General features: G+C 57.1%; 38 protein-coding genes and 1 pseudogene (1 of these 39 cut by a window edge). 7 read left to right on the forward strand and 32 right to left on the reverse strand.

The features are described from left to right. Positions 1–189 precede the first annotated feature (189 nt). A pseudogene (locus HMPREF2836_RS09525) lies at positions 190–375 on the forward strand (type IV toxin-antitoxin system AbiEi family antitoxin domain-containing protein); the annotation flags it as partial. 378 nt (positions 376–753) lie between these two features. Then, complete coding sequence (locus tag HMPREF2836_RS09435) at positions 754–1,146, forward strand: endonuclease domain-containing protein (RefSeq protein WP_246822834.1); 393 nt, start codon at positions 754–756, stop codon at positions 1,144–1,146. Positions 1,147–1,364: 218 nt separating this feature from the next. On the opposite strand, the gene hisS is transcribed toward HMPREF2836_RS09435, so the two are convergent. Continuing rightward, entirely contained in the window at positions 1,365–2,726 is a 1,362-nt protein-coding gene (hisS, locus tag HMPREF2836_RS05835) for a histidine--tRNA ligase (RefSeq protein ID WP_070629815.1), read from the reverse strand. Positions 2,727–3,019: 293 nt separating this feature from the next. Between hisS and HMPREF2836_RS05840 the strand changes: the two genes are divergently transcribed. Beyond that, the gene (locus HMPREF2836_RS05840) at positions 3,020–4,288 is read left to right on the forward strand and encodes a DUF349 domain-containing protein (protein WP_070629816.1); all 1,269 of its coding nucleotides are present in this window, start codon (positions 3,020–3,022) and stop codon (positions 4,286–4,288) included. A gap of 535 nt (positions 4,289–4,823) precedes the next feature. Here the strand turns inward: HMPREF2836_RS05840 and HMPREF2836_RS05845 are convergent. The 15 genes from HMPREF2836_RS05845 to HMPREF2836_RS05915 all read right to left on the reverse strand — a co-directional run bounded on the left by HMPREF2836_RS05845 (position 4,824) and on the right by HMPREF2836_RS05915 (position 23,298). After that, positions 4,824–5,072: a hypothetical protein gene (locus HMPREF2836_RS05845; protein ID WP_070629817.1), complete on the reverse strand. Its 249-nt coding sequence runs from the start codon at positions 5,070–5,072 to the stop codon at positions 4,824–4,826. Positions 5,073–5,476: 404 nt separating this feature from the next. Continuing rightward, complete coding sequence (locus HMPREF2836_RS05850) at positions 5,477–7,954, reverse strand: RelA/SpoT family protein (protein ID WP_070629818.1); 2,478 nt, start codon at positions 7,952–7,954, stop codon at positions 5,477–5,479. A gap of 294 nt (positions 7,955–8,248) precedes the next feature. Further along, positions 8,249–9,427: a protein translocase subunit SecF gene (gene secF / locus HMPREF2836_RS05855; RefSeq protein ID WP_070629819.1), complete on the reverse strand. Its 1,179-nt coding sequence runs from the start codon at positions 9,425–9,427 to the stop codon at positions 8,249–8,251. Between the two features lie 2 nt (positions 9,428–9,429). Next, the gene (secD, locus tag HMPREF2836_RS05860) at positions 9,430–11,121 is read right to left on the reverse strand and encodes a protein translocase subunit SecD (RefSeq protein WP_070629820.1); all 1,692 of its coding nucleotides are present in this window, start codon (positions 11,119–11,121) and stop codon (positions 9,430–9,432) included. 99 nt (positions 11,122–11,220) lie between these two features. Further along, positions 11,221–11,580 (reverse strand): preprotein translocase subunit YajC, encoded by a 360-nt coding sequence (yajC, locus tag HMPREF2836_RS05865; RefSeq protein WP_049342021.1) that lies wholly within the window; start codon positions 11,578–11,580, stop codon positions 11,221–11,223. Positions 11,581–11,988: 408 nt separating this feature from the next. Continuing rightward, entirely contained in the window at positions 11,989–12,975 is a 987-nt protein-coding gene (gene ruvB, locus HMPREF2836_RS05870; RefSeq protein ID WP_172855776.1) for a Holliday junction branch migration DNA helicase RuvB, read from the reverse strand. 171 nt (positions 12,976–13,146) lie between these two features. After that, a complete protein-coding gene (ruvA, locus tag HMPREF2836_RS05875; protein WP_070629821.1) occupies positions 13,147–13,767 on the reverse strand; it encodes a Holliday junction branch migration protein RuvA in 621 nt (206 codons plus the stop codon). A gap of 230 nt (positions 13,768–13,997) precedes the next feature. Then, entirely contained in the window at positions 13,998–14,687 is a 690-nt protein-coding gene (ruvC, locus tag HMPREF2836_RS05880) for a crossover junction endodeoxyribonuclease RuvC (protein WP_070629822.1), read from the reverse strand. Between the two features lie 237 nt (positions 14,688–14,924). Further along, positions 14,925–15,683 carry a YebC/PmpR family DNA-binding transcriptional regulator gene (locus tag HMPREF2836_RS05885; protein ID WP_070629823.1) on the reverse strand — a complete coding sequence of 253 codons (759 nt, stop codon included), beginning with the start codon at positions 15,681–15,683 and terminating at the stop codon, positions 14,925–14,927. A gap of 132 nt (positions 15,684–15,815) precedes the next feature. After that, complete coding sequence (locus HMPREF2836_RS05890) at positions 15,816–16,583, reverse strand: type 1 glutamine amidotransferase (RefSeq protein ID WP_070599941.1); 768 nt, start codon at positions 16,581–16,583, stop codon at positions 15,816–15,818. After that, the gene (locus HMPREF2836_RS05895) at positions 16,583–17,866 is read right to left on the reverse strand and encodes a Mur ligase family protein (RefSeq protein ID WP_070543618.1); all 1,284 of its coding nucleotides are present in this window, start codon (positions 17,864–17,866) and stop codon (positions 16,583–16,585) included. Before HMPREF2836_RS05895 ends, HMPREF2836_RS05890 begins: the two co-directional genes overlap by 1 nt. Before the next feature lie 187 nt (positions 17,867–18,053). Then, entirely contained in the window at positions 18,054–19,235 is a 1,182-nt protein-coding gene (locus HMPREF2836_RS05900) for a hypothetical protein (RefSeq protein ID WP_070629824.1), read from the reverse strand. A gap of 533 nt (positions 19,236–19,768) precedes the next feature. Next, complete coding sequence (locus tag HMPREF2836_RS05905; RefSeq protein ID WP_049342029.1) at positions 19,769–20,344, reverse strand: HIT family protein; 576 nt, start codon at positions 20,342–20,344, stop codon at positions 19,769–19,771. 87 nt (positions 20,345–20,431) lie between these two features. Then, positions 20,432–21,094, reverse strand: coding sequence for a hypothetical protein (locus tag HMPREF2836_RS05910; protein WP_049342030.1), 663 nt, complete (start codon positions 21,092–21,094; stop codon positions 20,432–20,434). A 494-nt stretch (positions 21,095–21,588) separates the two neighbouring features. Continuing rightward, positions 21,589–23,298: a potassium channel family protein gene (locus tag HMPREF2836_RS05915; protein WP_070629825.1), complete on the reverse strand. Its 1,710-nt coding sequence runs from the start codon at positions 23,296–23,298 to the stop codon at positions 21,589–21,591. 204 nt (positions 23,299–23,502) lie between these two features. Here HMPREF2836_RS05915 and HMPREF2836_RS05920 point away from each other — a divergent pair, with 204 nt between their 5' ends. The 3 genes from HMPREF2836_RS05920 (at position 23,503) to HMPREF2836_RS05930 (ending at position 28,792) form a co-directional block, all read left to right on the forward strand. Further along, positions 23,503–24,432, forward strand: a complete 930-nt coding sequence (locus HMPREF2836_RS05920) for a hypothetical protein (protein ID WP_070629826.1) — start codon at positions 23,503–23,505, stop codon at positions 24,430–24,432. A 125-nt stretch (positions 24,433–24,557) separates the two neighbouring features. Then, entirely contained in the window at positions 24,558–25,547 is a 990-nt protein-coding gene (locus tag HMPREF2836_RS05925; RefSeq protein ID WP_070629827.1) for a restriction endonuclease, read from the forward strand. Positions 25,548–25,885: 338 nt separating this feature from the next. Next, on the forward strand, positions 25,886–28,792 hold the full coding sequence (locus HMPREF2836_RS05930) for an FAD-binding and (Fe-S)-binding domain-containing protein (protein ID WP_070629828.1): 2,907 nt from the start codon (positions 25,886–25,888) through the stop codon (positions 28,790–28,792). An 88-nt stretch (positions 28,793–28,880) separates the two neighbouring features. Here the strand turns inward: HMPREF2836_RS05930 and HMPREF2836_RS05935 are convergent, their stop codons facing one another. The 9 genes from HMPREF2836_RS05935 to HMPREF2836_RS05975 all read right to left on the reverse strand — a co-directional run bounded on the left by HMPREF2836_RS05935 (position 28,881) and on the right by HMPREF2836_RS05975 (position 44,849). Continuing rightward, positions 28,881–30,998 carry an RNA-directed DNA polymerase gene (locus tag HMPREF2836_RS05935; RefSeq protein ID WP_070629829.1) on the reverse strand — a complete coding sequence of 706 codons (2,118 nt, stop codon included), beginning with the start codon at positions 30,996–30,998 and terminating at the stop codon, positions 28,881–28,883. 460 nt (positions 30,999–31,458) lie between these two features. Next, on the reverse strand, positions 31,459–31,731 hold the full coding sequence (locus HMPREF2836_RS05940; RefSeq protein WP_070629830.1) for an aminotransferase: 273 nt from the start codon (positions 31,729–31,731) through the stop codon (positions 31,459–31,461). A 1,055-nt stretch (positions 31,732–32,786) separates the two neighbouring features. After that, on the reverse strand, positions 32,787–34,457 hold the full coding sequence (locus HMPREF2836_RS05945; protein WP_141752116.1) for a UvrD-helicase domain-containing protein: 1,671 nt from the start codon (positions 34,455–34,457) through the stop codon (positions 32,787–32,789). Continuing rightward, the gene (locus tag HMPREF2836_RS05950) at positions 34,439–36,520 is read right to left on the reverse strand and encodes an ATP-dependent nuclease (RefSeq protein WP_070629832.1); all 2,082 of its coding nucleotides are present in this window, start codon (positions 36,518–36,520) and stop codon (positions 34,439–34,441) included. Before HMPREF2836_RS05950 ends, HMPREF2836_RS05945 begins: the two co-directional genes overlap by 19 nt. Positions 36,521–36,894: 374 nt before the next feature. Continuing rightward, complete coding sequence (gene thrS, locus HMPREF2836_RS05955; protein WP_005508791.1) at positions 36,895–38,928, reverse strand: threonine--tRNA ligase; 2,034 nt, start codon at positions 38,926–38,928, stop codon at positions 36,895–36,897. 132 nt (positions 38,929–39,060) lie between these two features. Then, entirely contained in the window at positions 39,061–39,489 is a 429-nt protein-coding gene (locus HMPREF2836_RS05960) for an ArsR/SmtB family transcription factor (protein WP_070629833.1), read from the reverse strand. 116 nt (positions 39,490–39,605) lie between these two features. Continuing rightward, complete coding sequence (locus HMPREF2836_RS05965; RefSeq protein WP_070629834.1) at positions 39,606–42,320, reverse strand: Rib/alpha-like domain-containing protein; 2,715 nt, start codon at positions 42,318–42,320, stop codon at positions 39,606–39,608. A gap of 870 nt (positions 42,321–43,190) precedes the next feature. After that, positions 43,191–44,081 carry a fumarylacetoacetate hydrolase family protein gene (locus tag HMPREF2836_RS05970; RefSeq protein ID WP_070629835.1) on the reverse strand — a complete coding sequence of 297 codons (891 nt, stop codon included), beginning with the start codon at positions 44,079–44,081 and terminating at the stop codon, positions 43,191–43,193. A gap of 69 nt (positions 44,082–44,150) precedes the next feature. Then, a complete protein-coding gene (locus tag HMPREF2836_RS05975) occupies positions 44,151–44,849 on the reverse strand; it encodes a lipoate--protein ligase family protein (protein ID WP_070629836.1) in 699 nt (232 codons plus the stop codon). Between the two features lie 142 nt (positions 44,850–44,991). Here HMPREF2836_RS05975 and HMPREF2836_RS05980 point away from each other — a divergent pair, with 142 nt between their 5' ends. Then, positions 44,992–46,473, forward strand: coding sequence for a glycoside hydrolase family 1 protein (locus HMPREF2836_RS05980; RefSeq protein ID WP_070629862.1), 1,482 nt, complete (start codon positions 44,992–44,994; stop codon positions 46,471–46,473). 130 nt (positions 46,474–46,603) lie between these two features. On the opposite strand, the gene HMPREF2836_RS05985 is transcribed toward HMPREF2836_RS05980, so the two are convergent. The 7 genes from HMPREF2836_RS05985 to nrdE form a co-directional block, all read right to left on the reverse strand. Further along, complete coding sequence (locus HMPREF2836_RS05985; protein WP_070629837.1) at positions 46,604–47,755, reverse strand: GNAT family N-acetyltransferase; 1,152 nt, start codon at positions 47,753–47,755, stop codon at positions 46,604–46,606. A 45-nt stretch (positions 47,756–47,800) separates the two neighbouring features. Continuing rightward, a complete protein-coding gene (gene uvrA, locus HMPREF2836_RS05990; protein ID WP_070629838.1) occupies positions 47,801–50,689 on the reverse strand; it encodes an excinuclease ABC subunit UvrA in 2,889 nt (962 codons plus the stop codon). A 140-nt stretch (positions 50,690–50,829) separates the two neighbouring features. Further along, positions 50,830–51,603 carry an MBL fold metallo-hydrolase gene (locus tag HMPREF2836_RS05995; protein ID WP_070629839.1) on the reverse strand — a complete coding sequence of 258 codons (774 nt, stop codon included), beginning with the start codon at positions 51,601–51,603 and terminating at the stop codon, positions 50,830–50,832. 1,298 nt (positions 51,604–52,901) lie between these two features. Then, positions 52,902–54,614, reverse strand: a complete 1,713-nt coding sequence (locus HMPREF2836_RS06000; protein WP_070629840.1) for a formate--tetrahydrofolate ligase — start codon at positions 54,612–54,614, stop codon at positions 52,902–52,904. 231 nt (positions 54,615–54,845) lie between these two features. Further along, positions 54,846–55,889 (reverse strand): zinc-dependent alcohol dehydrogenase family protein, encoded by a 1,044-nt coding sequence (locus HMPREF2836_RS06005; protein WP_070629841.1) that lies wholly within the window; start codon positions 55,887–55,889, stop codon positions 54,846–54,848. 314 nt (positions 55,890–56,203) lie between these two features. Beyond that, positions 56,204–57,181 (reverse strand): class 1b ribonucleoside-diphosphate reductase subunit beta, encoded by a 978-nt coding sequence (gene nrdF / locus HMPREF2836_RS06010; RefSeq protein ID WP_005508801.1) that lies wholly within the window; start codon positions 57,179–57,181, stop codon positions 56,204–56,206. 147 nt (positions 57,182–57,328) lie between these two features. Continuing rightward, a protein-coding gene (nrdE, locus tag HMPREF2836_RS06015) for a class 1b ribonucleoside-diphosphate reductase subunit alpha (protein WP_070629842.1) crosses the window boundary here: on the reverse strand, positions 57,329–57,671 show its 3' portion. The gene runs 1,838 nt beyond the window's last position; 343 of the gene's 2,181 nt are visible here — the last part of the coding sequence; its start codon lies beyond the right edge, outside the window; it ends in the stop codon at positions 57,329–57,331.

Consider the following 57,671-nt stretch of genomic DNA (forward strand, 5'->3'; position numbering starts at 1 on the left):
TTCGCCGTGGGTCTTTAACCCGGGGTGAAGGCATTACCCTATCGAAAAGCCGCTAACCTATCGAAGTATTACCGGGGAATCCACTCCGCATGCCTGTGGACAAACACTTTTTCGGTAGAATCCGCGAAGTTATCCACAGATTTCACGAACAAGCCCCACAACCTCACACAGCCTGCCAGGATAAAGCCTATGGACACCGCAACTATTCCGTGGCAACGCGTCCCAAACGTACTACCGGCTACACCAGAAATTACCCGTACCGCAGAACTACACCCATTCGTGCTGAACTCCCAGATGCTCAACTTGCGAGGAATCGGGCCGAAACGCATTCGCAAGCTAGTGGCGGAAGGGTCTCTGCAACGTATCCAGCGAGGAGCCTATATTTACACCCGCGATGCCCAAGCGCTCACCCCCGAAGAGCGGCTCACTGTACGGTGCATCGCTGCTCAGATGATGGGTCTTCAAGGGATCTTCTCACACACATCAGCCGCGGCGCTATGGGGACTTGATGTACTCTCTGCTCCCCAAATGATAAGCGTGTATAGCTGTAGTCATAGCACCTCTGACAAGGGAAGAATCACCCGGCATTACAGCGCCACCGGCCCCGAGGAAGTCACCAGGTTGCCGGGCACATCCATCATGGTTACGACGGTGGCTCGCACGCTACAGGATTGCGCTCGCACTATGCCCTTTCGGGAGGCGGTAGTCCTCGCCGACTCCATCATGCGGCGGAAACTCTTGGAACCCCACGAGGTGACTGAGATTCTACTGAACCTCACCGGGTACGGCGGCTCCGCCGGGCCTCTCCTGGCGCAGGCGGTGGATGCATCCAGCGAGTCGGCTGGTGAAAGCCTCACCCGGTGCCTACTCATGGAGCACAGGCTGCCCCTCCCCGTAACGCAGTACCCGATTTCATGCGAAGGCCGTAACTATCGAGTGGACTTCACCTGGCCCGAGGCGCGCGTCATTCTCGAGTTCGACGGCGAACAGAAATACGTGGACCACCCCGGCAGGGACCGCTACGAAGCCGCCCGCGACCGTGCTCTAACCCGCGCCGGCTGGACGGTCGTGCACCTCACGTGGGCAGACATCTTTCAGAAAGAACGGGAAGTCATCACCCACCTGCGGAAACTACTCTTGAGATAAAGCGAGGAAACGCCTCAATCGATAGGTTAGCGCCTTCACCCCGGGTTAAAGACCCACGGCGAAGACACTAACCTATCGAGAATCTGGGCTCACACAAAAGACCCGCCCGGCAGGGAGGTCAATATCCTCCCCACCAGGCGGGTACACATCCATATGCAGGCTACAGCAACCAAATTATTACAGCAGCCAGATACTACAGCGGCCAAACACCGCAGGGATTACAGGCCCTCAGCACGCACAATCTGAACGTGCAGGTCCTCAGCCGGCGGCATCCACGAAGCCGGATCAGCAGCAACCTGCTCACCCGAGCGGATATCCTTCACCTCGTGAACCGGGGCACCCGACTCATCCGACGAAATGAACCACACGAACGGAATGCCGCGCTTCTCAGCGTACTTAATCTGCTTACCGAACTTCGCCGCATTCGCAGACACCTCGCAGGCAATACCGCGGGCACGCAGCGCATCCGCAACATCATTCGCGGCCGACCAGCCCTCATCATTCGTCAAGGCAACAAACACAGCCGAAGGCACCTTACGGCTCGCCTGCGCAAAACCCTGCGACAGGATACGAGCCACCACACGAGTCACACCAATAGACAGGCCAACACCCGGGTACGTCTTCTTACCGTTCGACGCCAGCGACTCATAACGGCCGCCCGAGCAAATCGAACCCAGCGACTCGTGACCAACCAGAACAGTCTCATACACGGTGCCGGTGTAGTAGTCCAGGCCGCGAGCAATCGACAGGTCAGCCAGCACCTTACCCGGCGCACGGCGGGACGCCTCCTCAATGACCTCAGCCAGCTCAGCAAGACCCTGATCCAGCAGCTCGTGCTCCACCGAATACTTAGCAGCAAGCGCACGCACCTGCTCCACGAAGGATGCGTCCTCAGTGCGGATCTGCGCCAGCTCCAGGGCAGCAGCGGCAGCATCCGCGCTCGCACCAGCCTCAGCCTGCAGCTCCTCGGCCACGCGCTCCGGGCCAATCTTCTCCAGCTTGTCAATAGAACGCAGAACAGCCGCAGTATCAGTCAAACCCAAGCCCAGGTAGAAACCCTCAGCCAGCTTGCGGTTATTCACACGCAGCTTGAACTCAGGAATCGGCAGCTTCGACAGCGCATCAACAACAACCAGCGCCAAGGTCACGTCGTAACGGAACGGCAGCTCGCCGTCGCCAACCACGTCAATATCAGCCTGGGTGAACTCGCGGGCACGACCCTCCTGCGGACGCTCACCACGCCACACCTTCTGAATCTGGTAACGCGAGAACGGGAAATTCAGGTAACCGGCGTTCTCCACCACATAACGGGCAAACGGCACGGTCAGGTCAAAGTGCAGAGCCAGCTTTTCCTTAGCCTTCGCAGCCTCGTCCTCCTGCAGGCGAGAAATTGCGTAAACTTCCTTGTCAATCTCACCCTTGCGCAGCAGCTGCTCAATAGTCTCTACCGAACGAGTCTCAATCGGGGAGAAACCGTGCAACTCAAAAGTCTCACGCAAAGTGTCCAGAACATGATTCTCAACCAACCGCTCAGCCGGAAGATACTCGGGAAAACCAGACAGCGAAGCCTTGCGAGCCATACGCGATACTCCTTGACAAAGAACTCGACAACAAAACCCCCGGAACACCTCCGGGCATATCTACCCATCATACCAACACCCACCCCAGCACAGCACCCACTCCCCCAGCACACCCGACACAAACCCGCAGCCGGCAGGTTCGCCCACAACACAACACGACCAGACACTACTCACACACACCCCACAGAGGCTATGCTTAGGAGGTGCACACGCACACCCAAACGGGTGCCCACCACGGGGAACAGCGCAAAGGCGCCCCACCCCCAGCACCCCCGAGTGAAAGAGTTATAGCGGTGACTACCAAACCCGACGACACTGTAAACCTCGAAAAGGCACGCCAGTACGGCCGCGTCTCCGAGGACGGCCACGTCTTCGTCATTGTCGACGGCGAAGAATACGCCGTAGGCCAGCTGCCCGGCGCCTCCGAAGAAGAAGCGCTCTGCTACTTCGCCCGCAAGTTTGAAAACGTCGAGGCGCAGGTTGCCCTGCTCGAATCCCGCCTCGCCAACAACGCCCCCGCCGCAGACCTGCAGAAGGGCATCACCTCCATCGGTGCACAGATCGGTGTGCGCAACATGGTCGGTGACTACTCCGGCCTGCAGAAGCGACTCATCGCACTCGCAGAGCAGATCGCTGAACTCGGCGAAAAGCAGCAGCAGGCACGCACCGAAAACCGTGAACGCGCCCTCGCCGTCCGCGAAGAAATCGTCGCGGAAGCCGAGCAGATTGCCGGCCAGGACCCCGACCAGATCCACTGGAAGAACTCCCACTCCCGCATGAACGAACTGTTCGAAGCGTGGAAGAAGGCACAGCGCGAAATTCACCTGGCAAAGAGCGTAGAGGACGAGCTGTGGAAGCGTTTCCGTGCAGCCCGCACCACCTTCGACCGCAACCGCCGCGCACACTTCTCGCAGCTGGACGACCGCAACGCACGCATCAAGCGCGCCAAGGAAGAGCTGATTGCACGTGCGGAAGAGCTGTCCACTTCGACTGACTGGTCTGAGACTTCCCGCGTATACGGCGACCTGATGCGCGCCTGGAAGCAGGTACCCCGCGGCCACCGTCGCGAAGACGACAAGCTGTGGGCACGCTTCCGCGCGGCACAGGACGTGTTCTTCAACGCCCGCAACGAAGCCGAAGCAGCGCAGGACGCAGTCTACGCCGAAAACCTCAAGGTCAAGGAAGCACTGCTCGAAGAAGCACGCGCACTCCTGCCCGTCGAAGACATTGAGGGCGCGAAGGCAGCCTTCGAGAAGATCCTGGACCGCTGGGATGCGGCAGGCCGCGTGCCCCGCAACGACCTGCGCCGCGTCGACGGCGAGCTGCGCCGTATTCAGGACGAAATCAACGGCGCCGAAGAGGCAAAGTGGAAGCGCAACGACCCCGCCAAGGCGGCACGCGCGAACTCCCTGCTCGCACAGATCGAGGACTCCCTCGCCGAGCTGGAAGCAGAGCTCGCAGCAGCTGAAAAGGGCGGCGACTCCAAGAAGATCGCCAAGGCTAAGGAAGCTCTGGAGGCGCGCCGCGCCTGGGCAGCAACCCTGCAGGGCTTCGGCAACTAGGGTCTAGCCGACGGTCTAATTAACGCCGAGAAGCCACATGTGTTTCGAAAAGCCACCATTATCGTGGCTTCTCGAAACACATGTGGCTTCTGCGTGTCTGCGGGGGTTATATTCGCGCCTCCCACCCTATGCAGATGGAGGGCGCACCGGGTTCATGGATTTTCGATAGGTTAGTGACTTTAATGCGGGTTAAAGACCCACGGTGAAGACACTAACCTATCGAAAATCTCTGTCTAAAAAGCAGGCGGCCCCGGATGCGCCAGGTAGGCGAGAGCCGGTTATGGTTTAGGTTTTTCGGTAATGGGTTAGTGACTTTGGGCTGGGGTTTTAACCATCACTAAAGACGCTAAGTCATGACTGAAATTGCTAGGTCATGACCGGATTTTCACCGGTGCTGAGGCCCCGCCTCTGCAGAATTTGTGCCATGGTTTAGTGTCTTCGACTATGGTTTTTAACTACGACCAAAGACACTAACCTATGGCACAAATCCGCAACTCATGACCGGATCCCCATCTGTGACAGGTGGGCGGGTGGGCTACACGGCGAGCACATACATGTCGCGAAGTGCCTCTTCCGCCTCGTCGAGGGCGTATCCGCTCTGACAGAGAGCGTCGCAGCCGTTACCGTAGCGGAGGCCGGCGAGGAACTCGCGGTCGGCCACCTCCGGCAGGTACACCATGAGGTATTCGCCGTTTTCAGTGAAGAAGTCGTCAATGTTGGCGGCGTCCTGGCCGGAGTAGAAGGCGCGGAAGTCTTCGTCATTGTAGTAACCAACCGTGTACATGAGGGGCTCCTTTGGTTGCTCGGCGGAGGGGGTGAGAACGCGTCGTTGTTCTCTACCGCCAAAGGTAGGGGGTGTCCCTGACAAGATAAGGGGCTGCACCGCCCCGCGCCGGAGAAAACACCAAAAAATGTTGCGTGACGAGGGGGTTTTCTGAAGGCGCACTCCCCCGCCCACACGCTGCAAGGGAAATTCGGTCATGGGTTACGGACTTCTGCCATGGTTTTTAACTACGACAGAAGTCACTAACCTATGGTCGAAATCGACGCCGGGTAGAGGGACCGACCAGCAGAGTAAATCCGTGCCGATACCGCCCCCATAGACAGCGAGAAGCCACATGTGTTTCGAAAAGCCACCAAAGAAGTGGCTTTTCGAAACACATGTGGCTTCTGGGCGTAGAGAAGTATTTACGCCTCCGAGGGTTTCGCTCCGGTCAGGCGGTACGCCTTGTACACGCCCGTCACGTTACGGACCACGTTCAGCACGTGCTCCAGCATGAAGCGGTCACCCAGCTCCAGGGCGAAGCGGTCCACCACGGTGCGATCCTCTGAGGTGTGCACGCGCGCATCCAGAATGTTCACGCCCGACTCAGAAATCGCACGAATCAGGTCGCTCAGCAGGCCCTTACGGTCCAGCGCCTCCACCTGAATCTGCACACGGTACGTAGCGGTCGGCGAAGACGCCCACTCGACCGTGGTCACGCGCGGCTCCTCGTCAGCGTTACGCATGTTCGGGCAGTCACGGCGATGCACCGAAATACCGTTATAGCGGGTCACAATGCCGATAATGTCATCCGGCGGAACCGGGGTGCAGCAGCGCGCAATCTTCGTCAGCACACCCTCAGCACCCGGCACAATCACGCCGTTATCGCCAATCGCCTTGCGGGTCGACTTCAGCAGCGTCTCGTCAAAGTCGCTGACCTCAACCTCGGGTGCCGGCTCGTCGCCGCGGTGCACCTCAACGAGGGTGTCAATGACCTGCTTCGGCGCGATTTCGTGCTCACCAATCGCACGGTACAGTGACGCCACATCGTTCTTGTGCAGCAGCTGAGCCACCTGAGTCATGATCTCCGGGCTCATCATCTTCTGCAGCGGTAGCTCACTGTTGCGCATGCTCTTGGTGAGCATCTCGCGGCCTGCGAGCAGCGCCTCCAGGCGGCGTTCCTTCGCGAAGTACTGGCGAATCTTCGTGCGAGCGCGTGAGGAGCGAACGAACTTCAGCCAGTCCTCGCTGGGTCCGGCGTCTTCGTTCTTCGTGGTCATAATCTCCACGGTGGCGCCGGTGGGCAGGACCGTGTGCAGCGGCACGAGGCGGCCGTTGACCTTCGCGCCGACGGTGCGGTCGCCGACCTCACTGTGGATGGCGTAGGCGAAGTCCACGGGGGTGGATCCGTTGGGCAGGGCGATTGCCTCGCCGTTGGGGGTAAGGACCACGATTTCGTCGGTGTCAAGGGTGTCAGCGAGCGACTCGTAGAACTTCTCCGACTCCGGGTTGGAGTTCGAAATCTCGGCAATAGACTGCAGGATGCCGACGTTCATCATTGCCGAGGTCTGGGTGCTCGGCTCCTTCGGGTCCTTCGCGGGCGCGCCTGCGCGAGGCGCAACCTTCTCGCCGCGCGATGCCGCCTTGTAGCGCCAGTGCGCAGCCACACCGTACTCGGCCTCTTCGTGCATCTTGTAGGTGCGGATCTGAATCTCAAGCGGCAGGTTGCCCGGACCGTACACGGTCAGGTGCAGCGACTGGTAGTTGTTGTTCTTCGGGTTCTTAATGTAGTCCTTGAAACGGCCAGTCATCGACGGCCACAGGGACAGCACGTGGCCGAGCACGGTGTAGCATTCCGCCTCTTCCTCGACCATGATGCGCACGGCGAGGATGTCGTTAATCTCGTCGAAGCTGCGGCCCTTCGTCTTCATCTTCTGATGAATCGAATAGTAGTGCTTCGGGCGGCCCGTCACGGTCGCGTCGATGCCCACCTCTTTCAGGCGGTCCGTAATCTTGGTGCGCGCCTCGTTCAGGAACTTTTCGAGCGCAGGGGTGCGTTCGCCGACCATGCGCACCATCTCGGCGTAAATCTCCGGGCTCATGGCGGCGAAGGACAGGTCCTCCAGCTCCCACTTGATCGTGTTCAGGCCCAGGCGGTGCGCGAGCGGCGCGTAAATCTTCAGGGTCTCTTCTGCCTTCTTCGCGGCAGAAGCCTGCGGCACAAAACGCCAGGTGCGGGCGTTGTGCAGGCGGTCGGCAAGCTTGATGAGCAGCACGCGGATGTCCTTGCTCATGGACAGCACGAGCTTGCGGATTGTCTCAATGGAGGCGTTCTCGCCGTAGGTCATCTTGTCCAGCTTGGTCACGCCGTCGACCAGGTAGGCGACCTCCTCTCCGAACTCTTCGGTGAGCTGCTCCATCGTGTAGTCGGTGTCTTCCACCGTGTCATGCAGCAGACCCGCGGCGAGCACGGGGCCGGTTGCACCCATCTCCGCAAGAATCGCGGTCACGGCGACCGGGTGGGTGATGTACGGGTCGCCACTCTTACGCTTCTGACCCTCGTGACAGCGGTTCGCCACCTCGTAGGCGCGCTGCAGCACCTGGATGTCTTCATCCGGGTGGTAGCGGCGCACGGCACGCACGACCGGCGCAATCATCGGGGAGAAACGGATGGTACCGCCGTGCGAGTCGGAGGCTTCCATCGTGCTGCTGCGGCCACCAAAAACGAGGCGGTTAGGCACACGCCCGCTAGCAGCCATAACACGGTGCGAGCCGCGCTTCCTCTTCGCATCAGACGAATCAGTTTCAGGCAGAGGAATCGGGCCAGCGGGCCGAACCGCAGGCTTCTCGGCGGTCCCTGCGGGATTCTCAGCGTTAGCGTTCACGGCAGGTTCTGCACTCATTCCAGGCTCCTTCGGGCTCAAGATAATCAGCCGCACACTCAGGTTCCTCATCATTGAGGGCTATACCGGCCAAACCAGCTATCAGCAGGCTCAAACGCGAGCGCACAGTATCTTCACTTCTTATCCTACCCAGCGGTCTGGAACGCGCCAAACTATGCGACGTTTTAACACGCCCGAGCGCGTTTTCTGAGCGAATATCCGGGTGGATGCACGGGCACGCTAAAGGGGAGCCGACACCTTTCGGTATCGACTCCCCTATCGTTAGTAACGCCAGTAGCGCTGGCGGAACGCTGGCTAACCGTTCAGGTTCACGCGGTGAATCTCAATGGTTGCACGTGCCGGCTTCTTAGCAGGCTTCTCGGTTGCCTTCTCGTCCTCGGTCGCCTTGTCAGCAGATTCCTCAGACTTCGCAGCCTTCTCAGCCTCGGCGGGCTCCTCCGAAGAGTCACCCTCAGCCTCGTCAGCATCCTCAGCGTCCTTGAAGCTGCCGCTCTCCACCTTCGCGGTGTGCTCACGAATCTGAGCCTCACCCAAACGTAGCGAAGCATACAGCGGAGCAGACACGAACAGCGTACCGAACATGCCCACCAGAATACCCACGAACAGCGACAGGGACAGGTCCTGCAGAGTACCCGCACCCAGGATGAACGCACCAATGAACAGGATCGCGCCCACCGGCAGAACACCCACAATAGCGGTGTTAATCGAACGGACCAGAGTCTGGTTCACCGCCAGGTTAATCTGCTCGGCAAAAGTCGTGTCACGGCGTTCCAGCACATCCTCGGTGTTCTCACGGATCTTATCGAACACCACCACCGAGTCGTACAGCGAGTAGCTCAGAATCGTCAAGAAACCAATAATTGCACTCGGAGTGATCTCGAAGCCGAACGCGGCGTACAGGCCAACCGTCACCACCACGGTGAAGAACAGGCCCGCAATAGACGCCAGCGACATCTTCCAGGTGCGGAAGTAGAACGCCATACCAATCAGCGCAAGCACCACAAACGCGACCAGACCCCAGAACGCCTGACGGGTCACATCCGCACCCCAGGTCGGGCCTACAAACGAAGAGGTCACGTCATTCTCAGAGACGCCGTAACCCTCCTGCAGAGCCGCCTTCACCTGCAGAGTCTCATCATCGCTGAGCTTGCTCATCTGGGCACGAATCGTACCCGGCGCAATATTGGTCACGCGAACATCCGAAGCGTCCTTCGCCTTCTCGTGAATAATGCGCTCACCCGTAGCAGTATCAACGTGCGCGGTCTTCGAGACCACGAACTCCGAACCGCCACGGAAATCAATACCCAGGTTGAAGCCGCCACCAATAGCCGGAATCAGAACCGAAACCGCCATCAGCACAGCCGCAAGCAGCAGCCACAGGCGGCGCTTACCCACGAAGGGGTACGAGCGGGCACCCGAATGCAGGTCATTACCGAAGCGGGCAAAAGCATTAGGTTTCACATCGGTAGCCATGCTTAGCTCTCCTTCTTCTCATCAGAAGCAGACTCGTCAGCCTCAGCGGCGGCACGCTCTGCACGGCGACGCTCAGCAATGCTCAGCTGCTTCTCCCCCGGGCTGCGGAGGCGACCGGCACCACGGTACAGCGGCGTAGCACCCAGCGACTCAGGCGACAAGCCCGAGTGGCGGTGACCCTCACCAAAGTAACGAGTATTCGCCAGCAGAGTCAGCATCGGATGGGTGAACAGGTACACGACCACAAGGTCAGCAATCGCAGTCAAACCAAGGGTGAACGCGAAGCCCTTCACCGAACCAACCGACACCACGTACAGCACCACAGCAGCCAGCAGGTTCACAGCCTTCGACGCCAAAATAGTGCGGGATGCACGCTGCCAACCGTGATTCACCGCCGACGGGATCGTGCGGCCCGCACGGATCTCATCACGGATACGCTCAAAGTAGACGATGAACGAGTCAGCCGTAGCACCAATCGCCACAATCAGACCCGCCACACCAGCCAGGGACAGGCGGTAGTTCAACGCCCAACCCAGCAGCGCAATCGCCTCATACGAAATGATGCCTGCAACAATCAGCGACATCATCGTGACAAAACCCAGCAGACGGTACTGGAACAGCGAGTACACGAACACCAGCAGCAGACCAATCAGGCCGGTCAGCAGACCCACACGCAGCTGCTCCGAACCCAGGGTCGCAGAAATCTGCTGCTCCGACTGGATCGTGAAGCTAATCGGCAGGGCACCGTACTTGAGCTGATCGGCGAGAGCCTTCGCCTCCTGCTCGGTGAAGTTACCGGTAATCTGCGGCTTACCGTCAGAAATCACTGCCTGCGACACCGGGGAAGACAGCACCTTGCCATCCAGCAGAATTGCGAAGCGGGCACGCGGATCATTTGCGTTCTTCGCACGAATCGCGTTCAGGCGAGAAGTAATGTTCTGGAACTTCTCACGAGCCTCATCGTTGAACTGAATGTTCACAGCCCAACGGCCCGTAGTCACGCCCTGACCGCTCGTCTCCTGCGAGTGGCTTGCGGTAGAAATATCGCTACCGCTCAGCTCCACAGGACCCAGAATGTACTTCTCCTGACCGTCAGTGGAGCACGCCACCATCGGCTTAGTCGGGTCAGCACTATCGGCATCCTCATTACGTGCCGCGGTGCAGTCCTTCGCCTCGTACTGCTTGTACAGCTCCGGAGTAATCCAGTTGCGGTCCGAACCGTCAGTCGGCTCCGCAGACGGCTTGGGCAGCTTATCGTCCGCAGTGCGGGCATCCTCAGCCACCGCAGTACCGGCACCAGAAAGCAGCACCGGGCGGAACGTCATATTTGCAGACGCCTGAATCAGCTGACGAGTCTCAGCGCTAATCGTTCCGGGAACCGAAACAACCACGTTATTGCCCGAGCCGAAGGAGGTGGTAACCTCCGCCTCCGAAACGCCGGCACCATCAACGCGCTGACGAATAATCTCAACCGCCTGGTTCAACTGCTCCTGGGAGACGTTCTCATCCGAAGAGCCATTGACCTTCGGAGAAAGAATCATCTGAGTACCACCCGAAAGGTCCAGGGCGAGCTTCGGTGCCCAAGAACCTCCCGCGTAGGTGGTGCCGAAAATACCGGCAGCCATAACAACCATGAGCAGGACCATCGAGAGGAGCGCCCCTCGCGCGGCTGCAAGCGGTGAACGCTTAGCCATAATGTTCCTTCTTCGTGTGAATAGTATTGAGTGTTCTACAGATTCCGTAACGCGAAAACCCGACGCCGCTCACTGGGCGCCGGGCTCATACGCGCTGAATTACTTAGCAGTATCAGAAGAGGTATCGGAAGCGGGAGCTTCGGATGCGGTAGCCTCGTACACGTCCTCGGTCAGGGGCGCTGCGGGGGCTTCCTCCTCAACGACGGCCATAATCGCGTTCAGTGCCAGGGTGATAACAACACCGTCCGCAATCTGAAGCTGCAGCTTGTTGTTCTCAAGGTCAGTGCTGACAACGGTGCCGTAGATGCCGGAACCAGTCATCACCTGGGTGCCGGGGACGAGAGACTGCTGCATTGCGCGCAGTTCCTCCATCTGCTTACGCTGACGCTTCTGGGCGGAGAACATCATCCATGCCAGCAGCGCCATCATGGCGATCATAATCAGGAGGTTAAAATCCATGGTCTCACTTTCACATCCGCACCCGTGCCGCTCACCGCGAGGGTTGAGCGTACCAGAAGGTGTGGAATCGTAGATACAGTACGTATCCATCCTACGCGAGAGCATGAGCTTTAGCGCCCCGAACCAGCGTTTTTGTGAGGTTAACCTGAGTTTTGGACTCTCTCGGCGTAATTTTATGTCGCCGGTAAAGACCAGCAGAGCCCGGCAGAGCCCATTGGAACCCGACAGCGCCTGCAGAACCGGTAGAAGAGCTACCGCGCCCGCGCAGAAGAGCTACCGCGCCCGCGCAGAAGAGCTGCCGCGCCTGCAGAAAAGCTACCGGGGCGCAGAGAAGCCCGCGGGAGGCTGATACCTCCCACGGGCTACTACTGTGTTATCAACTGATGCGGCCCTAAAGCTGATACGGATCTAGAGCTGAATCTCCGGGGCCTCCAAGCCGAGGTGCTCCCACGCCGCGGGCAGAGCCACACGACCGCGCGGAGTGCGACCAATCAGGCCCTCACGCACCAGGTACGGCTCGGCAACCGTCTCCACGGTCTCCGTCTCTTCACCCACCGCAATGGCGAGGGTGGACAGACCCACCGGGCCGCCGCCGAACTTGTGAATCAGCGCCTCCAGCACGGCGCGGTCCAGGCGGTCCAGGCCGCGCGAATCCACCTCGTACATGTCCAGCGCGGTTGCGGCATCGGTCGCGTTAATGCGGTCCACGCCGTTCACCAGCGCCCAGTCACGCACACGACGTAGCAGGCGGTTCGCAATACGCGGCGTGCCGCGGGAACGACCGGCAATCTCCGTGAAACCCTCGGAGGTAATCTGCATATCCATCAGACCCGCACTACGGCGAAGCACCAGCTCCAACTCCTCCACCGAGTAGAACTCCAGGTGGCCGGTAAAGCCGAAACGATCACGCAGAGGACCGGGCAGCAGACCCGCGCGAGTCGTCGCACCCACCAGGGTGAACTGCGGCAGCTCCAGCGGAATGGAGGTCGCACCCGCACCCTTACCGACCACAATGTCCACACGGAAATCTTCCATCGCCATGTAGAGCATTTCCTCAGCCGGGCGGCTCATACGGTGAATCTCATCCAGGAACAAAACCTCACCGGGGGTCAGCGAGGACAGAATCGCCGCCAAATCACCCGAATGCTGAATCGCCGGGCCCGAGGTGATGCGCAGCGGCGCCTCCATCTCTGCCGCAATAATCATCGCGAGAGTGGTCTTACCCAGACCGGGAGGGCCCGACAGCAGCACATGGTCGGCGCTACGGCCGCGCATCTTCGAAGCCTCCAGCACCAGGGACAGCTGCTGACGCACACGGCGCTGACCCACAAAGTCATCCAGGGACTTAGGGCGCAGTGCCGCCTCAATCATCTTCTCTTCAGGCTCTTCTTCCATCGCCACCAGGCGCTGGGCGGGAGCTGAAGACGCCTGAGTGCCGGGCACCTGACCGGGAAAATACCCGCCGGAAACCAGGGACGCCGCGGGCTGCGGCTCATAGGGATTCTGGCTCATAGAATTCTTCTTTCACAAAAGTTTGAGTGGGATACGTCGAACAGGGTGCGCCGTTTAGTGGCGGCTCACCGTGTTCTGAGTACCCAAGGAGGCGAGCACACCGCGCAGAGCCACACCCACCGGCTCAGTCTCTGCGGCAGGGTTGTGCTGCACGTAAGCGTCAATAGCGGCGGAAGCGTCCTTCTCGCTCCAGCCCAGGGAGGTGAGAGCGTCAAGCACCTGCGGCTTCCAGACAATGCCCTGGCTCAGCGGCAGCTCATCGGTCTGGCCATCGCTCAGAATCAGCTTGCCGGCAAGCTCCAGCACAATACGGCGGGCACCCTTCGGGCCAATACCGGGAACCTTCGTGAACGCCTTATCGTCACCGGTCGCCACGGCGCGCTCCACCTCAGCGGCAGTGTGAACACTCAACACCGCCAGAGCAATACGCGGACCAATACCGGAAACCGAAAGCATCATATCGAACACTTCACGCTCGGCAGGCTCCGAAAAACCGTACAGAGTCATCGACTCTTCACGCACAATCATGGTGGTCAGCACGGTAGCTTCCTCACCAGTGCGCAGCTTGGAGAGAGTACGCGCAGTAGCGTACACGAGCATGCCGAAACCGTTCACGTTAATCACCGCATGATCAAGGCCCACCTGAGCCACACGACCGGTCAGGGATGCAATCATTTCTCTCCACCTTTCAACACCGCGCCCCGAATCAGGCTCGCGGCAGTGTGAGGGCACCGGGAACTCCGGCACCCACAGAACGCACTCCCCCAATTCGACGGGGAGACACTACAAGTATATTAGAATATTTCTTCTGAAATCAAGTATATATTCGAACTTCTTAGCGAATACATGCGAGCCAGCAGGAGGCGGCACACAAGCCCACGAAGGCATCTCTAGCGGCGGCACCTCTAGCGGCGAGCGCGCGCCTCCGCCTCCATCCAGGCACGCTGCGCCGGAGTCAACGACCCGCCACGAGGCGCCTGCGCCGGGCGTGAACCCTGGTGAGTCTGCGTCTGGGCCGCCATGTTGATACCCGAACCAATGCCGCCGCCACGCCAGCCGTGACAGATCGCAATCGCTAGGGCATCAGCAGCATCGGCGGGCTTCGGCATGGAATCCAGCCCCAAAATGCGGGTCACCATGCGACCCACGGACGCCTTATCGGCCCGGCCGCTACCGGTCACCGCCGCCTTCACCTCCGAGGGGGTATGGAAGAACACCGGCACGCCGCGCATTGCCGCCGCAGAAATCACCGCACCCGAAGCGTGCGCCGTACCAATCACCGTGTTCACCTGCTCCTGAGCGAAGATACGCTCAATCGCCAGGGCATCCGGCTTATAGGTGTCGAGCCAGTGGGAGGCGGCATTGAAAATCCAGAGAATACGCTGGTCCAGAGACTCCGCCGGGATCGTGCCGGCAACACCCACGTTCACGAAGTGCGCCTTACGGTCGGCGGTCATATCAAGCATGGAGAAGCCGCAGCGGGTCAGGCCCGGGTCAACACCCATGATGCGGGTTGCACCCGGCACACGCTCCACGGCAGCGGCAGTACGGTTTTCACGCATGCTATCGCGTGCGGCAGGTTGAGCGGCGGCCATCATCTCCCCTTTCGACAAACTCCCTATAGAATCTCTAGATTCTAGCCCTTCAGAATCCTAGCACCCGGCACTGGGGCGTGCCACGAGCACGGTCATAACGAGAACAGACACCGCCCGTGAACGTCCCCAAGACGCTAAGAAGCCACTCCCCCAACCAGCCACCGCGCGGCGGCTCGGTTAAAGGAGCGGCTTCTTCAAGCATCAGATATCAGAACCTGAGTGATTACTCAGCTGTGATTACTCAGCTTCCAGCTCTGCCATAACCTCGTCAGAGACGTTAGCGTTCGAGTAGACGTTCTGAACGTCGTCGAGCTCTTCAATAGCATCTGCCAGCTTCATGAACTTCTTAGCACCCTCAGCGTCCAGGTCAACCTGCATGGTCGGGCGGAAGACCGGGTCGTCGTTGTTGTACTCCAGGCCAGCCTCGTCCAGTGCCTTACGGATCTCGGGCAGGTCGGTCGGTGCGGAAACAACGGTGAAGATATCGCTCTCGTCCAGAACCTCTTCGGCGCCTGCGTCCAGAACAGCCATCAGAACGTCGTCCTCGGTCAGACCGTCAGTCTTGGTGACCTCAGCAACGCCCTTACGCTCGAACAGGAACGCAACCGAACCCTGGTCAGCCATGGTGCCGCCGTTACGGGTCACAGCCAGGCGAACCTCAGACGCTGCACGGTTACGGTTATCAGTCAGACACTCAATGTACAGAGCGGTACCCTGCGGGCCGCGTGCTTCGTACATGATCTCGGTGTAGTCAATGGTCTCACCGGTCAGGCCAGCGCCACGCTTGATTGCGCGGTCAATGTTGTCGTTAGGAACGGAGTTCTTCTTCGCCTTCGACACAGCCAGGTCAAGAGCGGGGTTACCAGCAATATCAGCGCCGCCCATACGTGCCGCAACTTCAATTGCCTTAATGAACTTCGCGAAAGCCTTCGCGCGCTTAGCGTCGATAGCAGCCTTCTTGTGCTTAGTAGTCGCCCATTTAGAGTGACCGGACATTCGTATCTCCCTTAGTCAAAACCTCCGTGCGGGCACGGCGAAACGTCCCACGCACCGTACTGTACTCACATAACTATACCGTAGCGGAGGCGCACACCACCTCAGAAAGTGCACGCCACCACCAGGAATAGGCTAGCGGGGGCGAGACGCAGCCGAAGCGCGCGCCTTCTCCACCAGCGAGTCGTCAATCGTGTTCGGCGTGAACTCGCCAAACTTACGCTGAGCCGCCTGCTCAATCAGGTAGTCCGAAATCTTCGGGTTCTTCGGCAGCAGCGAACCGTGCAGGTAGGTGCCAATCACGTTGTGCACGCGCGCACCCTCATACGTATCGGTCACGTTGTTACCCTCACCCTTGGTGACGGTAGCCAGCGGGGTGCAGCCGGAACCCAGGTAAGTCAGGCCCGAGTGGTTCTCAAAACCAATCACGGTGCCGAACTCTTCAGACTCCTCAACAATGTTGCCGATCAGGCGGTCATCGCCGCCGACCGTGTGCGCATCAAAAATGCCGATACCCTTCAGCACCTCACCCTCACGGGTGCGGAATTCCTTGCCGAACAGCTGGTACAGGCCACAAATGACGAGCATCGGCACGCCAGCCTCAGCCAGCGAGCGCAGCGTGTCACCATTAGCGTGCAGGTCGTCCTGAATCACGGACTGACCCGAGTCCTGACCGCCGCCACCCAGAATGATGTCAACATCTTCCGGGAAAGGCTGACCGGGGTTGTGGTCCAGAATCTGCACGTCAAAGCCGTGCGCCTGCGCGCGACGAGCCAACGCCAGGGTGTTGCCCCAGTCGCCGTAAATGTTCATGTCGAGCGGGTACAGCTGCAGAATACGCAGAGTCTTACCGTTATTGGGGCCGGAGGCGGGGGTGCCCTCAAAAGTGTGAGTTGCCGTCATTAGGAAACCCTCTCAACGTCAGTGATCTTTGCGAGCTCTTCACGCAGAGCCAGCATTGCGGTGTAGGTGCAGAAAATACGCATGGGCGCGTTCCCGCTGGAGGCAATGAAGCCCTTGAGCGCATCGGCGAGGTTCTCGTTGACCTCGTCAACCTTCACGCCGTCATGCTCCAGGCGCAGCGCCATATCCCAGGCACGCACACCCGAAACCATCTGCACGCCGGTCTTCTTCAAGCTGTCGAAGTCAACATCCCACAGCCAGGACACGTCACGGCCGTCAGCGTACTGGTCGTTAATCGTGATCATGGTGGCGTAGTCGTCAGCGTTTGCGCTCGCCAGGGACAGGCGGAAACCGCTCGGGTTCTTCACCAGCAGCAGCTGCAACGGGCGGCCGTTCACGTTCAGAGTCTCACCGCGACCGAAGGCAGGGGTAATCTTCGCCAGCTCGGCGATGAGCTTATCTTCGTTGAGCTTCTCACCCATGACGGCGCGGGTCAGCGCCATAGCGCCAGCCGCGTTGAAGATGTTGTAAATGCCGTAGAGGTTGATCTCGCCGACTCGCTCCACACCCGCCAGGTCGAAGGTTGCGGAGGTGCCGGAGAACGCGGTCAGGGTGACGTCAGCCTCGGGCAGGGTCGCCTTCGCGACGGTGCCGCCGCGCATCTCATCATCCGAGGGGAAGTACGAGCGCAGGGACTCATCCAGGCCGTAATACTTGACGGTCACGCCAGGCTGCACGTTCTCAGCGAGGGAGCGGATGCGCGGGTCCTCACGGTTGAGCACCACGGTACCGGTCGTTGCGGAGGCGACGGTCGCCAACATGCGGCGGGTCGTGTCAATCTCACCGAAGCGGTCCAGCTGGTCACGCAGAACATTCAGCAGCAGAGCGTAATCGGGCTTGACGGCCTTGACGAAGTGCACGGCGTGCGCCTCGTCCAGCTCAAGCACAGCAATATCAGCGTCAAGCTTGCCGCCGAGGGTCATCTCGCCCAGCAGTGCCGCAGCGACACCGCGCACAAAGTTCGAACCGGTGCGGTTAGTGAAAACCTTCAGACCCTGAGCTTCAAGCAGCTGCACAGCCATCTTCGTGGTGGTGGTCTTACCGTTCGTGCCGGAGACAACAACCACGCCGTAGGGCAGCTTCGCGAGCTCTTCAGCGACGAAGTCGGGGTGCAATTTTTCCATGACAAGGCCGGGGAAGGCGGAGCCGCCGCCGCGAAGCTTAGTCGCGGCGCGTACGCCCTGGCCGAGAAGACGAATGAGGGGTTTGGACATGCTTACCATTTTAGTACACGCACGCCAGCGGCTGAATGGTCCGCCGGGCTCGTTCGCTCATGCCGGACGGGGCGGGGTTACTGGGGTTTTGGTGCGGGGTTTGGTTCGGGCGGGGTGGGGTTTGGTGCGGGGCTCCGGCTAGGGCGAAGCGCCGGGGGTATTAGAACAGCGAGCCCGCTTAGAAGAGCAAGCCCGCTTAGAACAGAGAACCCTGCACCCTCACCCGCGTGAACTCCTGCGCCGGCTCCACTAGCACATTCCGCCACGCGGCAGTATTCACCAGGAACGCCGCGTCAGCATCGCCGGTGTGGGCGCTCAAAAACTGACCCGCCGCGCCCGTGCAGAAGAAGCCAGCCGCCCCGCTCTCAGTACCGGAACCACCCAGACCAGATTCACAGGGCGCCAGCGGTTCGGGCGATTGCGCGCGCAGAGCCGCATACGGGCGGTTCATGGCAAGCGACGGAATCCACGGCTCATCCAGGGCGGTGAGCGGCACCTCCGGGTCGGTACACGCCAGCTCGGCGAGCGCTTCGCGGGCGCGGGCGACCGCCTCCTGATGTGCAACACGAAGCTGCGCACCGGGCAGCGGGTTCGTCCAGGCGCGGTACTTGCTCGCCACCTGCTTGACCTGCGGAATCTTCGCGAGAGCGGTCACGGCGTCTTCGGCGCGGCGAATGGCAAGGCCGTCGGGTGCAAGCGCAATGTAGGTGGCGGTGGCGACCGCCTGCTCGTCCAGGCGGCGCGGGGTCGAATGCAGGGAGCTCGTGCCGACCTTGTGCGTACCATCGGGGAAGGTCGCGATATAGAGGCGATGCTCCAGCATGGCGTAGGCGCGCATGGATTCGGTGAGCGTTCCGGGGTACAGGTGCGCGCGGTGCAGGGCGGTAAATTCGTCGCGGGCGGTGCAGCGCGGGCACTGCTGGCCACGCTGGATGCGGGTGCCCTCGGGGCAGGGTACGCGGCGGATTCCCGCGGATTCGGGGGCGGCGTCATTGCTCGTGCCGGTGGCGTAGCCGGCGCAGTAACGGTAGAGTTCCCCCTCGCTATCGCGCGGAATACGCAACCCCAGATAGGCGCCGGGAGTCAACGGAATCTGGATGCGAACCCCGCTCGGAACGCCACGCTGCGCGGGGCTTCTTTCCTGGTTAGGGGTGCTCTCTCCCTCCGCTTGAGATGCCCGGTTATGAACTCCTTCAGCACCCCCGCCGGGCACGACCGGTTCCACCTCAATGAGCGGGCGGCGGTTGGACCAGCGGATCTGCCTCCAGATGAGTAGCTGGGGCGCGCCTGCAGAATCACCGGCACCGGCACCATTACCGGCGGCGGGCGCAGCAGCAAACTCGTCGAAAGCAGTTTCAAGCAGGTTGGGGTAGTCCATAGCATTCCACTCTAGCGGGTCTGGCGGGTTCTTTCTCGTGGGTTCTTTCTCGCGGGGTGCAGCGCATCCGGGTATCACGTCTTCGGCGGCGCATCCTGGCGCAACGTCCCCGAGGGGCAAAAGCAGCGCCCTCGAAATGCAAAAAAGAGGCCAGCGTCTTTCACGCTGATCCGCACCCCCGCAGTGTTGCCGTGCGTTCACGCACGACGGGGTGGGTTCTCAGCTGAGGCGCTGACCTCTGTGGTTGAGGCAGGGCGCTTACCCTGCCAAGCCCGAAAGCGATCGGTGACCGCTATTTTTCGGTGAGCTATGCGGTGTTTCTGGAAGCCGGAAGCTTCCCCGCAGCGTCGCTGCATTTAAAACTTTGCCATATCCAATGGACATAACATCATTCAAATACGCATCGACTGCCCAATCTGCGCATTTATGACGCAGAATTTCTATGCACTAGCTGGCAAATTGAAGCAATTAGTGCAAAATTTCAAAATCACCAAGCCGCTCAGCCGGACTATCTGACGGATGAACCACGCCATCTAGCTGAGGCGGGCAAACCCCTCCGCAATAGCCACACGCATATCGTCCAGCGTGCGGGACATAGTCTTGGTGTGAGCGATAATCGGCAGGAAATTCGTATCCCCACTCCAGCGCGGCAGAATGTGCTGATGCAGGTGATCAGCAATGCCCGCACCGCCCACCTTGCCCTGATTAATGCCAATGTTGAAGCCGTCATTATGCGACACCTCGCGCAGAACCTTCATGGCGAGCTGCGTCAGCTGCGCAATCTCCATGGTTTCTGCCTCGGTCGCATCATCGTAGAACGGGATGTGGCGGTACGGGCAGACCAGCAGGTGACCGGGGTTGTACGGGTAGAGGTTGAGAATCACGAAGGCATGCTCGCCGCGATGCACAATCAGCGACTCTTCGTCACTGCGGCTGGGCGCGGTGCAGAAGGGGCAGGTCTTCTCGGTGTAGTCCTTCTGGCCACCGCTCACGTAGGCGGTGCGGTGAGGGGTCCACAGGCGCTGGAACTGGTCCGGTGCGCCGGGCAGCTCGAAGGAATCCTGCACCGAGGCTGCGGTGCCGTGCTCGGGGGTCGTGTTCTCGCTCATAGTCCCATTCTATAACCCACACGCGGCAACAGGAACGCCCCGTCCGTCATGCGTGCCAGATATGAGATAACTCCCCCGGCAGCGCGCTTAGCTGTGCTGCTTTTCCAGGTGAATGATGCGGGTGGCACCCTCAAAGGTCATGGGGAAGCTCAGCACGCCGTCCTCCATGACGAATTCCTTGGTTTCCTTATCGGAGGCGTACGGTGCGTGGCTCAGCTTCGCGTGGTCCACGTGCGAAATGTAGCTGAAGTTGCCGGTCTTCGCCTCGAAAGTGCCAGCCCAGAAGGGGGTTGCCAGCTCTTCGTGGTTCAGGTGGTAGGTGACCTCGATAATGCCGTCGTGAATGACTGCGTCCATGTAGTTCTCAAGGTTGGTAGAGTCCTGCTGAACCCAGGTGCCGTCCATGATTTTCTGCGAGCGCGCAACGGCTGCCGAGGAAGGCATGGGCGCCGCGGTGTATGCGGTCTGTTCCTGAGCATCCGGCGTATAGCTACCGGCACCCGCCGGCGCGGGGGTTTCAGTGGGCTGGGTCGCGGTAGGGTGAATCGACGGGTCCTGCGAGGTATTGACCGCCGCCTTAATTCCGGTGCTGTCGTCGCCGGGGGCGGGAACGGCGCTGGGCTCGACGGTTTCAAAAGCTGCGGGGTCAACAACCGCACTTGCGGAGGCGTTATTCGGTGCGGGTGCACACGCGGTGAGAGAGAGCGCGCCGAGTAGAGCGAGCGCGCCCAGAGTGGACTTAGGTACCACGAACGTGTCCTAACAGAGTTATGTGTTTGAGTGAGTTTGTGAGTTGAGTGGTGCCTCCCCGTGAGTGAGGTGGGGATACGACGACACCCCGTAGCGCATTGAGGCTACAGGGCGTTCGATAACCGGCACGGTAGATAGTTTATAGGCTCTGGCTAGGAGTTTCACCAGTGGCGGCCATTTTTAAAAGATAGTTTGGTCACATTAGATCTTAAGTTGAGGGGTTTTTCGCGCACACGAGCCCCAATTTGCACTCTCCACGGGCTAATTTTGCCTCGACAAGGCGAAATATCCCGCACGGTGGCGTGGGCGGCAATTTTCTTGCCTTCGTCTTGCCTTCGCGTGGGCTCGGCACCCAAACCCACCGCTTCAATAAGTATGCGGTGTGGGTTTGAGCGCCAAGCCTCAACTGAACTGTTATATCTGCGCTGCTATCTGCGCTACCGCAACCGAGCCGCTACAGCCCGGTTACTGTCCGCAGGGTATTTACGAGCGGACTACTGCTTGCGGGAACGTAGCGAGAACTTCTCACGAATAATCGTGAACGTCTGGCGGGTCTCCTCCAGCAGGGCGACCGGCTCCTGCTCGCGCACCGCAACCTCATGAGATGCCGAGGAGTCGGCAGGTTCACCAGCCCGCGCGGCGCCGGGCGCGGTGTTCGGGGTAGCCTCCGCAGAAGCTGCCGCAGCAGCACCCGGAGCGCCAGGAGTACCAGGGGCAGTAAAGCCCGCGGCGGCGCTGAAACCGGCGCGGCGTGCCGCCTCCGCATCCGAAGGAACCGGGTGCACACCGTCTTCATCCACGACCTCACGCAACGTGTAGTCGCGGGCTTCACGGCGCGCATACTCACGAGCCAGCAGGGCACGCAACTCAGAAATCTCCTGGCGAAGATCGTCCACGTCAGCCTTGGTTGCGGGGTACTCCTGCTCCTCCCTGCCACCAAACTTTTCGATAATCCAGCTGGCGAGCGCACCGGTCGCAACCGCGACCAAGCCCCCGCCGTACAGCATGACGATCACGGCGATGACCCTGCCGATACCGGTGACCGGGTAAACGTCTCCGTAGCCGACCGTGGCGAGGGTCGTGAACATCCACCAGTAGGCGGTGGGCAGGTCACGAATCATCGCGCCCGGCTCGGAGGACTCCACCGAATAGATCGACAGGGCAAACATGATGATGAAGATCGCGGTGTAGCCGAAGAGCTTCATCCCCAGTTCGGAGAGCCTCTTGTATTGGCGGTTGGCGGTCAGGTGAATCATGGCCAGGAAGCTAACGATACGCCACGCCGGCAGCAGCACGATGGCCAGGTTCATCAGGTTGTGCGTGATGAAGTAGAGTCGCCGCGGCGCCAGGTACAGGCGCACGCAGTAGTCGGCGGCGAAGAGGCCCCACAGAATCATCTGAATGATGTTGAGGTACCCGTCGTACGGCTCCTGAATACGCGTGCTCATGATGGGCGCGGCGAACGCAAGCAGGTACAGTACGGACGCCACGAACATGGGTCGGGAGGAGCGTTCCTCCCACGCCGCCAGGTTCTTCTCGCCGCGGTACTTGCTGAGCGTGCGGAACAGGCGGGTGCGCGGGGCGCGACGCGGCGGGTCCGTGACGGTGCGGGTGACCGTGCGGATGGTCGTGGTGTGCGTTTCAGGTTCGCCCGCGTCAATAATCTCGGCGGCACTATCAGGGTTACCCTGGGTGCCTGCCTTCTGGGTGCCAGCTTTCTGGTCGCCCTTGCCGTGCGGGTGATGCGTGGTGCGGGTGATGCGACGCTCCTCGCGGTGCGTACCGTCCGGCGCGTCGGTGGTGGCGTACTCTTCGACGACCTCTTCGTAGTCGTCGTCGGGGTCCAAGTCGGTGGAGTAGACGGCACGACTGCTGTCCAGGCGCATGGCATCAACGTGCAGGGCGGTTGCCCCCGCGGGGGTAGATGCGGCGGGGCTGGGCTCTGCGGGACTAGTTGCTGCACTAGTTACTGCCGGGCTAGCTTCTGCGGCGGTACTCCCCTGCTTGGCACTCTCCGGCTTGTCGTTCTCCGACTGAGCACTATCTGACTGGGTGATATTCTGCGCGACGCCTTCAGATGCGGCAGTTTCAGGGCGCACGGACGCACCCGCCGGGTTGTCCGCCTCCGATGCTGAGCCTGACGTATTGGGTGCTGTACTGCTTTCTGCCGCGTTATTTGCCTGGTTCTGTGCCGCCTTATCCATAGTGTGAATGATACTCCGCGCTGTTGCGTTTGCGTTTCTATTTCGTTGCGCTGTGACCTTTAGGTGGTGGTCTTTACGCCGGTACGGTCTTTGCACTGCGAGCATTTAACCTGACACAATATGTGGTGTACCCATCACCTCGGTTGCGCTATCCAGCTGTATTACTGCCCCGTAGCGTTGCCGCCCCGCACATCGGAGTGCCTTATGCCTTCACACACCACCTCTTTCTTCTTCCGCCTGCCGAACTCCCGTCAACTGAGCTTCCGCCGGCTGGGCACGAGCCTCTGCTTCTCCGGTGCGCTCGCCGCCACCCTGGGTGGGTGCGCCACTCTGAGTTCCTCCCCTTCTGCTTCTGCGGAGGCTTCGTCTACGCCGACTGTGGCGAGTCACGCGACGGCGCCGGTGCTTCAGGATTCTGAGGGTTTCCGCCTGTTTACGGGTCGCGGCCCCGTTGAGGAGGCGGTTTTTGAGGGCCCGGCGGCGCCCGCCTCCTATTCGTATGTGGAGTTTGAGCGTCGCGGGGAGCCGGAGGGCACGATGAAGGTTTCAGTCTCTGACGGTTCGGGTACTCAGGTTGAGGTGGTTGCTGGCGGTTCGGGTGAGGCTGCGGGCGTGTGGGTTCGTAATACGGCGAGCGCGTCTGCGCCGAGCCCTTCTAGTTCCGGTCTTTCTAGTACCGGCTCTTCTGGTTCCGCGAAGTCTGCCGGTGCGGTGAGTGTGCCGTATAGTTCGGCGCGTGTGACGGCGTCGACCTCGCAGCTGACTGATGATGCTGAGTGGATGGTGTCGGTTCGTGCAGCAGGTGTTGATTCTTCCGGTGAGTTTGTGGCGCCTGATGGCGTGCCGCTGACGAGTCAGAGCGCTGAGGTGGGCGAGATTCAGATGCAGGGCAGCCGCGGTTTTGTGCACGATACGGGCGGCGGTTCGGTTGCGGTGGAGAACCGTTCGGATGCGAAGATGACGGTGTATTGTGCGGGTGTGGATCGTAAGGAGCGTAGTGTGCCTGCGGGTGGCCGCGTGTTTGTGGAGGATTTGGGGGTGCGTGCTTCGGCGGGTTCTCCCCTGTTTTGTGGTGTGGTGACTTCTGATAGTACTGCTAGCTGGAATGTTACGGCCCTCGGCGGCCGCGCCTAACAGTTCGACGTAGTACCAATAAATCCTACACAAGGGAAAACAGGTTCTCCCTACAACGATTATCTTTTGTAACAGAGGTATATTAAGAACGGACTACCCGCCGTTATCGATCAATGGAGATACCTATGACCGCTCAGTCACCCAACCATATTCAGGTTGTAGTGCCCAAGTTCTACGAGTTCATTCCGGCTATTCTGAACTACCTGGCCGACGGCCGCGAACGCAGTAATAAGGAAATCTATGCCGCCGTTGCCAAACGTTCCGCGCTCTCTCCTGACCAGATGAAAGAGCTCATGTCGAACGGTCGACGCCTCGTGTACGTGGACCGCATTAGCTGGGGTCTCACCTACCTCAAGCAGTGGGGGGCCGTCGAATCGCCGGGCCGCGGCCGTCAGAAGATTTCAGACGAGGGCAAGAAGCTTACCGCTCAGTATCCTCAAGGTCTCCCTTCTGAGATTGTCGCGGAGATTGTTCGCAGCGTTAAGTCGAATTCCGCCTCGGAAACCCCGACTCAGCTGTCTAAGAGCGGCGCGAAGAATATCGCACCTAATGTAGCCCACAGCGCATCCGAACCGACGAACGTAGATGAGAACACTCCCCAAGAGCTCATTGATGAGAGTATTGCTCAGCTGGAGTCCGCGCTCGTGCACGATATTTTGGAGCGCGTACGTTCCATCTCTCCTAATGCTTTTGAACAACTGGTGATAGATGTTCTGCTAGCTATGGGATACGGCGGTGCCGAAGAGCGTGGTATTGTCACTCAGGCATCCCGCGATGGCGGTATCGATGGAGTTATCGACCAAGACGCACTAGGCCTGTCAAAGATTTACGTTCAGGCCAAGCGATACGGTGAAAAGAACACCGTAGGCCGACCGGCTATCCAGGAGTTTGTCGGTGCGGTACATGCAGAGGGCACACAGGGTGTTTTCATCACCTCGAGCTCTTTCACCACCGATGCTCGAGATTTCGCCAAGAAGCTCAGCGGCAGCACCTCAGTGGTCCTGGTGGATGGTGATCAGCTGGCCCGTCTTATGGTGAAGTATGGTATCGGTGTGCAGGTGGAACGAACCTACACCATCAAGAGGATTGACGAGGACTTCTTCGACGAAGCCTAAACGTTACACAAGCGTGGGGTGGAAAGCCTGTAGCTTTCTGCCCCACGTTTTCTTTTGGGTTAGCCGCTGGAATGTTACGGCCCTTGGCGGCCGCGCCTAAGAGCAGCCGCGGCGTTCAGAGTGTGGTGGGTGCGCCTCCGTAAGGCCCGGGCGTATTCCCCCGGAAAACCAGCAAATACGCGGCAAAAACGCGCATCAGCACGGTGTATAACCCACCCCCTTTATGGTGACAAGTAGTCGCCAAGCTTAGCCATAGCTAACAGGAAAAGACGGTGTTCAAGAGCAGATACTGGGATAAGGACAGCATTCACACCCTTCACCAGTAAGGAAGCAAGATCATGACCGTCGTGTCAAACACGTCCGAAGCACTCAAGTCCCCCTACGAGAACACCCTCAAGCGTCTACTCTCCGATGCGCGCGCAGAAGCCGTCGAATCCAGCGTCTCTGAACTGGAGCGCCTGGCAATCTCCCACGACGCATCCCACTACCTGCTCGTGCCCGCCGGCCTCATCCGCCCCGACTCCGCCGAAGACGTCGCCAACATCTTCCGCGCAGCCGGCGACCTCGGCCTGCCGCTGACCTTCCGCTCCGGCGGCACCTCCCTCTCCGGTCAGTCCAGCGGCGACGGCCTCATGATCGACACCCGCCGCCACTTCAAGAAAATTGAAGTCCTTGAAGACGGCAAGAAGGTTCGCGTGCAGCCCGGCGCGACCATCATGATGGTCAACAACTACCTGGCACCCTACGGCTACAAGCTCGGCCCCGACCCGGCATCCTGGTCCGCATGCACCGTCGGTGGTGTGGTTGCGAACAACTCCTCCGGTATGTCGTCGGGCACCAAGTACAACACGTACAACACCCTGGACTCCATGGTGTTCGTACTACCCAGCGGCACCATCATTGACACCGCCGAACCGGACGCTGACCAGAAGCTGCGCTCCCTCGAACCTGAACTTCACGAGGGCCTGCTACGCCTGCGTAAGCGCGTCACCGAGAACCCCGAATCCATGGCGAAGATTCGCCAGCAGTACTCCATGAAGAACACCATGGGTTACGGCCTGAACTCCCTGGTCGACTTTGAAACCCCCGTGGACATTCTGCAGCACCTGCTGATTGGTTCGGAAGGTACCCTCGGCTTCGTTGCTTCGGCAACCTACCGCACCCGCCCGATTCTGAAGAACATTTCCACCGGCCTGCTCGTGTTCAACAACCTGATTGATGCGGCGCGCTCCGTGCCCGAGCTGGTTGCTAACAAGCTGGCGACCGTGGAGCTGATGGACGCCACCAGTATTCGTGTGGGCCAGCGTACCGGCCAGGCTGCGGAGGCGCTCGCCGCCATTGACGTGAAGGACCACGCCGCTCTGCTGGTTGAGTTCCAGGGCAACTCTGAGCAGGAGCTGAACGACCTGGCTGCCGCTGCGGCACCCATGTTTAAGAACCTGCCCGTGGCTTCGCCGGTGTCGATGACCAGCAAGCTGTCTGAACGTAACGCACTGTGGGCTGCCCGCCGTGGCCTGTACACCACCGTTGCGGGTAACCGCCGTTCCGGCACTAACGCACTGCTTGAAGACGTGGTCGTGCCCGTCGAGGTTCTGGGTAACACCTGTAGCGACCTGACCAAGCTGTTCGACTCGCACGGCTACCAGGACTCCGTGATTTTCGGCCACGCGAAGGACGGTAACATCCACTTCATGCTGAACGAGCAGTTCCGCGACCCGAAGCAGTTGGACCGCTACCGCGACTTCACTGAAGAAATGGTTCAGCTGATTCTCGGTAACGAAGGCTCGCTGAAGGCTGAGCACGGTACCGGCCGTATCATGGCTCCGTTTGTGAGCCGCCAGTTCGGTGAGGAACTCTTCGACGTGATGCGCCAGATCAAGCGCCTCATTGACCCGAAGGGCTTCATGAACCCGGGCGTTCTGCTGGTTGAGCCGGGCACCGACTACGTGACCGATCTGAAGGTCGCTGAGACCGTTGAGGAAGAAGTCGACCGTTGTGTGGAGTGCGGCTACTGTGAGCCGGTCTGTCCCTCCCGTAACCTGACTTTGACCCCCCGTAAGCGTATTGTGCTGCGCCGTGAGATTGCTGCCGCTGAGGCGAACGGCGACCACGAACTCGCTGAGCGCCTGCGTAAGGAGTACGAGTACTACGGCATTGAGACCTGTGCTGTGGACGGCATGTGCCAGACCCGTTGCCCCGTGAACATCAACACCGGTGACCTGATTCGCCGCCTGCGTTCTGAGAACCAGGACAAGCTGGCCGCTACCGGCTGGAAGATCGCCGCACAGCAGTGGGGCATCATGGATAAGGTCGCCGGTAAGTCGCTGACCGTGGCGAAGAAGCTGCCGTTCCCCGTGGTGCACGGCACCACCAACATTGCCCGCAAGGTCATGGGCGACGACATGGTTCCTTCCTACAAGAAGGACCTGCCGGTCGGTGGCCCGGCACGTAAGCCGCACAAGGACGCAACCGCTGAGATTGTGTTCTTCCCCGCCTGCGTGAACTCCATGTTCGGCGGCGTGGACGGCGACGGCAAGCACGACCCGGTCAACGCAACTCAGGCGTTCATTCGCCTGTGTGAGCGTGCGGGCGTGAAGTACCGCATCCCGGACAATATTGGTGAGATGTGCTGCTCCACCCCGTGGAAGTCGAAGGGTTTCACCGACGGCTACTCGATTATGAGCGACCGTGTGCTGAAGTCCCTGTGGGAGGCTACCGACGGTGGCCGCCTGCCGGTCGTGTGTGACGCTTCGTCCTGTACTGAGGGCCTTGAGGTGATGCGCGAGAAGGTTATTAAGGCACTTGAGCACAAGATCGTGAACGGCCTGAAGCCGGGTGAACCGGACTTCTCGCGTCTGCGCATGTACGATGCGGTGCAGTTCGCTGCGGACAACATGCTGGATAAGCTGACTGTGTCTGCTCCCCTGCCGTCGGTTGCGCTGCACCCGACCTGTTCGATGACTCACCTGGGTACTCAGCCTGCGTTTGAGAAGATTGCGAACGCGATGAGTGACGACGTGTACGTGCCGAAGCACTGGGGTTGCTGTGGTTATGCGGGTGACCGCGGTATGCTGCACCCGGAGCTGACGGCGAGCGCTACGGAGGCGGAGGCTGCGGAGCTGAGCGAGCAGAAGCAGTTCGCCGCATACATTTCGGCTAACCGCACCTGTGAGCAGGGCATGACCGAGGCGACCGGCCACACCTACCAGAACGTGCTGCAGCTGCTGGAACGCACCACCCGCTAAAATGCTGAGCGCATAGCAACGGCGTAAAGAAGGGACCCGGCGGGCTATCGTATGTGATAGCCCGCCGGGTTCCTTAGTGTATATAGGGCTACGGCAAGATATTTAGAAAATCAGGCAATATACAACATTGCATTAATGGATATATAAACTCTCCACCACCATCATCTATTATTTTCACACCACAATCTAGCATTGCTTTATAAAATTTATTAACATCAGACAAATTTGATAAATTCCTAAATGTAAAATGCTTTCCTAAATCTACTATAGCTTTATCAATCACCACATTCTTAATGGATTTTTCAAAATAGGAATACACACTCCCCTTGCATGCCTGACCTTGATTATTTCCAGCATGATACATGAAATATAAATAATACCTATACATCCATAGCTGATCCGAAAACTCATTACCACACTCGCATGGATTCATATACCAAGAATCTGGATCTAAATCTTCCTTTTTTGAACATACAGGATAGTGCGCATCCCACAACGCCTTAGCCATCACTTCCGCAATCCCATCATAATTTTCATTCTTTCGATAGTAAATAATAGTGGCAAGAATCATATTGATATCATCTATTTGTGATTGAATCACGGAATGACAGATATCATTTACTGAATTCAAGTCCATCTTCTTATCATAATTAAATATAATCACCATAAGAAGATAGGAATATATTTCCTGATTTGAACCTAAATCTATGCACTCTTCAATCTTACCTTTCAAAGTATCCTTAATGCGACCAAAATATTTCTCGGCTGCATTTTCAACTTTATTTAATATTGAGTATTTTTCCCAAACCATCTTTTCAAAACCTATCTCATGCACAAGAATTTGAGAAAAATCAATAATTTTTTGCGTTATGGTTGAGTCCATGAAGGATAAATCTAATATCCTTTCAAATAGACTCATACCCGTCAGATAGTGAGGTTCAAAAAATATATCAATCAAGCATTCTCTATAATCATCCCCAAGAGCTTTCATTATAGGCTGCAGATGATACGAGTTACCTATCTGAAGAGGTCTTATGGAATTTGCAAGAACTGCAGGTATACATTTTAGGCTACCCCTATTTCCTCGCCCTTCTTCCGATACACAATAATCAATAAATTGTGAAATCTTATCCTTAACCCTCCTTTTCCCAAGATTTTTTATACTATCATCTGCTTCTTTCGGCATCTCAGGAAGAGTGTCAAAAAAAGTAAATATAGTATCTTTATTTTTATTCTCCTCAAATGGGAAGGATTCAACCTTTGTTTTCGAATCATTCAAAGACAGGGAATACTCTCTAATTTTTTCATTAAGAGACTTTTTGAAGCCTATTAGCTCCGTATCGGTATTGAAAGCAAAGACTATATCGTCAACAAATCGCGAAAATGAATACCCATTATTATTTATATCAAGCAGCATTTCATCAAACTTACACATATACACTTCAGCTATAATTCTTGTGATTAGGTTACCTGTCGGCAATCCATGCGTTTCTCCGCTTTGCGAGTTTTGAATTAATTTATCTAGTGATTTCCCAAATTTATAGTCTTTCCATTTTCTTACACGAATATTTCGCTTTGAATTGTCTTTCCCATCCAGCATCCACTCAATACTATGGGTATAAATAGAATGATAAAAATTTTGGACGTCCGTTATATATCTTTTATTCTTCCCAAACAGAAGAGTGTTTCTTAACTCCTGAGTGACAGCAAAGTTAAATACTTCACTGCTAAAAAACTTTGACATTGAATTTTTATTCTGTAGGAATATATTTGAAATCGTATCCTTTTCCTGTTCCATATAATACGCAAGGTTTCCATATGAAAAAAGGTTAATAAGTTTATATTCACGCCGTGTGTGCAGATTCTTCGGAATAGTGAAAGACATCGGAGTCGTCCATTCCTTCCGAATCTTTACCTTTCCACATTCTTCAGAAAAATAAAATTGCTTCCACTTATCTCCATTGTTGAGCCAATTATAAAATTCAGATAGATTAAATATTCCTTCATAGAACTGGTCATTACTTATATACTGTTCTTCTTTATAATTACCAGACCGGTCAATAAACTTGTTTGCCAGTGAATCAAAATAACCATATTTAATTAAACTTTCAGCACTTAATATTTTTGAATAATGCCTTTTTAGTTCTTTTTGGTACACTTCAGGAAAGATAGATATCACTGACTGCGGCTCATTGCATGAACTCATTAAATTCCTCCTTGGCAAAAAATGATAACTATAAATATCATCATGATGTTTATAGTGTTTCAGACGTCCTTATCCGAATCGTACAGTTACCGGCACTTACAACGGCAACGAATGTAAGTACCATCATTCACATTAGCACGAAGACACCCACCCGGACTAGGAAAAACTAGCCCAAGACACAGCTTTCCACGCCCTCACTCCCCTACCCTCGCCTCCTCAAGGTGCACAAAGAAACCACCCCCTCCGCAGGGGGTCTATATATGGGCTCGGTGCCAGTTCGCCAGCTTAGCTGGCCACAGTCAACTGCAGTCAGCCCGCACCGGTCGCACCTACCAGAACGTGCTACAGCTGCTGGAACGCACCACCCGCTAAAGGGCTGAGCGCCTAGCGGTATAAAGAAGGGACCCGGCGGGCTATCTGATGGATAGTCCGCCGGGTCCCTCTTTAAGGATTATTCAGCCTAATTGCTCTCACTGTTGAAGATGCGAGCATGAAGCTCCCCGTCAGCTTCAGTCACGATAATGACCGGACTGCCGCCCGCAACCTTGCATGCACGGTCGAGTACGTCAGCCTCATCTTCACCGGGAGCCACAGGGACCACCACCTGACACTCCCCTCCCGCCTTCTGCGCAGCGAGCGCAACAAGCGCCCTGTGTTCCGGGTTTCGGCGAGCAGATAGGTTGAAACGACCCGCAATACGAGCCCGCTCCTTCATCACCTCGGCGCTTGCCATACCTTCGCCCCTTTCAAAATGCACTTCAACAGCAAAGTCTACTACTTCTTCGTAAACAAACTTTGCTTCCCGAAAAACCCGGCGGGCTATCTGATGGATAGCCCGCCGGGTCCCTTTTGTCAGTTGTAGCACCTATTTTCGACTATTAAATAGTCCAATAATCAATACTGCTATCGAGATGCCGTAGAGAATTCCAAGCACTAGGTCGCTGACATTTGACACTACGTTCAAGATAATTGCCAGGATCAAGAACAGCATCCCAACAGGAACATACTTATTCGACTTCATACACTCGTGCTCCCTCAATAATCAACAGCGATACATCATTTTCAGGACCATCCAGCTACCCATTTTCTGAATGACTATGGACGTTCGCCTTACTACCACGCTAGCACTCTGGAACTAAAAACTAGCCCGCGACACAACTTTCTGCACCCAACCACGCTCCCCCACCCGCGCCTCCTCAAAGCACATAGAAACCACCCCCTCCGCAGCTTGTCGCCGTAAAGGGGGTGGTTTTCTATATAGCTAGGTTAGAAGCCTAAACCCTTACTACTCAGCAGCCTCAGTGCTGGGCTTGGGGTCTTCGTTCACGCGGTTGCGGATATCTCATAACCTGAGAAATTGGTTTTCAATGTCAAAATATGAGGTAACGGGAGGATGTGCCCAGATCTCAACGCAACGTGGATACCGGCAGTTTAATTTCTCACTGAATGTGAGGCATTTTTCACTATAGCCTTCATTCTTTCACATATTCTATGAACTCTACCCTGAGTCCAGGAAATACCTATAACAGCTAATCAAGCAACGGAAAACTGGTCTTGAAGCCAGGAAAAAGGTAGGCTACGAGAAAGCTACAAGTATTTTGGCAGAACCGTTAAATCTCATCACATCATTCATTGGATGCAATCTTATAGCACTGTGAATACTTTCGGGTATAAACCCTCTCTCTGTCTAACCCATATAAAAAGACTCAGTGGATACTAATTCCGTAGCAGTACCCACCGAGCCTTCTCATGTATTTAAAATAAAATCTTTAATATATCTTAATTGTTTTAAAATTTAACAACGTTACTCTTTCCAAAAATGTTACAGGCAGTATTCAATACAGTAGCATCTGGATTCATCATAAAAACAACAAGATTATTACGTGCTCTCGATAAAGAAACATACAATATATTCAAGGATCTGGCATATACACTATCTTTTTTGTTATTAGAGTTATGGGTTAATGCCGATTCCAGATTGTATTGCATCCAATTTCCATTATCTAAAACAACGATGACATCATCATACTCAGCCCCTTTAGTTCCATGCTGTGTAGAAAAAGGAGTCACCTCGTTCCTGTAATTCATCATAGAGCGAACCTCAGAATATTTACAGTCTTTCAGATAACGAAAACCACCATCTCCAGAAACTTTCACTTTTACATGATTATTTTTTATTCCCTCAAGTGCAGAATTTAAGCCAACATTTTTAGGAAAAATGGAGTTATGGGCGACATAATTACCAACATCTTCAATTGTCCCTCCGGTAGATAATATCTTTAGTTTACTCAACACAGTATTCAAATCCCCTTTGAACCTAGGCAAGTTATTTTTATACTTTTCCTGACCTAAAGATATTTTAAATATTCGATACAATTCGCCGTAAGAGTTATTTTCAAAAGCTGAAATAATATTTTCTACATATTCATAGAATTTGCTATATGGATCTTCCCCAGACAAAAGATTATCAGTACTGAAAATCTTATCTTCTTTACTGTAGTCACTATATATTGAATAAAGTGTATTCCAGTCTGCATTCAATGCTATTATCCTTTTTGTCAAAGCCAGGATTTTCAAGTTTTCCCCCCAGCCATTTTTATTTTGTAATATCGACACTAAGTCATTTAAGGCCCTCTTGACATCGTCAGATTCCCTATAGTAAAAAGTTGCACTCCCTGCATCATTAGATACTGCTACTTGCCTAATATCTTGTCTAACATGATTAATAACATCAACAATGCTCTTTGATGACCGATGATTCTCTTTTTTAACAATATGTTCTAGATTTTTCTTATCCGGATCAATGTACCCAACACCAGATTGATATATATTCTGCATCCAATCGCCAAAAAAACCAATAAGAACCTTATCCCCATAATGATGATTAATAATATCAAGGAGAATTTGAACAACATTTTCATTGGTATCTTGATACTCATCAACAAATATTACAGGATACATATCGACTACTACTCTCGACAGTTTTTCATATTTATCAAATAGAATCTTCGAAATAGAAATCACATCATCATGGCTTATTTTACCATCCTCTATTTTTCTATATTCTACGTACTCTATCCTCTTACCAATTAGCCTCTCTTCCAGATTATCTATCCGCCATTTATTTCCAGCCTTATTATTTATCAAAATAAGTGCCTCTTGTAACTCTTTCTGATATTTCCCAATAATAGACCATAGAAACCCATGAATTGTCGAAACATGCACACTGGTGCCAGACGAAATACGATTTTTAATCTCATCAACTGCAACATTCGTATAGGTTATGCAAGCAATCTTTTGACCAGTAGATTTGTACTGTTTGCCATTTTGATCTATGAGATAATTAAGTGATTCTATCAGAGTATATGTTTTGCCGGACCCAGCGCCCGCGTCGAGTATAAAATTCCTCTTATTTTCTATACACTTAACAATATGTTCCATTACTGTTGAGTCAGCCACTCTAAGCCCTCCTTAATATACTTAGGGACGTTCCAATCTTCAAGCATCAATATATCAAAAGCAAAGTCCGTTTTGTCGATGGAATTTGAAATTTCGTACGATACTTTTGCTAATTCTTCTTGGGTATTAATTTCCTTTATTTTTGATTTAATATTAGATTCAAAATTATTTTTCTCTGCAATTATCGTTGACAGATTGGCTTTAATAAATGCTTCCTCAAAACTTCTTCCTGCAGGATATTTTTTGTTCTCAGGGATTTGATAAGCAACCCTAATATTCATAAATACCTTATTCTCAGCTGCAAGCCCCTGCAAGTATTTAACCGTCAGCTTATCTTCACATTTTTTGTTTGGATTGTTCTCCTCGATAAACATTTTGGTAAACAATCTATTTAATGTTGAATTCGTTGTAATTGCACCCTTTAAATCTGTTTTACATTTAGATCTATTTGCGTTAGGATTTCCACTATCAATATCTGTAATAATAAGAGTAGGAACTCCAATAAATTCAAGCATCTCTTTAAATTTGAATGCATGAGCTCCGCCAGCTTCAATAATTGATACATATTCCCTATCAATTTGGGAGTTATCACCCATCTTCTTAAGCATCAACGGCATCAGAAGGCGCTCTGTTGCGCCTTCAATCATAATTACTTTATCAGCAAAGAACATATCACAAGGTCTCAACTGCATATACTTTTCTAGAAATTTTCTGTCAGATACATCTAGGTGCGAGAAACACACACTCATATCTTTAACTTCAGTTTTCAGAGTACCCTCATGCGTATTTACCCTAAAATATCTAATTCCACTAAATCCACTTTCTGCAATTATATGCGAAGAATGAGTTGTAATAACTATCTGAATAGATATATTCTTCAGACCTTTGTCTTCAATAAACTGTGAAACATATTTTATAAATATTTCCTGCATCTGTGGATGTAAATGAGCCTCTGGTTCCTCTATGAAGATTAGATTGGTTCCCGCTACCGGCTCAGAATTTCTGATGTTTTCTAGAAAAAATGATAATTGAAGCACAGTGTAGATAAGCTTCGAGTATCCCAGACCATTGTGGCTTTCCGAAAATTCACTAAATTCATCACTATACATAACTTTAGCATTACCATCCATGAAATTATCAAATCTTATAGAAGATACAACCTTTAGAGTTGGAAGAATATTACTATTGTATCCAAATTTTCCCAAATCACCGATGATTGAACTAAATATATTTTTATATTGTTCATCATGAATCTTAGATATACTATTAATTCCCTGCTCTACACTATTTGTGTCAAAATCATCATTTGAGACTACCGTCTTGTAGTATTTCTGAAAGCTCTTCGATAAACCATGTCCTATATCCTTTGCCGTATCATCAAATTTATTTTGAGCATATATAAAACTGCAGCTTACTGCTTTCTTGACGGCAGAGTATTCAACTTTCTCGTACCCTAGACCGGAATAATTACCCTTCTTATAATAGTCAATTTCCTCACTATCCAGGGCTGCATACTCAAGCCTGAATAGACTATTACTCCTTCGCTGAAGAAATTTAAATATATCACAATCAAGGCTACCGTTTATATTATCACCGCTGTTTCTACTGGAAATATAATCAATATATTCATTGAATATTTTATCTTGCCTATCAATGAATACCCTACACGCTAAATGCGCATAATTATTATCTTTATCTAAGGTTCTAATCAAGTCCGCCAGAGGAAGTGAACTATCTCCATCATCATATGAGAACTTAATTTGCAAACTTATCTCGGGGAGAGACTTTAGAAACTCTTCCTTGTACTGCTCTTTCCCATTTGTATCTTGCTCGATTTTTTCAGCAACTATTTTTAATTTTTTTCTTTGATTGCTAGAAATATCGTCGAGGGTAAAATTGTTTCCCCTGTCTATACTAAGGAACTTATAAAAAATCTCCACAAAAGATGTTTTACCACTATTATTGGGTCCAACAACTATTGTTTCTTTATTATTCCCTTGAAATGAAATGCTGATATCATCAAGTAGTCGATATCCCCTAATTCTTGCAGACTCAATCCGCATGAAAACTCCTTCGTTCTTAGTTTTTAAAACTTTTAACAACGATATATATCTATCTATTTACGGTATAGCTGAATTCCTCCTTGAATTAGTAGATAAAGCATCTAATAGAATTAAGTGCGTACAGAGTGTAAAACCCGCACTCAGACATCCTTATCCGAATCGTACAATTACCGGCGCTTACGAACGGCAACGAACGTTAGCACCATCACTTACACTAACACGAAGACACCCGCCCGGACTAGGGGAAACTCCACCACAACACAGCTTTCTGCCCCCCCTAACCGCCATTGAACATATAAAAACCACCCCCTCCGCAGCTTGTCGCCGCAAAGGGGGTGGTTTCTATATAGCTAGGTTAGAAGCCTAAACCCTTACTACTCAGCAGCCTCAGTGCTGGGCTTGGGGTCTTCGTTCACGCGGTTGCGGATATGCTCCACAATACGTGCCACAGCCTCATCCACGGGCACGCCGTTCTCCTGCTTGTTACCGCGGAAACGGAACGAAACAGCGCCGTGCTCCGCATCCTCACCGCCAGCAATCAGAATGAACGGAACCTTCTCAGTAGACGCAGTACGGATCTTCTTCGTGAAGCGATCCGAACCGTAATCCACCTCAACACGCACACCGTGCGCGCGCAGCTTGTCCGCAATCTCGGTCATGTAGTCGTTGAAAGCCTCAGCAACCGGCACACCAATCACCTGAACCGGTGCCAGCCACGCCGGGAACGCACCCGCATAGTGCTCAGTCAGCACACCCAAGAAGCGCTCAATCGAGCCGAACTTCGCCGAGTGAATCATGACCGGCTCCTGCACGGTGCCGTCCGCAGCCTGGTACTCCAGACCGAAACGGCTCGGCTGGTTAAAGTCGTACTGTACGGTCGACATCTGCCAGGTACGGCCAATAGCATCCTTCGCCTGAACCGAAATCTTCGGGCCGTAGAACGCAGCACCACCCGGATCCGGGACGAGCTCCAGGCCGGTCTCCTTCGCAACCTGCTCCAGAACCGCGGTAGCCGCCTCCCACTGCTCATCAGTACCGATGAACTTATCCTTCTTATCACCCTCAGTGTCGCGGGTCGACAGCTCAAGGTAGAAGTCAGTCATGCCGAAGTCCTCAAGCAGGCTCAGCATGAACTTCAGCAGGTGACGCACCTCGTCCGGTGCCTGTTCCTTCGTCACATACGAGTGGGAGTCATCCTGAGTAATCATGCGCACGCGGGTCAGGCCCTGCAGCACGCCGGACTTCTCGTCACGGTACACGGTGCCGAACTCGAAGAAACGCAGCGGCAGCTCACGGTACGAACGGCCACGAGAACGGTAAATCTCGTTGTGCATCGGGCAGTTCATGGCCTTCAGGCGGTAATGACCGTTATCCAGCTCCATGGGCGGGAACATACCGTCCGCATAGTACGGAAGGTGACCAGAAGTGTAGAACAGGTCTTCCTTCGAAATGTGCGGGGTGCTGACGTACTGGAAACCCTCCTGAATGTGGCGGGTACGCACGTAGTCTTCCATCTCGCGCTTAATCACGCCACCCTTAGGGTGAATCACCGGCAGGCCGGGGCCAATGTTCTTCGGGAAGGAGAACAGGTCCAGCTCACGACCCAGACGGCGGTGGTCACGGCGCTCCGCCTCAGCGATGCGCTCCTTGTACGCCACCAGCTCGTCCTTAGTCGGCCAAGCGGTACCGTAAATACGCTGCAGCATGGGGTTCTTCTCAGAACCGCGCCAGTACGCGCCACCGGCACGCATCAGGGCATAACCGTTAGCGATCAGCTTGGTGTTCGGCAGGTGCGGACCGCGGCAGAGGTCCTTCCAGACGGTCTCGCCGGTCTTCGGGTGCACGTTGTCGTAAATGGTGATTTCACCCTCGCCGACCTCCACGGATGCGCCCTCGGCAGCATCCGCACCAGAACCGGGGCCCTGGGTCAGGGAGAGCAACTCCAGCTTGTACGGCTCGTTCGCCATCTCGGCAACAGCCTCGTCGTGGGTGACCACGCGGCGGCGGAACAGCTGACCGGACTTGATGATCTTAATCATCGACTTCTCGATCTTCTTCAGATCTTCCGGGGTGAACGGCTCAGCCACATCAAAGTCAAAGTAGAAGCCGTCAGTAATGTACGGGCCAATGCCCAGCTTGGCGTCCTTGCGGTACTCCTGCACCGCCTGCGCCATCACGTGCGCAGCGGAGTGGCGCAGAACGTTCAGGCCGTCCGGTTCGTGAATGAAAACCGGCTCAACGGAGTCGCCAGCAGACAGCTCGTGGGAGAGATCAACAAGCACGCCGTTCACGCGTGCCACAACGATCTTCGGGTCATCAGCGAACAGCTCAGCGGCAGTCTTCGCGGTGACCTCGCGCTCCTCACCAGAAACGCTAATAACAATTGCTGAAGAATCAGCGGCAGACATAAGTCTCCTTAACTCAGGCGCAAGCGTGCCACTCGGGGCGCCGCCGGTGCGCATACTATTCCGCACTGTACTGGTGCACGGACACACACTATCTTACAACGGCTCCCAGCCAACGCTCAGCTTGAGGGCAAACTAGTCCGCATGATGCTCACGCGTATGCTCATACACGTCAACCACAATGTGGCTAATATGGTCGTCCTTCAGACGGTAAATGGTGGTGCGGCCCTGCTGCTCACGGTCAATCACGTGCGCCTCACGCAGGATGCGCAGGTGGTGCGAGGCGAGCGGCTGCGAAATGCCCAGGCAGGTGTGCAGTTCGCTCACGCTGTGCGGGCGGTGCATCAGGTGGTGCGCAATCGCCAAGCGTAGCGGGTTAGCGAGCGCAGAGAAAATCGCCACGGACGGGCCGAACTGCTCCTCCCAGTCCTTGGGGCCGCTCCCTTCGAAGAGAGGCGCGTTGGCGGGCGCCTCGTGGGCATGCTCGGCTACGTGCGCTGCTACATGTTCTGCGGGGTGGTTATGGGTGGTTTCGGTCTGGTCTGTGTGCTGGCTCTGAGTCATAGTATTTTCACCTTATGTACAGGAAAGGGGGCACGTCAAGGAAGTTACGCCTGTGCGGCGTGCTTTCTTGACGTGCCCCTCTCCCCTATGTGCACTAATACTGCAGGTGCGTCCGGCTAGCGGTTAGCGACTGCCACCTGCAGGTAACCTTCAGCGGACTTTACGCCCTTGTCAGTCACTGCGCGGTAGCGGACCAGCGGTGCGAAGCCCTGCTTATTCTTAGCAGATACCGCGATGCCCTGGGTGCCGTCGGGCAGGGTCACCACACGGTAGGTGCCGTATTCGTCGCTGTATGCGCTGACGGCCTGGCCGCGCTGGTTGAGCAGCTCGAGCTTCTTCACGGTTTCGCCGCGGCTGTATGCGCCGAAGGATGCTTCGTCGTTGTTCAGGACAGCCACGTTCTGGGTGGTGCCCGAGTACAGGGAGACGGAGTCCTCACGCGCGATGGGGCTGTTCTTATCGACCACGTGAACCTTCAGCGGGATCGAGTACAGCTGCGCGGCGGAGCCCCTCTTCGCCTTCACATCAGACATGCGTGCGGGTGCCTTGCCGGTGCGGTTCACGGTGATGTTCGTGCCGTTGTCGCGGCGCAGATCCCAGGTGGTGCCGGTAACGTCGTGGGTGTTCAGGTCGATCGAGTAGGTGCCGGTCTTGCCGTTGGAGGCAAAGCGGATGCCGGTCTCCGCACTGGAGAACTGGCCGCCAGCAGTGTTGACCTTCTCCTTGTTGACCCAGCGGCTGGGGCGGAAGTTCGGGGTCTGCTGGATTTCCTGGAAGTTGTAGTCGCGCGCGTAACGGTAGTTCGGGGAAACCTTGTGCGACTGGTGAACACTCTGCGCGACTGCGGTCTCGCCGGAGTAGACGGTGGCGTGGTGCTCGGCGGGCTGGTAGAACACGCCGGAGCCGGTGCCGGTCTTACCGTAGGAATCCGAGGGGTACTTGAACTTCACGGCGTCCGAAGCCTGGTTCACTGCCGCGTTCTGAGTCTCGGCGTCGCTGATGCGCACGGCCTTGGGGGTGCGCACGGCGGAGCGGCGCACGGTCACGGGGCGTGCAATCTTGTGTGCGTCAGCGTTCGAGTCGGTAGCCTGGTTGTTGCTCTGCGGCAGAACCTGGGTGCCCTCACGGCGTGCAGTGTTCTCAGCAGACTCGGTGTAGTTCACGGGCATCCACTGCACCTGCTGCCAGGGGAACTGGTTACCGGTAAAGCCACTGGGAACGAAGTTCGCGAACATTGCCGCCAGCTGCGGGTCTTCCTTGTACACGTTCTTACCCTGGCGGGCGTAGGGCGCGTAGGAGCTTGCCGCCTCCAGGTTGAATGCGTTGGTGAAGAGGTTGTGGTCCGTGAGGATGAAGCCGTATTCCTTCATTGCGGTCAGGATCATGCGGGTGAGCTGGTCGTCGGCGTGGCCGGTGTTTGCCAGGTGCTCTTCCACGTCAAAGCTTGCGGGCAGGAAGCCACGCTGACCTGCGCGGGGTGCGTTCGGGTACTTGCTCGCGTCAATCTTGCCGTCGGTACCCTTCGCGGGGAAGGAGGAGACCAGTGCAGCGTAGTCAGCCGCGGTGATGGACACCATGTGGTTAATCTTGCCGGCCTTGAGCTCGTCCACACCAATCTGGGTGAGCTCATTTGCCAGGCCCACCACGGAGGAGGTGCCGTTCTTGAGGGTCAGCCAGTAGTTGTCTTCACCCACGCCGCCAAAGTTCGGCTTAGCGAGCATGTAACCGCCGGAGGACACGTGGTAGGTCGCCGGGTAGTCAACCGCCACGGGAATGTCCACGGTGCCGCGGGTGCCTGCGGGAACCTTGTAGGTAATCTCGCCGGTGGTCTCGTTGATGGACGCGCCGGGCACGTTCTTCGCCAGGCGGAACTTCGCGCCGCGAGCAATCGGGTAGGAGGTGCGGGCGTTGCCGGACTTCACGTCAATGCTGACGGGCGCCTTGATGGTGACGGTCTGGTCTGCGTTGCCGCGGCCAACGTTGTCGTACTGAATCTTGGCGCTCTTGGGGGTGGACGCGTTGCCGCCACCAACCTGCACGCGGGCGGTGCTGGTGTAGGTCTGTGCGTCTGCGTCCTTGACGAACTTGAAGTAGGAGCGCCAGATGCCGGTTGCCTCATCGTAGAGGGCGACGGACTGGTCGCCGGAGAGGCCGTGGTCCTCAGCGAGCCACTTCGGAATCGGGATACCGCCGGTGAGGATGCGCTTGTTCTCTGCGTTGGCGTTGACGCGGCCATCGCGGGAGACGACCTCGACGTACTCCTGGTGCGGGTTCGCGGAGTTCACGGCGAGGGTCGGGATGTTCTCGTGGCCGCCGACGGTCTGGGCGCGGTCCTTCTTCACGGTGCCGGCGTTGATGGCGGTGGTGACGGGGTGGTTGCCCGCATCGCCACTGTATTCGAGGAAGGTGCGGCTAATTTCGCTGCTGTTGGGCGCGACGGCTTCGGTGCCGGTGAGCTTCTGGGCTGCGAAGGAGTCGCTGGCGAGCTTGCCGCTCAGCGGCGAGGTGTTCTCGGTGGTGGTCAGCTGCTCCTTGGTGAGGGAGGAGTTGACGGGTGCGAGAGTGTCGATGGTCTGTGCCTGCTGGTCGGGGTTCCAGTAGCAGGTCGGACCGGGCGCGACGTTGGTGATGTTAGCGAGGGTCGGCACGGTGCGGTAGCCTGCGTCGACGCAGGTGGTACCGGATACGTTACGGGTGGAAGCGGTCGCACCGAAGGTCGCGGGGAGGTTCGCGCCGGTGATGACGGTTGCCAGTGCTGCGGAGGCAGCGATGGTGGCACGGCGGCGGTTTGTCGGGCGCTGTGCCGGGTTTTTGGTTGCAGTTGTGGTCATGTTTTTCTTCCGTTCGTGTCGGCTTGTTTGAGTGAGTGCGTTTGTATGAACAAACACGGACGTGAGTGAAATATGCATCTGAGGGTGTACCCGGGCGGGTTCTGATCTTCTGGCAGGAATTCTCAGGGAACTCTCAGATAATCCCCATACCCTACATAGTCTTTTGGGTGAACGCAAAACGAGTTTGTGATTCAGGGCACTGATTTTTTGCTAAAGGTTCAAGCTTAGACTCATATTTCTTTACACCTGCGTGCATTGATAGATGTTCAGGTTTTCGGAATTTGCACCGCAGTGTTTTAGCGTTACTCCTAGTCAAGCGAGTATAGCTTCAGAAAAACGAAAAATGCGCACGGGAAACTAAACCCTCAACCTCAAAGTTCCCGGAATGACGCGCCAAAACGGTCTGTTGAATTTCTCACACGTGACCACAATTTGGGATTCCGCACCAAAGGTAGATATGGTCTCAGTCACTGAAACAGGGGTTGCCGTAAGCCCAATCGACCGTTTTCGAGTCGCAATCACCACCGGGGAGCACCCCTTGTTTCCCCCCTATAGACCCACAAAACCCACCCAAAACCCTAAAATTTAGGTCAAAGTTTAAAGTTTGCGTGTGTTTAACAGTGTGTAACCATGCATGCACCGCACTCCCCCGCGCAGTACGCCCTTCACTGTACATTCCAAGAATTCCAAACCACCCACCGGGAGTTTTAGAAAAGCATAGAAACACCCCGCATATGCCTTACAAACACATGCGGGGTGCATAAGTATTCATTTTTGGGTGCCTTGCGGTGCACCCAACAGCAGGTGCCGCACCCGCCTCCGTGGGTTCAGGTGGGTTCAATAGCGGTTGCTCACAGAGCTACCAGATAACTACAGCGCGCCCGCCTCCGAGCAGACATTCACCAACTCACCAATGCCCTCAATACGGGTGCGCACCGTCTGACCCGGCTTCAACCACTGACGCGGATGCAGCGACAAACCAACCCCGGCCGGGGTACCCGTCGCCACCAGGTCACCCGGCTCCAGGGTCATAAACCGCGAAATATAGGACAGCAGCTGCGCCGGGGTAAACACCATATCCGCCGTCGTGCCGCGCTGACGCACCACGCCGTCCACCTCACAGACCAGCTCCAGGCCGGCAACCGGGTCAACCTCATCGGGGCTCACAATCACCGGACCGAACGGAGTCATCGCATCCCAGTTCTTACCCTGGAACCACTCCGAGGAACGACCCTGCCAGTCACGCACCGACACATCATTCATGACCGCGTACCCCATCAGAGCCTCAAGCGCCTGCTCCTCCGTGGCATTACGCAGGCGAGCGCCCACGACCAGGCACAGCTCAACCTCCCAGTCGACCTTCGTGCTGCCGGTGCCGTCGGCGGCGGGCATGCGGATCTGCTCGCCGGGGCCAATCAGCGCGTTCGGGAACTTTGCGAACAGCGCCGGATACTCGGGCACCTCAAGGTTCATTTCCGCGGCGTGGTCGCGGTAGTTCAGGCCGGCGCACACAATCTTGCCGGGCTTATCCAGCGGGCGAATAAAGGGTAGGGAGTTCCACAACTCCTCGCCGTGGCCCATGACGGTCGCGCCGTTCTCCTTCAGGATCGCCACGGCGTTCTTCGGGTCGCCAAAGTTCAGGCGGAACCGGCTGTAGAAATTCAGTAGCGGGCTGAGCTTCGCCGGAAGTTCGTACACGGTCTCTTCAAAGAAGCAGACCGCGCGGCTGCCCTTCGAGTCTTTAATCTGCGCCCAACGCATGGATGCTCCTTCGCTTCAGGTGGGGGTAGTTCGGGGTGGGTTAGGGGTAAAAGTCAGAAATAAAACAACCTAGTGAAAACCGTTTTGGGCGTACACCTCAACGATGGCGTCTTCCAGGTCTTCCATGAGCAGGGCAGGGTTTGCGTCCTGCGCCGCGCCAACCGTGGTGGGGTCCAGGTCCATGCCGAGGGCACGGTACACATCCGCGGTGACCGCCCGCAGCGGCGCAGAATCAGAGACCACGATGCCGGTGCTGAACCACCAGCCGCCAGTCACCACACGCTGGGCAGTGCCGACCAGTTTAATGCGGCCACCACCTGCGGAGGCGGGAAGCTGCGCGTGCACCGAATACTCGCCGGGGCAGTACTCCCCCGGGATCTCGCCCATGCGCGCATCCACGCCAACCTCGCGGAGCGCCTGCGCGTACATGGAACCGAACAGTTCGTAGCGTAGGGTGTTGCCGCTGCGGGCGTCGGAGGCGGGCTGAAAATGGTCCACGACCAGGCACCCCTGATGGTAGGCGGCGGCATGCCCGCCGACCTTGCGCACCAGCACCTCGAAACCGTGCTCGGTACACGCCGCGGAGGCCTCCGCGAAGCCGGGGTTCAGTTCGTCACGGCGGCCGAACGCGACCGTCGGGTTCGGCTGATACATGCGCAAGGTGGCTTCGCGCTTGCCGGTTGCCACCTCGCGGAGCATCTGCACCGTCTGGTCGTGGTGAATGAGGATATCGCCGGATTCGGGGCCGGTCTCTCGAATAATCTGCACGTTCCTATTTTACGGTTACGCCCGCCACAGCTCCTACGTCTCCCCACAATGCGAAAACGCCCACCCGGGTAGCTAAAACCTAGTAATCCCCCACCCCCTCCGCTAGGGTAGAAGAAAACCCCAAAACACCTTGGAGGATGCCGTGCATCAGGACCAGCACATCACCGCCCAAACCGCCCCTCTGCCCAACTCCAACCCGGCACTGACCGAGCCGCAGCCGCTCGGCGCGTTCCCCGCCGGCTTCCTCTTCGGAGGCGCCACCGCCGCCAACCAGTTCGAGGGCGCCTGGAACGAAGACGGCAAGGGCCCCAGCCTGCAGGATGTGCTGCCCGCCGGCGGCCTGCATCCGCGCACCGCAGAACCCACCGAGGACAACCTCAAGCTGGAAGGCATCGACTTCTACCACCGCTACCGCGAAGACATCGCCCTGCTCGCGGAGATGGGTTTCAAGGTCTTCCGTTTCTCCATCGCCTGGTCGCGCATCTTCCCCCGCGGCGACGAAGAAACCCCGAACGAGGCGGGCCTCGCCTTCTACGACCGCGTGCTCGACGAGCTCGAAAAGCACGGCATGGAACCGCTCATCACCCTCAGCCACTACGAAACCCCGCTGCACCTGGTCGAACAGTACAACGGCTGGACCAGCCGCGAACTCATCGGCTTCTACGAACGCTACGCCCGCACCGTATTCGCCCGCTACGGCAAGCGCGTGAAGTACTGGCTGACCTTCAACGAAATCAACTCCATGCTGCACCTGCCGTTCATGTCCGGCGGCATTAACACCCCGGCGGATCAGCTCAGCGACGCCGACCTGTACCAGGCGATGCACCACGAGCTGGTCGCCTCCGCCCGCGCCACCGCTGCGGCACGCGAACTGGCACCGGGCGCCCAGGTCGGCTGCATGATTCTTGCCATGCCCACCTACCCGCTCACCCCCGACCCCGCCGACGTACTCGCCGCCATGCAGACGGAGCAGGCAAACTTCGCGTTCGGTGACGTGCACGTGCGCGGCGCATACCCCGGCTACTTCCTGCGTGCCCTGCGTGAGAAGGGCGTGGAGCTGAACATCACCGAGCAGGACCGCAAGGACCTGAAGAACACCGTGGATTTCGTGTCGTTCAGCTACTACATGTCCACCTGCGCAACCGGCGACCCGGCACGAGGCGAACGCGGCGAAGGCAACATCCTCGGCGGCGTGGTGAACCCGACCCTACCTGCCAGCGAATGGGGCTGGCAGATTGACCCGACCGGCCTGCGCGTGGTCCTCAACCAGTATTGGGACCGCTGGCAGAAGCCGCTATTCATCGTGGAGAACGGCCTGGGCGCCCGCGACGAACTGGTCGAGGTGAACGGCGAGCTCACCGTGGAGGATGACTACCGCATCGACTACCTGCGCCAGCATCTGCACGCCGTGCGTGAGGCGATTGAGGACGGCGTGAACGTGCTCGGCTACACCACCTGGGGTTGCATCGACATGATTAGCGCCTCCACCGCGCAGATGTCCAAGCGCTACGGGTTCATCTACGTGGACCGCAACGACGACGGCACCGGCACCCTGGCGCGCTACCGTAAGAAGTCCTTCCACTGGTACCGCGAGGTGATTGCCAGCAACGGCGCGGAGCTGTAACTGGTAAGGCTCTAGAGGCTGTTCCTTATGCGGCAACCCTAGACGCTGAACCCCGCGCGGCTAACACGCGAAACTCAGCAGCAAAAAGCCCCCGAGACTCTGATTCTCGGGGGCCTTGTGCATATAGCGTCTAGTCCATGGGTAGGTCATTCAGGCTGGTGGACACGTACTCCCACCAGGTCGGCACCAACCCGGCATTCATCGCAACCCTCTGCGACAGCATGTGCGACGGGCTCGTACCGTAGAACGGCAGGTACCCTTCCGCCAGGGTCAGGCGTGCGGCATCTCGCACCAGGGCGCTCGCAATGCCGGCACCACGCCAGGCAGGCAGCACATCAATGCCAATCTGGCGCATAATCGGCGAATCGTCACTCAGGCCAACCATAGCGATAGGGTCTACGAGCGCGGCGCTCTCCCCCGCCGCGGGTGCATCAGGTGCCTTAGATGCGTTCTCGTCCACCGGGTATGCGGCGAGCACCAGCACATCCGGGCGGGTCACGCTAAAGCCCAACGCGTTCGAGTAGCGCTTATCCCCGCGGAAGCGCTCAAACTGTTCAGCGTCCAGCAGCTCCACGCGCAGGTGGGTTACGCGTGCCTGCGTGTCCTGCGGGTCAACCTCAAGCGCACCCGCGGAGGCGTTCGCCTCCCTGCGGATGGTGCGCTCGCCCGTGATTTCGGCAAGCAACGCAGCCTTTAGCTCGGCGGGGTCAACGCGGCGCATCATACCTACACCGGGCACGGCACACTTGACCTCCTGCGCCTGCACGCCCTCGGGTACGACCGAGTTCAGCAGGGCGCGGCCGGGCGTGTAGTAGATGCTCGTGCCGCTGACCTGCTGGGTGTAGGGGGTGAGCAGTTCGTTGAGTTGGCGCAGCTGCGCGTAGTCGCCGAGCCAGTTCGACTGGTCGCCGAGCATGTAGTCGATGGCCTTGTCCAGCACGCGCGGATGTTTGGCGCAGAGAATGCCGACGCTCGCGTAGTTGGCGACGCGCAACTCCCAAATGTCGTCGTTGCGGCGGCGTGCGGCACCCATCTTCTCGGAGGGCGGCTGCACGGTGGCGAGTAGCGGCAGGCTCTCGGCTTCCGGGTAGTCGCGTAGCTCTTCGAGGGCGCGGCTAATCGAGCCGGGTGCCTGGCAGAAGTCCGACTCCAGCTGGGTGTGCAGGATGTGCCGCGCACGGTCCGCGGTGGTCACAGCGCCACGGTTCACGGCACCACGGTTCACAGCGCCACGGGTTGCCTGAGCTCCCCGCGTGGGTTCGGTTCCTTGAGTATCAGTCACGTAGGTTTCCTCTAGGGCAAATTTTTGACTAGTTCAGAATCTCGGCTAGCTCAGGATTTCAGCAAGGAACGCGCCGGTGTGCGAGCCCTTCACCTGAGCCACCTGTTCCGGGGTTCCTTCGGCGATGACGGTGCCGCCGCCGCTACCGCCTTCGGGGCCCATGTCGATAATCCAGTCGGCGCACTTGACCACGTCCAGGTTGTGCTCGATGGTGATGACGCTATTGCCCTTGTCCACCAGCGATTGCAGCACGGCGAGCAGCTTGCGGATGTCTTCAAAGTGCAGGCCGGTGGTCGGCTCGTCCAGCACGTAGATGGAGCGGCCGTTGGAGCGCTTCTGCAGTTCGGTTGCGAGCTTCACGCGCTGCGCTTCACCGCCGGAGAGGGTGGTTGCGGGCTGGCCCAGGCGAATGTAGCCCAGGCCCACGTCCACGAGGGTGTTCAGGTGGCGCGCAATCGGGGTGAACGCAGCGAAGAACTCTGCGGCTTCTTCCACGGGCATTTCGAGTACGTCGGCGATGGTCTTGCCCTTGTAATGCACTTCGAGGGTTTCGCGGTTGTAGCGCTTGCCGTGGCAGGTTTCGCAGGGCACGTACACGTCCGGCAGGAAGTTCATTTCAATCTTCAGGGTGCCGTCGCCGGAGCAGTCCTCGCAGCGGCCGCCCTTGACGTTGAAGGAGAATCGACCCGGGGTGTAGCCGCGCATTTTCGCTTCGCTGGTCTCTGCAAACAGCTTGCGGATGTGGTCGAACACGCCGGTGTAGGTGGCGGGGTTCGAGCGCGGGGTACGACCGATGGGCGACTGGTCCACGTGAATGACCTTGTCCAGGTGTTCCAGCCCGTCGATGCTCTTGTGGCGACCGGGTACCTGCTTGGCGCCATTGAGCTTGTTCGCCAGGGAGGTATACAGAATGTCGTTGACGAGGGTCGATTTACCCGAGCCGGACACACCGGTCACCGCGGTGAACACGCCCAACGGGAAGGACACAGTCACGTTCTTGAGGTTGTTTTCGCGGGCGCCGCGCACGATCAGCTGACGTTCCTTGTCCACGGGGCGGCGGGATGCGGGCACCTCAATGCTGCGGCGGCCAGCCATGTAGTCGCCGGTAATGGACTTGGTGTTCTTCAGCAGCTCCTCAAAGCTGCCGGAGTGTACGATTTCGCCGCCGTGCTCGCCGGCGCCGGGTCCTACGTCCACGATCCAGTCGGCTTCGCGCATGGTGTCTTCGTCATGCTCAACCACAATGAGCGTGTTGCCCATGTCGCGCAGCTTAGTCAGGGTTTCGATGAGGCGGCGGTTATCGCGCTGGTGCAGACCGATGGAGGGCTCATCGAGCACGTAGAGCACGCCGACCAGGCCGGAACCAATCTGGGTTGCGAGGCGGATGCGCTGCGCCTCACCGCCGGAGAGCGTACCGGCGGAGCGTGAGAGGGTCAGGTAGTCCAGGCCCACATCCAGCAGGAACTGCAGGCGCGCGTCAATTTCCTTGAGGACCTGCTCGCCAATCTTGGCTTCGCGGGCGCTGAGCTGCAGGCCGCGCACGAAGGCGAGCGCGTTAGCCAGGGACATGTCGGTGATGTCTGCGATGGACTGGCCGCCAACCTTCACGCCGAGGATGGTCGGGTTCAGGCGCGCGCCACCGCAGGAGGGGCAGGCGACCTGGCGCATGTACTGTTCGTAGCGGTCGCGGGCAAAGTCCGATTCGGTTTCTTCGTGTTTGCGCTTGATGTACGCCTTCACACCTTCGAATCCGGAGGTGTAGCGGCGTTCGCGGCCGAATCGGTTGCGGTAGGAGACCTCAACCTTGTAGTCCTTGCCGTCCAGGATGGCGGCGCGGGTCTTGGCGGGCAGGTCCTTGAAGGGGGTGTTCAGGTCGAAGCCGAGCTCCTCCCCCAGGCCTGCGAGCAGGCGCAGCCAGTATTCAGTGGTTGCTTTGCCCTGCGACCAGGGGGCGATAGCGCCCTCGCCGAGGGTCAGGTCGGGGTTGGGTACGAGCAGCTCGGTGTCTACTTCCAGGCGCGAGCCGATGCCGTCGCAGGCGCTACATGCGCCGAACGGCGAGTTGAAGGAGAAGGCGCGCGGCTCGATGGTGTCGATCTGCAGCGGGTGGTTGTTGGGGCAGGCGAGGTTTTCGCTGAAGGAGCGGGTGCGTTCGGGGTCGTCCTGCTCGCGGTCCACGAAGTCGATGAGTACGCGGCCGTCAGCGAGCTTGAGCGCTGTTTCGATGGAGTCGGTCAGGCGCTGGTGAATACCGTCCTTAATGACGATGCGGTCGACGACCACCTCGATGGTGTGCTTGTACTGCTTGGCGAGCTTGGGCGGGTCGGAGAGCTGCACGGTTTCGCCGTCCACGCGGGCACGCGAGTAGCCCTGGGTGAGCAGGTCCTTGAAGAGGTCCACGAATTCGCCCTTACGTGCGCTGACGACGGGCGCAAGGATCTGCAGGCGGGTGCGTTCGGGGTACTCCTGCAGAATGTCCACAATCTGCTGCGGGGTCTGCTGGGTGATTTCTTCGCCGCATTCGGGGCAGTGCGGGTGACCGATGCGTGCCCAGAGCAGACGCATGTAGTCGTAGATTTCGGTGATGGTACCGACGGTTGAGCGCGGGTTCTTGGAGGTGGATTTCTGGTCGATAGACACCGCCGGGGATAGGCCCTCGATGAAGTCTACGTCGGGCTTGTCGACCTGTCCGAGGAACATGCGCGCGTAGGAGGACAGCGACTCAACGTAGCGGCGCTGGCCTTCCGCGAAGATGGTGTCGAAGGCGAGGGAGGACTTACCGGAGCCGGAGAGGCCGGTGAAGACGACCATCGCATCACGCGGAATGGTGAGGTCTACGTTCTTGAGGTTGTTTTCGCGGGCACCCTGAACCCGGATGCTGGTCAGATCGTTCGCTTTGAGTGCGGTGCTACCGTGTGCCGGGCGGGGTGTCATCGAAAATCCTTTCGTCTTATCTTCGAACTTAAATTCTACACCCTCACGCCTTTCACCAGCGGGATTATGCGGCGGGTGAAGGCATGAGGGTGCAGTACTTATATGAGGTGGACTAGGAGGCGCAATTCATCAAGTGCGGCCTACCAGCCGCGGGTTCCCCACTCTTCCAGGTGGGGGCGCTCGTCGCCGAGGGTGGTAGAGCGGCCGTGGCCGGGCAGTACGATGGCGTCGTCTTCGAAGCCTCCGAAGAGTTTTTCGAGCACGTTGGAGAAGAGCTCACCGAACTGCTGCGGGGAATCGGTCTTGCCCACGCCGCCGGGGAAGAGGGCGTCGCCGGTGAACAGCAGGGTTGCGGGGGTGCCGTCTTCCCAGGTGGTTTCGAGGGTGTAGACGATGGATCCGGGGGTGTGGCCGGGCACGTGCAGGGCGCGGATGACGGTGTCGGAGAGGTAGAAGTCGAAGCTTTCGCCGCCGGTCAGCTCTTCTTCGACGATGTAGTCTTCCAGTTCCTTAATCTCAGCAGCGTCAGCTGCACCCGCGGAGGTCACGGCGCCGGTGAGGTGGTCGAGCTCCTTAATAGCGCGGATGTGGTCCCAGTGGCCGTGAGTAACCAGAATGCCGGTCAGACCAATAGTGCGGGGCCTGATGGAGTTGAAGTCCTCTTCCTTCTCCATGACGCGCACGCGGCGTTCTTCGCCGTCTGCCAGTTCGAGCTGCGGGCAGTCGTTCAGGAGCGCGTCAAGAGTGAATGCGTAGAGTTCTTCTGCATCGTCTGCAGGGTCGATGAGCACCTGCTCGCCGGTGGCGCGCATGGTGATGAGGTAGACGCTATTGTCCATCTCGGAGACACTGAACGCACGGACGGTCAGTTCGGGGTTCTCAAAGATGAGGGTGGGTTCGGGGTAAGTAGTCATAGTTCCAGTGTAGGGGTTGTGACCGCACAGCATGCGCCTATGCGGTTCGCTCCCCTATCAGCGCATTCGGCGTTGAACGCGCGGGATACATGTACGGGTTGCTTGTGCGGGATGCACAGGGAACAGATTCTGGAGCATGCTCGGTACGGATTAGGTTCCGGCTGGATTCCGCCCGGCTGAGGTTCCACTGAAATTCAAAAGTTAAACAGAGAAGCGACTGCGCATCGATACACAGTCGCTTCTCATGACACCCAGGGGTATCTATCACTCACTCAAACACAAGCAACCCGAGGACTTTGGAAATCTCACGATTACTTGATGACTCAATAGTAGCGAACTTTTTGGGGGCTGTTTTACCACCCAATTTGGTACGGAGAGCCGGATTTAGTGACCCGCGCCTCATTGTAATCATTCTGTAATAAAAACAGGTGTTTTTTAGGGTATCCATACGTACCAATTTCATTTTTTTCGAGTTTTAGCGTGACTTATTTCACCCAAAATAATTTTAGAATTTCCCTCTTTTGGCACTTCGGTGCACCTTTAACTTAAGCTCCACACTCGGCAATCCCAAAGGTTCAATACACAGTTTTAGCCCGGTATTCTGCGGAAGTAGAGGGTTAAGGTGAAAGTATCTTCAAGTACTTGCAACTTCATGAGCAGGAAAAAATGTACTGCTCACCGTTCAAAATCTGCACAATTATTCGCGCGAGGGCAAAATCAATTGGTCTGTTTTACCCCTGTAGGTACCCCCTAAAGTAGAGGTTTTATTACAAAACAATAACATCAGCCCCACTTTCAGATTCACTGAGTGCACCCATTAAAACCCCTTTCAAAAAGCAAAATACCTAGTCAATACCGTATTTTCACAAAATGCAAGACAGTGTGTCACTAAAAAATCAACCTCTATAGATTGTTTAATAAAACCTGACCTTCAAGCACAAATAGAGCCCAATTATTAACCAGCACGTACCAATTCCGCCCTCAAAACAGGCGCCCTAGAAGCCTCAATGAAAGGTTGAAAGACCCCTCCACCAGGGGTTTCAGGATCCTTCACTCCCCCTGGTTGCAGTCTGGTTGTAGCCAGGTTTCAGCTTGGTTGCAGTCTGGTTTCACTCTGTTTTCAAGAGCTCCCTCGCCCTCAAGCGTTGCGCACCTCGTATTCGCCCCTCGTGCTTCCATGTATCTGGGGCAGAGCACTCTACAAAAGCACCATAGGGCACAGCAAAGGCGGCGCCTCTCCCCCGCTGTGGGGAAGGAGCGCCGCCTCCACTAGCTATAAATCAGCTGGAACAGCCGCTTTAGGACAGGCCGACCATCACGCCGTTCTCGTCGAAGCCGATGCGCTCAGCTGCGGGGCTCTTGCTCAGGCCCGGCATGGTGCGCATGGTGCCGCAGATAGCGTAGACGTAACCGGCACCTGCAGCCAGGCGAACCTCGCGCACGGGCAGGGTCCAGCCGGTCGGTGCGCCCTTCAGAGTTGCATCCGAAGAGATGGACAGATGGGTCTTCGCGATAACCACGGGCAGGTGCGAGTAGCCCAGCTCAGCGAAACGCTTCAGCTGCTTAGCGGCAGCGGGAGCAATCGAAATGCCGTCCGCGCCGTAGACCTTGGTCGCAACCTTCTCAATCTTGGTCTCGATGGAGTCCTCAAGATCGTAGGTGTACTTCAGATCCGAAACGTCGTCACATGCCTCAGCAACCACGTCTGCCAGGTCGGTGGTGCCCTTACCACCCTCAGCCACACCGCGGTGGATAGCGACGCGAGCGTCAGCTTCCTCAGCGATACGGCGGATGGTCTCGTGCTCGGACTCGAAGTCGGTCGGGAAGGCGTTGATTGCCACGACCGGCTGAACACCGAAGTTGCGCACAATCTCGATGTGCTTCTTCAGGTTCTCTGCGCCCTTCTCCACGTCGGAGGGGCTTTCCTGCAGCATGCCTTCGGGCAGGGGCTTGCCCGGAACGATCTTGTACAGGCCGGAGTGGGACTTCAGGGAGCGCACGGTTACGACGAGCACTGCTGCGTCCGGCTTCAGGCCGGAGACGCGGCACTTGACGTTGAAGAAACGCTCCGCACCCATATCGGCACCGAAACCAGCCTCGGTAATCACGTAGTCGGAGTACTCCAGACCAACGTAGTCGGCGACCACGGAGGAGTTACCGGTTGCGATGTTGCCGAAGGGGCCCGCGTGAATCAGTGCGGGGGTGTGCTCCAGGGTCTGCAGCAGGTTCGGGTTGATTGCGTCTGCCAGGATGACGGACATTGCGCCGTCAGCCTTCAGGTCGGCTGCGGTGACGGGCTCGCCGTCGTAGTTCAGGCCGATCACAATCTTTGCCAGGCGCTCGCGCAGGTCCTTGAAGGAGGTTGCCAGCGAGAGAATCACCATGATTTCGGAGGCGCTGGTGATGTCGAAACCGGTCTCGCGGACCACGCCGTCCATGCGTTCGCCCAGGCCCACGACGATGTTGCGCAGGGAGCGGTCGTTCATGTCGATAACGCGGCGCCACTCGATTGCGCGCGGGTCGATGCGCAGCTCGTTGCCGTGGTGCAGGTGGTTGTCAATCATGGCGGCAAGCAGGTTGTGCGCTGCGGTGACGGCGTGGAAGTCGCCAGTCAGGTGCAGGTTCAGCTTCTCCATGGGAACAATCTGAGAGTAGCCGCCGCCTGCTGCACCGCCCTTGATGCCGAAGGTCGGGCCCATTGCGGGCTGGCGCAGAGCCAGGATTGCCTTGCGGCCGGTCTGGGCGAAGCCCTGTGCGAGGGAGACGGAGGTTGCGGTCTTACCTTCACCGAGTGGGGTGGGGGTGACTGCGGTAACCACGATGTACTTGGAGCCGCGCTTGCGGGCGGTCTCTGCGTTGGTGGTTTCGTCGAGGAGGACCTTAGCGACATACTTGCCGTAGGGTTCAAGGCGATCTTCGCTGATGCCGTTGTCCGCTGCGATCTTATTAATAGGCCAAAGATCGGCGGCAAGTGCGATTTCGAGGTCGGAAGGGAAAGGCTTCTTCGTCATTGTCATCCTTCGAGTTGTACGAATCATGCTCTTTTATTCTATGCCTTGGCTCACTCATTTGTCCCTCACCTCGCCGAAAGGTGGCAAATAAACCCAATTTTTAATGCACTAATCCCCGCAACCGGCACCCTACGCTCACGTGGAGCGGCAGGATCGGTGCGGGGATTAGTAGCGCATACACGCCGGGTTGCCGATACAAGAAGGCACAAGAACCGGCGATACGAGCGGCTATTACGGCATGGTCAGCAGAACCTTGGTGGCGGTACGCTGGTCCATTGCCTCGTAACCCTTAGCTGCCTCGTCGATGGGCAGAACCAGGTCGAACACCTTACCGGGCTCAATTTCACCCTTGTAAATCAGGTCGATAAGGGTCGGCAGGTACTTGCGCACGGGGGCGGGGCCGCCCTCCAGGTGAACCTGCTTGTCGAAGAGCTTATCGGTGCCGATGGCGCTGTCGTGCGGCACGCCCACGAAGCCGATGTAGCCGCCGTGGCGTACGCAGCCGAGTGCCTGGTCGAAGGACTGCTGGGAGCCAACAGCCTCCGCAACGCCGTGTGCGCCCACGCCGTCGGTGAGTTCCAGAACCTTGGCGATACCCTCTTCGCCGCGCTCTTCCACGATGTGGGTTGCGCCGAATTCCTTAGCGAGCGCCTGACGTTCGGGGTTGCGGGACATGATGATAATCTTCTCCGCGCCGAGCTGCTTAGCGCCGATGACTGCGCTCAGGCCGACTGCGCCGTCACCAACAACGACGATGGTCTTGCCGGGGCCTGCCTGCGCTGCGTCTGCTGCGTACCAGCCGGTGCCGAGCACGTCAGATGCCGCCATCAGGTGCGGGATCTGCTCTTCGGTGGGGGCTGCGGGGGTCTTGACGAGGGTGCCGTCTGCGAAGGGCACGCGGGCGTACTCTGCCTGGGTGCCGTTAGAGCGCATGCCGATGAAGGCGTCGCCTGCTGCGATTGCCTTGAGGCAGCGGGAGGGGTAGCCTGCGGTGCAGGTTTCGCACTCGCCGCAGGAGATGCAGAAGGAGCCTACGACGAAGTCGCCGGGGGCTACGGTGGTGACCTCGGAGCCGACCTCTACGACCTCGCCAATGTATTCGTGGCCCATGGCTCGGTGGTCGACGGGCTGTGCGCCGCGGTAGGGCCATAGGTCGGAGCCGCAGATGCAGGATGCTGCGAGCTTGATGATGGCGTCGGTGGGTTCGAGGAGGGTCGGCTTGTCGACTTCGTTGACGACGACCTTGCCGGGGGCTTCCATAACAACTGAACGCATGATGTTCCTTTCAAATCTGCGTTGATAGTTAGTCGTATCAGAGTACGCCCCGCACCCCGATATATCAATAATTTTTTATGCTACGGGGTGAAGGTAAAAATCCCGACAACCGGAACCCGAAAGGAACCAGAAAAACCGCTCCTACTCCCCCGATTCCCGAGCGCTTCCGTGCCAGGTTAAACCGGGGAATCCTGGGCATCCCGGCACGCTAAATAGCCCGGTTAAACGGCGGAACCCCCCGCGCATCCACAGTGGACACGCGGGGGTTCCGCTCGGTTTATCTCAGCCTCATAACTAAAGGCAAGAAAGGGTGCTTAGAAGTCCCAGTCCTCGTCTTCGGTGTTCACGGCCTTACCAATGACGTAGGAGGAGCCGGAACCGGAGAAGAAGTCGTGGTTCTCATCAGCGTTCGGGGACAGCGCCGACAGGATCGCCGGGGACACGTTAGTCACGGTCGCCGGGAACATCGGCTCGTAGCCCAGGTTCATCAGAGCCTTGTTAGCGTTGTAGTGCAGGAACTTCTTAACGTCCTCACTCCAACCCACACCGTCATACAGGGAGTGGGTGTACGCCACCTCGTTCTCGTACAGTTCGTACAGCAGGTTGAAGGTGTACTCCTTCAGCTCTGCCTGACGCTCCGCGGACTCCTTCGCCAGGCCACGCTGGAACTTGTAGCCAATGTAGTAGCCGTGCACTGCCTCGTCACGAATAATCAGACGAATCAGGTCAGCGGTGTTGGTCAGCTTCGCGTGCGAAGACCAGTACATGGGCAGGTAGAAGCCCGAGTAGAACAGGAAGGACTCCAGCAGAGTGGAGGCGACCTTCTTCTTCAGCGGGTCGTCACCGGTGTAGTAGGACAGAACAATCTTCGCCTTCTTCTGCAGGTGCTCATTCTCAGCAGCCCAGCGGAACGCCTCGTCAATCTCCTTAGTGGAGGCGAGGGTCGAGAAGATTGAGGAGTACGACTTTGCGTGCACGGACTCCATGAACGCAATGTTGGTGTACACGGCCTCTTCGTGCGCGGTCACAGCGTCCGGCAGCAGGGACACAGCACCGACAGTACCCTGGATGGTGTCCAGCAGGGTCAGACCGGTGAAGACGCGCATGGTCAGCTGCTTCTCTTCCTCGGTCAGAGTCTTCCAGGAGGGCACGTCGTTGCTCAGCGGCACCTTTTCCGGCAGCCAGAAGTTACCGGTCAGACGATCCCAAACCTCAAGGTCCTTCTCGTCCTCAATACGGTTCCAGTTGATAGCCTCGACCACGTGGTCGACGAGCTTCACCTTTTCGCTCATTAGTAATTCTCCAATTCTTAAGGGGCGGTTACGGTCCCACGCGCGGCCAGCCAGTCGCGCAGGCGGTTTGCGTGTTTACCGTAACCGCCCCTTCCAGTCTTTAGTTATAGTGTGCCAGCTCAGGCTGAATGCGTCACAGCATTCGGGCTAGAGCATGCAGGATACGCAGCCTTCAACCTCGGTACCCTCAAGAGCCATCTGACGCAGACGGATGTAGTAGATGGTCTTGATGCCCTTACGCCATGCGTAAATCTGGGCGCGGTTGATATCGCGGGTGGTTGCGGTATCGCGGAAGAAGAGGGTCAGCGACAGGCCCTGGTCCACGTGCTGGGTTGCCACAGCGTAGGTGTCGATGATCTTCTCGTAACCAATTTCGTAGGAGTCCTGGTAGTACTCCAGGTTCTCGTTGGTCATGTACGGTGCCGGGTAGTAGACGCGGCCGAGCTTGCCTTCCTTGCGGATCTCAATCTTCGAAGCGATCGGGTGAATC

This window comes from Rothia sp. HMSC065C12, assembly GCF_001812085.1.
In the GTDB taxonomy this organism is placed as follows: domain Bacteria; phylum Actinomycetota; class Actinomycetes; order Actinomycetales; family Micrococcaceae; genus Rothia; species Rothia mucilaginosa.

Coding starts and splice junctions, on each gene's coding strand:
- hisS (WP_070629815.1), bottom strand. CDS start 2,726: ATGGCTCGCAAGGCTTCGCTGTCTGGTTTTCCCGAGTATCTTCCGGCT.
- HMPREF2836_RS05845 (WP_070629817.1), bottom strand. CDS start 5,072: ATGTACACGGTTGGTTACTACAATGACGAAGACTTCCGCGCCTTCTAC.
- HMPREF2836_RS05850 (WP_070629818.1), bottom strand. CDS start 7,954: ATGAGTGCAGAACCTGCCGTGAACGCTAACGCTGAGAATCCCGCAGGG.
- secF (WP_070629819.1), bottom strand. CDS start 9,427: ATGGCTACCGATGTGAAACCTAATGCTTTTGCCCGCTTCGGTAATGAC.
- secD (WP_070629820.1), bottom strand. CDS start 11,121: ATGGCTAAGCGTTCACCGCTTGCAGCCGCGCGAGGGGCGCTCCTCTCG.
- yajC (WP_049342021.1), bottom strand. CDS start 11,580: ATGGATTTTAACCTCCTGATTATGATCGCCATGATGGCGCTGCTGGCA.
- ruvB (WP_172855776.1), bottom strand. CDS start 12,975: ATGGAAGAAGAGCCTGAAGAGAAGATGATTGAGGCGGCACTGCGCCCT.
- ruvA (WP_070629821.1), bottom strand. CDS start 13,767: ATGATTGCATCCCTGACCGGTCGTGTGGCTCAGGTGGGCCTTGATCAT.
- ruvC (WP_070629822.1), bottom strand. CDS start 14,687: ATGGCCGCCGCTCAACCTGCCGCACGCGATAGCATGCGTGAAAACCGT.
- HMPREF2836_RS05885 (WP_070629823.1), bottom strand. CDS start 15,683: ATGTCCGGTCACTCTAAATGGGCGACTACTAAGCACAAGAAGGCTGCT.
- HMPREF2836_RS05890 (WP_070599941.1), bottom strand. CDS start 16,583: ATGACGGCAACTCACACTTTTGAGGGCACCCCCGCCTCCGGCCCCAAT.
- HMPREF2836_RS05895 (WP_070543618.1), bottom strand. CDS start 17,866: ATGGTAAGCATGTCCAAACCCCTCATTCGTCTTCTCGGCCAGGGCGTA.
- HMPREF2836_RS05900 (WP_070629824.1), bottom strand. CDS start 19,235: ATGGACTACCCCAACCTGCTTGAAACTGCTTTCGACGAGTTTGCTGCT.
- HMPREF2836_RS05905 (WP_049342029.1), bottom strand. CDS start 20,344: ATGAGCGAGAACACGACCCCCGAGCACGGCACCGCAGCCTCGGTGCAG.
- HMPREF2836_RS05915 (WP_070629825.1), bottom strand. CDS start 23,298: ATGGATAAGGCGGCACAGAACCAGGCAAATAACGCGGCAGAAAGCAGT.
- HMPREF2836_RS05920 (WP_070629826.1), top strand. CDS start 23,503: ATGCCTTCACACACCACCTCTTTCTTCTTCCGCCTGCCGAACTCCCGT.
- HMPREF2836_RS05925 (WP_070629827.1), top strand. CDS start 24,558: ATGACCGCTCAGTCACCCAACCATATTCAGGTTGTAGTGCCCAAGTTC.
- HMPREF2836_RS05930 (WP_070629828.1), top strand. CDS start 25,886: ATGACCGTCGTGTCAAACACGTCCGAAGCACTCAAGTCCCCCTACGAG.
- HMPREF2836_RS05935 (WP_070629829.1), bottom strand. CDS start 30,998: ATGAGTTCATGCAATGAGCCGCAGTCAGTGATATCTATCTTTCCTGAA.
- HMPREF2836_RS05940 (WP_070629830.1), bottom strand. CDS start 31,731: ATGGCAAGCGCCGAGGTGATGAAGGAGCGGGCTCGTATTGCGGGTCGT.
- HMPREF2836_RS05950 (WP_070629832.1), bottom strand. CDS start 36,520: ATGCGGATTGAGTCTGCAAGAATTAGGGGATATCGACTACTTGATGAT.
- thrS (WP_005508791.1), bottom strand. CDS start 38,928: ATGTCTGCCGCTGATTCTTCAGCAATTGTTATTAGCGTTTCTGGTGAG.
- HMPREF2836_RS05960 (WP_070629833.1), bottom strand. CDS start 39,489: ATGACTCAGAGCCAGCACACAGACCAGACCGAAACCACCCATAACCAC.
- HMPREF2836_RS05965 (WP_070629834.1), bottom strand. CDS start 42,320: ATGACCACAACTGCAACCAAAAACCCGGCACAGCGCCCGACAAACCGC.
- HMPREF2836_RS05970 (WP_070629835.1), bottom strand. CDS start 44,081: ATGCGTTGGGCGCAGATTAAAGACTCGAAGGGCAGCCGCGCGGTCTGC.
- uvrA (WP_070629838.1), bottom strand. CDS start 50,689: ATGACACCCCGCCCGGCACACGGTAGCACCGCACTCAAAGCGAACGAT.
- HMPREF2836_RS05995 (WP_070629839.1), bottom strand. CDS start 51,603: ATGACTACTTACCCCGAACCCACCCTCATCTTTGAGAACCCCGAACTG.
- HMPREF2836_RS06000 (WP_070629840.1), bottom strand. CDS start 54,614: ATGACGAAGAAGCCTTTCCCTTCCGACCTCGAAATCGCACTTGCCGCC.
- HMPREF2836_RS06005 (WP_070629841.1), bottom strand. CDS start 55,889: ATGCGTTCAGTTGTTATGGAAGCCCCCGGCAAGGTCGTCGTCAACGAA.
- nrdF (WP_005508801.1), bottom strand. CDS start 57,181: ATGAGCGAAAAGGTGAAGCTCGTCGACCACGTGGTCGAGGCTATCAAC.